The sequence below is a fragment of the Acidobacteriota bacterium genome (assembly GCA_028874215.1).
Classification (GTDB): Bacteria; Acidobacteriota; UBA6911; order RPQK01; family JAJDTT01; genus JAJDTT01.
Genome location: JAPPLF010000064.1, coordinates 1 through 54,861, shown reverse-complemented (window position 1 = coordinate 54,861; position 54,861 = coordinate 1). Strand labels below are relative to the sequence as shown.

At 63.0% G+C, this 54,861-nt stretch carries 44 protein-coding genes; 18 read left to right on the top strand and 26 right to left on the bottom strand.

Annotated elements, in window-relative coordinates; all coding sequences use genetic code 11:
- Positions 1–270 precede the first annotated feature (270 nt).
- Together OXT71_12455 and OXT71_12450 are read right to left on the bottom strand one after the other, a co-directional pair.
- Positions 271–501 (bottom strand): acyl carrier protein, encoded by a 231-nt coding sequence (locus OXT71_12455; protein ID MDE2927202.1) that lies wholly within the window; start codon positions 499–501, stop codon positions 271–273.
- Positions 502–807: 306 nt separating this feature from the next.
- Positions 808–1,599 (bottom strand): hypothetical protein, encoded by a 792-nt coding sequence (locus OXT71_12450; protein ID MDE2927201.1) that lies wholly within the window; start codon positions 1,597–1,599, stop codon positions 808–810.
- A 639-nt stretch (positions 1,600–2,238) separates the two neighbouring features.
- Here OXT71_12450 and OXT71_12445 point away from each other — a divergent pair.
- A complete protein-coding gene (locus OXT71_12445; protein MDE2927200.1) occupies positions 2,239–3,159 on the top strand; it encodes a GIY-YIG nuclease family protein in 921 nt (306 codons plus the stop codon).
- Positions 3,160–3,778: 619 nt separating this feature from the next.
- On the opposite strand, the gene OXT71_12440 is transcribed toward OXT71_12445, so the two are convergent.
- Together OXT71_12440 and OXT71_12435 are read right to left on the bottom strand one after the other, a co-directional pair.
- A complete protein-coding gene (locus OXT71_12440) occupies positions 3,779–5,062 on the bottom strand; it encodes a hypothetical protein (GenBank protein MDE2927199.1) in 1,284 nt (427 codons plus the stop codon).
- 197 nt (positions 5,063–5,259) lie between these two features.
- The gene (locus tag OXT71_12435) at positions 5,260–6,735 is read right to left on the bottom strand and encodes a hypothetical protein (GenBank protein MDE2927198.1); all 1,476 of its coding nucleotides are present in this window, start codon (positions 6,733–6,735) and stop codon (positions 5,260–5,262) included.
- 84 nt (positions 6,736–6,819) lie between these two features.
- On the opposite strand from OXT71_12435, the gene OXT71_12430 reads away from it, so the two are divergent.
- Positions 6,820–8,679, top strand: a complete 1,860-nt coding sequence (locus tag OXT71_12430) for a hypothetical protein (protein ID MDE2927197.1) — start codon at positions 6,820–6,822, stop codon at positions 8,677–8,679.
- A 148-nt stretch (positions 8,680–8,827) separates the two neighbouring features.
- On the opposite strand, the gene OXT71_12425 is transcribed toward OXT71_12430, so the two are convergent.
- Complete coding sequence (locus OXT71_12425; GenBank protein ID MDE2927196.1) at positions 8,828–10,504, bottom strand: gamma-glutamyltransferase; 1,677 nt, start codon at positions 10,502–10,504, stop codon at positions 8,828–8,830.
- Between the two features lie 508 nt (positions 10,505–11,012).
- Between OXT71_12425 and OXT71_12420 the strand changes: the two genes are divergently transcribed.
- Positions 11,013–13,037 (top strand): cytochrome P450, encoded by a 2,025-nt coding sequence (locus OXT71_12420; GenBank protein MDE2927195.1) that lies wholly within the window; start codon positions 11,013–11,015, stop codon positions 13,035–13,037.
- A 34-nt stretch (positions 13,038–13,071) separates the two neighbouring features.
- Positions 13,072–14,106, top strand: coding sequence for a sulfotransferase (locus tag OXT71_12415; protein MDE2927194.1), 1,035 nt, complete (start codon positions 13,072–13,074; stop codon positions 14,104–14,106).
- Between the two features lie 106 nt (positions 14,107–14,212).
- Here OXT71_12415 and OXT71_12410 read toward each other — a convergent pair whose 3' ends face one another.
- Positions 14,213–15,748 (bottom strand): hypothetical protein, encoded by a 1,536-nt coding sequence (locus OXT71_12410; GenBank protein MDE2927193.1) that lies wholly within the window; start codon positions 15,746–15,748, stop codon positions 14,213–14,215.
- Between the two features lie 96 nt (positions 15,749–15,844).
- On the opposite strand from OXT71_12410, the gene OXT71_12405 reads away from it, so the two are divergent.
- From OXT71_12405 to OXT71_12395, 3 genes are read left to right on the top strand one after another with little or no spacing between them, the layout of a single operon-like run.
- Positions 15,845–16,978 (top strand): FAD-dependent oxidoreductase, encoded by a 1,134-nt coding sequence (locus OXT71_12405; GenBank protein ID MDE2927192.1) that lies wholly within the window; start codon positions 15,845–15,847, stop codon positions 16,976–16,978.
- Positions 16,979–17,037: 59 nt separating this feature from the next.
- A complete protein-coding gene (locus OXT71_12400; GenBank protein ID MDE2927191.1) occupies positions 17,038–18,039 on the top strand; it encodes a membrane dipeptidase in 1,002 nt (333 codons plus the stop codon).
- A 40-nt stretch (positions 18,040–18,079) separates the two neighbouring features.
- On the top strand, positions 18,080–19,102 hold the full coding sequence (locus OXT71_12395) for a methyltransferase (GenBank protein MDE2927190.1): 1,023 nt from the start codon (positions 18,080–18,082) through the stop codon (positions 19,100–19,102).
- 60 nt (positions 19,103–19,162) lie between these two features.
- On the opposite strand, the gene OXT71_12390 is transcribed toward OXT71_12395, so the two are convergent.
- The 4 genes from OXT71_12390 to OXT71_12375 form a co-directional block, all read right to left on the bottom strand.
- Complete coding sequence (locus tag OXT71_12390) at positions 19,163–22,279, bottom strand: TonB-dependent receptor (protein MDE2927189.1); 3,117 nt, start codon at positions 22,277–22,279, stop codon at positions 19,163–19,165.
- Between the two features lie 98 nt (positions 22,280–22,377).
- Positions 22,378–23,277, bottom strand: a complete 900-nt coding sequence (locus OXT71_12385; GenBank protein MDE2927188.1) for a hypothetical protein — start codon at positions 23,275–23,277, stop codon at positions 22,378–22,380.
- Positions 23,278–23,311: 34 nt separating this feature from the next.
- Positions 23,312–26,500 (bottom strand): TonB-dependent receptor, encoded by a 3,189-nt coding sequence (locus OXT71_12380; GenBank protein MDE2927187.1) that lies wholly within the window; start codon positions 26,498–26,500, stop codon positions 23,312–23,314.
- 25 nt (positions 26,501–26,525) lie between these two features.
- Positions 26,526–27,431: a hypothetical protein gene (locus OXT71_12375; protein MDE2927186.1), complete on the bottom strand. Its 906-nt coding sequence runs from the start codon at positions 27,429–27,431 to the stop codon at positions 26,526–26,528.
- Positions 27,432–27,667: 236 nt separating this feature from the next.
- On the opposite strand from OXT71_12375, the gene OXT71_12370 reads away from it, so the two are divergent.
- Entirely contained in the window at positions 27,668–28,768 is a 1,101-nt protein-coding gene (locus OXT71_12370) for a mandelate racemase/muconate lactonizing enzyme family protein (GenBank protein ID MDE2927185.1), read from the top strand.
- A gap of 110 nt (positions 28,769–28,878) precedes the next feature.
- On the opposite strand, the gene OXT71_12365 is transcribed toward OXT71_12370, so the two are convergent.
- From OXT71_12365 to OXT71_12325, 9 genes are all read right to left on the bottom strand, one after another.
- Positions 28,879–30,585, bottom strand: coding sequence for a hypothetical protein (locus OXT71_12365; protein ID MDE2927184.1), 1,707 nt, complete (start codon positions 30,583–30,585; stop codon positions 28,879–28,881).
- Positions 30,582–31,382, bottom strand: coding sequence for an ABC transporter ATP-binding protein (locus OXT71_12360; protein MDE2927183.1), 801 nt, complete (start codon positions 31,380–31,382; stop codon positions 30,582–30,584). The genes OXT71_12365 and OXT71_12360 overlap by 4 nt, the downstream gene beginning before the upstream one ends.
- Before the next feature lie 187 nt (positions 31,383–31,569).
- The gene (locus OXT71_12355) at positions 31,570–33,177 is read right to left on the bottom strand and encodes a Fic family protein (GenBank protein MDE2927182.1); all 1,608 of its coding nucleotides are present in this window, start codon (positions 33,175–33,177) and stop codon (positions 31,570–31,572) included.
- A 184-nt stretch (positions 33,178–33,361) separates the two neighbouring features.
- Positions 33,362–34,171 carry a DUF1080 domain-containing protein gene (locus tag OXT71_12350; protein ID MDE2927181.1) on the bottom strand — a complete coding sequence of 270 codons (810 nt, stop codon included), beginning with the start codon at positions 34,169–34,171 and terminating at the stop codon, positions 33,362–33,364.
- Complete coding sequence (locus OXT71_12345) at positions 34,168–35,814, bottom strand: HsdR family type I site-specific deoxyribonuclease (protein ID MDE2927180.1); 1,647 nt, start codon at positions 35,812–35,814, stop codon at positions 34,168–34,170. Before OXT71_12345 ends, OXT71_12350 begins: the two co-directional genes overlap by 4 nt.
- A gap of 242 nt (positions 35,815–36,056) precedes the next feature.
- A complete protein-coding gene (locus OXT71_12340; protein ID MDE2927179.1) occupies positions 36,057–36,194 on the bottom strand; it encodes a hypothetical protein in 138 nt (45 codons plus the stop codon).
- Between the two features lie 12 nt (positions 36,195–36,206).
- Positions 36,207–36,524, bottom strand: coding sequence for a DUF2442 domain-containing protein (locus OXT71_12335; GenBank protein ID MDE2927178.1), 318 nt, complete (start codon positions 36,522–36,524; stop codon positions 36,207–36,209).
- 15 nt (positions 36,525–36,539) lie between these two features.
- Positions 36,540–36,881, bottom strand: coding sequence for a DUF5615 family PIN-like protein (locus OXT71_12330; GenBank protein MDE2927177.1), 342 nt, complete (start codon positions 36,879–36,881; stop codon positions 36,540–36,542).
- Positions 36,882–36,910: 29 nt separating this feature from the next.
- Positions 36,911–37,138 (bottom strand): DUF433 domain-containing protein, encoded by a 228-nt coding sequence (locus tag OXT71_12325; protein ID MDE2927176.1) that lies wholly within the window; start codon positions 37,136–37,138, stop codon positions 36,911–36,913.
- A gap of 213 nt (positions 37,139–37,351) precedes the next feature.
- Between OXT71_12325 and OXT71_12320 the strand changes: the two genes are divergently transcribed.
- Positions 37,352–37,522 carry a hypothetical protein gene (locus OXT71_12320; protein MDE2927175.1) on the top strand — a complete coding sequence of 57 codons (171 nt, stop codon included), beginning with the start codon at positions 37,352–37,354 and terminating at the stop codon, positions 37,520–37,522.
- A 355-nt stretch (positions 37,523–37,877) separates the two neighbouring features.
- Here the strand turns inward: OXT71_12320 and OXT71_12315 are convergent, their stop codons facing one another.
- Positions 37,878–38,066, bottom strand: coding sequence for a hypothetical protein (locus OXT71_12315; protein ID MDE2927174.1), 189 nt, complete (start codon positions 38,064–38,066; stop codon positions 37,878–37,880).
- Between the two features lie 148 nt (positions 38,067–38,214).
- On the opposite strand from OXT71_12315, the gene OXT71_12310 reads away from it, so the two are divergent.
- The 7 genes from OXT71_12310 to OXT71_12280 all read left to right on the top strand — a co-directional run bounded on the left by OXT71_12310 (position 38,215) and on the right by OXT71_12280 (position 44,679).
- Positions 38,215–39,012: an SDR family NAD(P)-dependent oxidoreductase gene (locus OXT71_12310; GenBank protein MDE2927173.1), complete on the top strand. Its 798-nt coding sequence runs from the start codon at positions 38,215–38,217 to the stop codon at positions 39,010–39,012.
- Between the two features lie 79 nt (positions 39,013–39,091).
- The gene (locus OXT71_12305; protein ID MDE2927172.1) at positions 39,092–40,534 is read left to right on the top strand and encodes an amidase; all 1,443 of its coding nucleotides are present in this window, start codon (positions 39,092–39,094) and stop codon (positions 40,532–40,534) included.
- A 38-nt stretch (positions 40,535–40,572) separates the two neighbouring features.
- Positions 40,573–41,613, top strand: a complete 1,041-nt coding sequence (locus tag OXT71_12300) for a C-terminal binding protein (GenBank protein MDE2927171.1) — start codon at positions 40,573–40,575, stop codon at positions 41,611–41,613.
- 57 nt (positions 41,614–41,670) lie between these two features.
- Positions 41,671–42,630 (top strand): ROK family protein, encoded by a 960-nt coding sequence (locus tag OXT71_12295; GenBank protein ID MDE2927170.1) that lies wholly within the window; start codon positions 41,671–41,673, stop codon positions 42,628–42,630.
- Positions 42,627–43,445, top strand: a complete 819-nt coding sequence (locus OXT71_12290) for a hypothetical protein (GenBank protein MDE2927169.1) — start codon at positions 42,627–42,629, stop codon at positions 43,443–43,445. The genes OXT71_12295 and OXT71_12290 overlap by 4 nt, the downstream gene beginning before the upstream one ends.
- An 89-nt stretch (positions 43,446–43,534) precedes the next feature.
- Positions 43,535–43,678, top strand: a complete 144-nt coding sequence (locus tag OXT71_12285) for a hypothetical protein (protein ID MDE2927168.1) — start codon at positions 43,535–43,537, stop codon at positions 43,676–43,678.
- A gap of 125 nt (positions 43,679–43,803) precedes the next feature.
- Positions 43,804–44,679 carry a hypothetical protein gene (locus OXT71_12280; GenBank protein ID MDE2927167.1) on the top strand — a complete coding sequence of 292 codons (876 nt, stop codon included), beginning with the start codon at positions 43,804–43,806 and terminating at the stop codon, positions 44,677–44,679.
- Here OXT71_12280 and OXT71_12275 read toward each other — a convergent pair.
- From OXT71_12275 to OXT71_12255, 5 genes are all read right to left on the bottom strand, one after another.
- Complete coding sequence (locus OXT71_12275; GenBank protein ID MDE2927166.1) at positions 44,630–45,397, bottom strand: glucose 1-dehydrogenase; 768 nt, start codon at positions 45,395–45,397, stop codon at positions 44,630–44,632. The genes OXT71_12280 and OXT71_12275 overlap by 50 nt on opposite strands.
- A 136-nt stretch (positions 45,398–45,533) precedes the next feature.
- Positions 45,534–47,516: a CehA/McbA family metallohydrolase gene (locus OXT71_12270; protein MDE2927165.1), complete on the bottom strand. Its 1,983-nt coding sequence runs from the start codon at positions 47,514–47,516 to the stop codon at positions 45,534–45,536.
- 52 nt (positions 47,517–47,568) lie between these two features.
- Positions 47,569–48,816, bottom strand: coding sequence for a family 10 glycosylhydrolase (locus OXT71_12265; GenBank protein ID MDE2927164.1), 1,248 nt, complete (start codon positions 48,814–48,816; stop codon positions 47,569–47,571).
- A gap of 55 nt (positions 48,817–48,871) precedes the next feature.
- Complete coding sequence (locus OXT71_12260) at positions 48,872–50,119, bottom strand: family 10 glycosylhydrolase (protein MDE2927163.1); 1,248 nt, start codon at positions 50,117–50,119, stop codon at positions 48,872–48,874.
- A 137-nt stretch (positions 50,120–50,256) separates the two neighbouring features.
- Positions 50,257–51,573 carry a Gfo/Idh/MocA family oxidoreductase gene (locus tag OXT71_12255; GenBank protein MDE2927162.1) on the bottom strand — a complete coding sequence of 439 codons (1,317 nt, stop codon included), beginning with the start codon at positions 51,571–51,573 and terminating at the stop codon, positions 50,257–50,259.
- Between the two features lie 164 nt (positions 51,574–51,737).
- Here OXT71_12255 and OXT71_12250 point away from each other — a divergent pair, with 164 nt between their 5' ends.
- Positions 51,738–52,253, top strand: a complete 516-nt coding sequence (locus OXT71_12250) for a YfcE family phosphodiesterase (GenBank protein MDE2927161.1) — start codon at positions 51,738–51,740, stop codon at positions 52,251–52,253.
- 3 nt (positions 52,254–52,256) lie between these two features.
- On the opposite strand, the gene OXT71_12245 is transcribed toward OXT71_12250, so the two are convergent.
- A complete protein-coding gene (locus OXT71_12245; GenBank protein ID MDE2927160.1) occupies positions 52,257–53,219 on the bottom strand; it encodes an AAC(3) family N-acetyltransferase in 963 nt (320 codons plus the stop codon).
- 26 nt (positions 53,220–53,245) lie between these two features.
- On the opposite strand from OXT71_12245, the gene OXT71_12240 reads away from it, so the two are divergent.
- Positions 53,246–54,739: a hypothetical protein gene (locus OXT71_12240; protein ID MDE2927159.1), complete on the top strand. Its 1,494-nt coding sequence runs from the start codon at positions 53,246–53,248 to the stop codon at positions 54,737–54,739.
- Positions 54,740–54,861: the final 122 nt, after the last annotated feature.

Here is a 54,861-nt window from a genome sequence, read left to right as displayed (position 1 = left end):
GCCGTGGCTGAGAACGATGCGCGGGCCGGAGGGATTCCCGTGGCGCCGGAGCGTAGTCACGGCACCGTCGCCCAGGCGCACGTCGTGCATGGCAAGGGGCTCGGGCACCTGCCAGACCTGCGTGCGTTCAGGGTCACTCATGGCGGAGCCGGGCGGGGGTGGATTCAACGCGGGGGAAGTCGCCAGCGAAGGGAGGAACACCCACGGGCTCACCGGCCCAGGGCTCTAATGGGGGTAGCGAGGGGGACCGGACGGCCGGCTCGATTGATGTCAGCCAAGCTTCGAATCCACGTGGGCGATGAGCTTCCCAAGGGTTTCGATCGTGTCGCAATCCTCGGGCGGGATCGAAACGTCGAACTCCCGCTCGACGACCTTGATGAAGGCCACGGCGTTCAGCGCTGATATGCCGGAATTGGCGAGTCCCCGGTCGAGATCGGGCGCGCGGCCAAGGTCCAGGTGTTCGTCGATTAGTGCCACGAGGCGGCTTTCGGTTCCGGCCATCGTTCGGCTGCCCCTCGGTGCGGGGTGGTTGGATGTAACCAGCTTCTAAAGTTAGCGAATTTTTCATGGACGGAACGTTTAAAACGGCTCAAATTTCATGTCAATACGATGTACTTTAGCGGATTCCGAGTCGGCTTTCCGGAGGCGCGTTTGTGACCGTCGAACGGGGGTCACCGTTTAGGTAAGTGGAGCCGGAACGGTATGCACTCCCCTCCTGTCTGAAACGCATCCAAGGTATCTCAGATACCCTATGGAAATCGAGACTGTCCCTTATAGTTAGGATAGGATGTTATCGTGTTCACGCCTCTATAGGTTGTCTAAGCGCCCCTTGTTGGCTCGCAGCTTCTTAAGGCTGAACTTGAGCCGCTGCTTGTTGCCCCCTTGGCGGAGCTCGAGGTCGATGTCCTTCTGGCCTCTCAAGAGTTCTTCATTGCGCGGGAACCTAATGAGGATGTCCCTTTCGATATCGAAGTCCGCCATCTTCGTGGCATTGCTTACGATCCTGAGGTGCATGAAGTAAGCTGGTGGCGTGTCGATCCTGCCCGGACGTACAAACTTGTCCTTGTTTTTGCGCTGCTGGAGGAAGATTTGGCCGCTTCGGTGCTCGTCGATGATGTGAGGAAGGGGATTTAGCGCTCCAAAATCTGGAAACACCATAGCTTGGGCTGACACGTATATGGTGTAATAGCGGTCTGCATCGGCTCGGCAGTCCTTGTAGACCTCCTCTTTCTCTTCATCATTGCGGCGCTCTTCGTGTTGTACGAAAACAGCGATTGCCCAGCAGACATCGTCCGTGAGCCAGACGCCATGTGTTATCGGAGAACCGCTACGGGAAACAACAGCCCCGAATACTTCTCCGAAACTGCCATGATCCGTGACGTGGGCTCGCTTGATGATTTTTCGTGCATCCCCGCGATCCCAGTAGACGCGTTCGTACTCGTCTTCATTGGACGAAAGGAATTGCATCGTGCAGCCAACAACCGCTACTGTCACAGCCACCAGATTTAACAGTGTCCTGTTTCTCCCCAACATGTGTCCGTCTCTCCTCTTCGCTGTGATGATATCGTTTCCGAGGAAAAAACGGGCGAGCGTGAGCATCGAACGAACCTGTGCTCAAGGCTGAGCCACTCGAGTCAGACTAGGTGCTCGGGATTGCGAGCGTTTGGGGCGGTCACCAAGGCCCTCCATGCTCCCGACTGGGAAAGTTCTCCTCGCTCCCCTTTCGCCCGCCCGCTTGGAGGACCTCCCAGGACTTTTTGCTAAACTGCCGAAAGCATGCGTCCACCGGGATCTGGAGATCGAGGCCAGGATCAAGACCTGACGGACCCTTTTGGGAACCCACGAAAACCCCCGATGAGGGTGGTAGGACCGCCGTTTCTCCCTTGGGTGCAGGAGGTCATCTGGGATGAAGAGGTGGCCGTGATCTTCCTGAAGGAATTCTGGCCTCAGGTCGTGGGGGGACCAGCTACCGAAATCGACGTCACCGCTACGTCTGCGAAAGCGCACTCTGGAGATCGGTGGGTCCGGTCGCGAACGGGAACGGTTGCTCCCGAGGATGGTTCAGCCCTCACTGTCCAAAGTAAACGGTTCCTGGAACTGGTCGCTGGATCGCCGCGTCTGGACTTCCGGCTAGTGGGTCCCCGGCCCGCCGATCAATCTGGTTGAAAAGCCCCCCTATGGAGCAAATGGCCCCGCATTTGGCGTGGCCGCCGCATTGGGGCAGGAGGTTTGGGAACCATGGCAGACCCTTTCACCATACGCATCTTTGTGCCGGACGGCGACCCAGAGGGCGTTCTCATTATCGACCGCATGAACTGGACTGGCCTGGTCTTGGTATTCCCGCGCGCCAAGTGGCCCAATATACGGAAAAGACCCGAGATGTTGCGAACCGGTGTTTATGTCCTCGACGGCTACAAGAACGACGAGGACGATCTTCCGACTATTTACGTGGGGCAGGCCGACAGTGTTGGCAGCCGGATCCAATCACACTTCACAAAGAAGGACTTCTGGGATCGGGGTGTGGTGTTTGTCTCTAGCAGTGACGGCCTGAATCGCGCCCATGTGACTTGGCTGGAGCACGCCTTGATCAAAAGGGCGGCAGAAGTGAAGCGCTACCACCTCGACAACGGTAATGCGCCACAGGAACCGGGGCTTAGCGAAGCGGAAAAGGCGGACACGCAGGGATTTCTAAACGAGATCCTACAAATCCTGCCGCTCGTCGGCTTGCGGGCTTTCAAGTACCCGAAGGCAGTCGTTACGCCCCCGCCCCCTGTTCCGCCTGGTGGTGGAGGACCTCTGCCCTCTAAGCAAGACACAATTATCGTACCAGCCCAGAAGAAGGGTTTTGACGACGTGTTCCTGGGCCAGGATTGTTGGTATGCGATCCGCATTTCCGGTGGCATGCTCGACAAGATCAAGTACATCGCCGGATACCAATCCCGACCGGTGTCGGCCATCACCCACTATGCGCCGGTGTCCCGCATCGAGTCTTACGGCGAGGCCGGAAAGTACAAGGTCATCTTCTCGGCAAAGGCGAAGACGGTCGGCCCGATCCCGTATGACGATGCGCCACCTGGGACGATGCAGGGGCCCCGCTATACCAGCATTTCCAAGCTACAGACAGCCACCAAATTGACTGACCTGTTCGGCAAGGGGTGACCATCCGTGCCCATTGTCGGTTTAGCTGCGGCGGCATTCGGTGCTGTCAATGGCCATTGATCGGCTCCCCGGCGAGGATGTCAGAGAGGAACTGCAAGGCGCTCTGGTGGGCTCGTCTGGTGTCGGCCGATACGCTCCCCTAAACGCACAACCAAATGGGGTTGTCAGCCTCGATGCATCGGTGTAATAGAACGGCGTGTAGCGCTCCCAGTCGCCAGATGGTTTCTGACCTTCGGCACTTGATTGACAGGCCGAATTCACAAAGTCTCTGAGCCAGGCAACGGAAGAGGGAAAAGGGAGGGGCGGCTTTCAGGAGCCGATATGGCTGCCTGTTCAGCTGGTCCAACATGAGGAGTCAACCACTCTACCGAGTCCGCGAAGAACCCGGCAAATAACTGAAAACGTTAATGTTCGGTAGTCTTTGACTGTCGGCCAGTTGGGACTAACAGTCCCCCCTTCTGAGAAAAAGGGGGCAATTTCCAATCGTCCAGTCTTCGTCGCCAAGTTTGTCACAACGGAGTGCGGCGGTAGGAAAACCGCCGCTCCACCGGCGACAGGAAAGTCGCTCCCATCCTTTTTCTACCGGCATTTCGCCGGGCATGGGTCGGTGGAGAAGCTCCTAGTTCGTGGGTCGGGGTCGGCGGACGGTTCCGTCGCGCTTGATGGGAATCGGCTGGGCCACGGGCGTGGCGCCGGGCTCGTGGACGATCCAATCGCCGACGCTCGCTCCCTTCGGCCGCGTTCCCGACGGCCTCCTGGCTCCTTTTCCCGGTTGGTACCGGATGGTGGAGAGGTGCGGAGTCAGCACCCGTGTCCCGCCCTGGCTCCGGGAGATCATGGCTGCCTCGAGGATTCCGGTGGTCAGCAGGGTTCGTTCCACGGGGTTGGGAGCGAGGCCCGAGGCGAAGAAGTCCTCGATGTTGAGACCCAGATAACCGAACGCGGCCCGGGCGGGACCCTCGGCGATGTGGTACTCGAGTGCGTCGGTCGATGAGCCGCGTTGCTGGGCGTAGGCGAATTTGCGGACGTAGCCGTCGCCCAGCATCAGGACCGCGGCCTCCAGTCCGTCGACGTATTCCACGAGGAAAACATGGGGATCGTAGACCTGCTTCGGGTCCAGTTGGCCCGGTCCATTCTCGATCCGGCTCAGCGCCTCATTGGCCAGCGGGATTGACCATCGGCCCGCTTCACCGGCGCGCCACACTTCTTCTCCTGTAAGGCATTGCACGGAGCGGACTCCGGTCTCGCCGCCGCGCCGCCGTTCGACGTTGGACTGGAGGACCTCCAGGGCGTGAAAGCCGTACCGCTCCACCATGTGAAATCCGATGACGAGGGCCTGGTCCACCGGCTGACCCAAGGGATGTTCCCAGTTGGGGTTGCGCCAGACGACGGGCAGAGCCGACGCGGCCCAGAGGGGGATATTCTTTGCCTTGGCCGTTTCGTACATCCAGGCCGCATCGTCCCACCGGTAGGAGAGGTGCTTGTCGTTGAAGACCGGGATGGGCCGCCCCGCTTCGCCGATGACTCCGGCGATCTGTTCGAAGAAGTAGCGCCGCGGCAACATCTCCTGGCCCAGTTCCGACCGCGGGTAGTCGCCGTGCTCCCCGATCAGCAACACGGCATCCACCGCCAGTTCATCTCCTCCCAGGGTCAGCGCCGCCCGGATGCTCTCGTACAAGGGGATCTCGAACTCGTAGGCGATCTGGCGGCCGACGTCACGCTCGTGAATCTGGTCGATGTACAGCGAGACGATCGTGGACCGGGGTGGAATGACGCCCTCGTCGGTGGGAAATCCGCGGAGGAACTTGTCGACGATGACCCCCGCATGACTGTTGGGAAAGAAGGTGGTCACGACGGCGGCGATCCGGAGCGGCCGCGAGCGGTTGCCGGTGTCCGGAGGCATAGGGACCGATTCTGTCCGTGGCTGCAAACATCCGGTCTCGATCGTCGATTCGTTTGCGTCCGGTCCTGAACAGGCTGCGCCGAACGCCGCCAGGACGGCGGCCAACAGAATTCCGGGAAACGACCTGCGGATGAACGATGTCTTCCGGATCGTCCCGGCCAATTCCTATTCCCTTCTATTCGACCGGACTCGGCGGCTTACCTGAACTGCAGCGAAAACAGATCGGCGTCTTTCATGACGAAGCGGAGCCGCACCGGTTTCTCGGAAATCCGTCTCAAGGGCTCGTCTGAGGTGGCCCTGGAATGGGAGCGCTCCCAGCGGACGGTGTGCTCGATTTCGTCCCCCCAGATCAGGGGCGATTCCTCCAGAGCGAAGCCGGGGAGCGGTCTGCCCTCGGCATCCTGAATCTCCAGGTGAATGCTTCCGGCGGCCGACGTGGCGAAGTTGAGGACCAGGTTGGTCCCTTGGAACAGCAGGGGCTTGGTCAGCAGCTCTCCGCCGGAATAGTCCGCAGAGGCAGACGCGAAACCGTCGGTGCGCAGGACCATCCGTTCCAAGTGGCAGCTGGGAGAGGTGTAATGGCGGGCCACGTAGATCGAAATCTCATCGCCGGCGGTGGGCAGCACTCCGGCCGCGATCATGTTCGTGCGGTGCACCCAGCTCCTGGGGTCCCGTCCGGGCCGCACGAACGCCTCCATGAAGCGCCGGTCCCAGTGCACTCCGTCCCGGCTGCTCATGAAGACCCCTTCCGATACGCCGGAACCGGAAACGTCCTGGTGAACGGTCCTCCACTGAACGAAACGCTTGGGAAAAGCCAGGTAGATGTGAGGCGCCCGGAAATAGGGCGCGGTGGCGTTGGTGTAGAGCTGTTCCCGGGGAGTGTCGCCGTAGTCGGCATACGTGCCCGGGGGCCAGTCGACGAAATTATCGGAATGGGAGAACTTGATAGACCGGACGCCTTCATGACCGGACCGGTAGATGGCCGAGTAACGCTGCCGCACCGAATCCCAGAAGGCCACGTTCAGTGAATCGAAGTGTCCGTCGGTGATGATGGGCTCGTCCCGGACCTTGCTCCAGTGGATTCCGTCGGGAGAAACGAAGCCCAGCAGGACCGGTTTTCCGCCGATATTGCTCGACCCTACGGCCTTGTATCGTTGCGAATCCGGAGCATCGGGATTTCCGTCCTTGAAGGGGGCGAAGTTGTGCCCTCCGGCCCGGTTTCCGATCCAGACGATGTTGTTGTCCTTGGATCCCTCGAACTCGATCAGCCCCAGGGAGGGACGGGTCCAGTGGATCCCGTCCGGGCTCTCGGCGTAGCAGGCCACCTGCTCATGTTCCGGAATGGGTGTCTCGCCCGGTTTCATCAGCGACTTTATGGTGTATCCGGCATGGCTGCTGCCCCGGTAGTACATGCGGAAGATGTCGCCGTCCTGGAAGACCGAGTGGTAGGCGCTGGTGGTGCCTTCCCAGGGTTTGTCGTGTTGCATGACGATGCCCGCGGGCTGCGGCGTATGAAGGCGGAGGCGAACGCCGTCCATGGACTCGATGAGGGCGTCGTCCACGAACAGCTCCAAACGGGACCCGATGTCGAGCGGAGAGGTGGAATCCGCTCCGGCCAAGACCTGCCCGAATGACACCAGAATCATGACGGTTACAGCTATCGCTTGTTGCATTTCAGGCGTTCCCCTCCCTCTCATTTGAAAATCCGGTTTCTCTTGCGCGCTTGAGACCCCTATCATGACACGGGGAGGAAAGAAATGGCCGCAACTAATCCAAACCGGAAGAAATTCCGGCTCACCGTTATCTTCGTCGCTCTCGGTCTCTTGACCGGATCGTTGACCCTGGCGAAACCCGACATCGAGATCACCACGCCGATGCCTCCGCCGGCCTGGGCCATGGCCCAGTGGGCGCTCATCGATTCCAACGCCGAGGCGGCGTCCGTGGCGGCCGACAAGTACGTCGACGTCCGCGGTTGGATGCGGATCACCCCCAACTGGGGGGCCATGGACGGCCCCGACGACGTCACCGAAACCTATCGCGATCTGCCCATCCTCTACATGCTGGGGGGGCCGCCCGAGATCCTGGCCTTGCACAAGAAGATCTGGGAAGGACACCTCGACCAGTTCACGGAAGCCCGGGAACCCCTGGTGGCGGCGGCCAAGGACGGCATGTTCTACCGGGAGTTCTGTCCGCAACTCGACTGGGAGCACACGGGCGAAGGGATGGCTCCCTGGTACTGGTACGGTCTCGCCCGCCCTCAGGACCCGCAATACCTGATCCGGGCCCGGCGCTATGCCGGCTTCTACATGGACGAGGACCCCGAGGCTCCCAACTACGACCCGGAGAAAAAGATCATCCGCAGCCTGTTCAACGGAAGCCGGGGTCCGCTGTTGACGCCGGCCACGGAGTATCACTGGGGTGGGAACCCGCGGCCCCGTCACGACCCCCGGCCGGGGCAACCCCCGAGAACGGAGCGCTGGACCCGGATGGGATACACGGTCAACCTGAGCGGCGACCACCCCCAGAACATGCTGGCCACGAACCTGGCCATGACCGCGTACATGTTGACCGGGGAGGAGAAGTACCGGGACTGGATTCTGGAGTACGTCGACGCCTGGGTCGATCGGGCCGCCCGCAACGGCGGCAACCTTCCCAGCAACATCGGCCTCGACGGGTCCATCGGAGGCGAGTGGGACGGCAAGTGGTGGGGCGGAGTCTACGGATGGAACTTCCGTCCCAAGTCGGCCGACGGATCGGACAATCCGGGCAACAACTACGTGATGCGGGGCGCCCGGGTCGGTTTCGGCATCGCGTTCATGCTCACGGGCGACCGCAAGTACGTGGACACGTTGCGAGCGCAGATCGAGAACATGTACGCGGCGCAGAAGGTCATCGACGGACGCCTCATGGTCCCGCACAAGTACGGCGACGACGGTTGGTACGCCTACATCGACAACAGCAACCGCCGCGGCGGGAACGTCAATTTCTGGTCGCTCCCGGAGTTGACCGACATCTACACCTGGACCCTGGAGGAGTCCGACCTGCCCCGGGTCGCGGAAGAGCCCTGGGTCCGGTACCTGCGGGGTGATGACCCGGACTTTCCCATGGAGGCGATGGCGCATGATCTGGACGTGATCCGGAGGCAGGTCCAAAAGGTGCGGGAGGATACCCGGACGACGGACACCCGGCAGGCTCCCGACATGCCGGTGGTCACCTCCGTCAGCAGCCTCCACAACCTCATGCTCGGGGCCAACGATCCGGGCAGCGGCGGCAACGTGGTGCACGCGCAGCTTCGCTATTTCGACGCCGGGGAGCGGCGGCCGGGCCTGCCCCGGGGGGTGGGTGCGCTGGTCGAAAAGATCGGTCCCGCCGGCGTCACCCTCGTCCTGGTCAATACCAACCCGGTGGAGAGCCGCGAGCTCGTAGTTCAGACCGGCGCCTACGCCGAGCACGACGCCGTGGCGGTTACGGTCGATGGCCGCCGGATCGAGGTGGGGGACTCCAGGTTCACCGTCCGCCTGGACGCCGGCGCCGGTTCACGTCTCTCGATTCAGATGAAGCGCTACGTGAACCCACCGACGTTCGCGTTTCCGTGGGACCGGAGCGGCGGTCTCTGACCGCCGAACCGGAGGGGCGGTTTCCAACCGCCCTGTCACCGTATGCAATGAAAAAGTTAGCGCAGGAAAGATTGGGAGACAGGAATGGGCGACAAGGATGTCGCCCCTCCGAAGGGGGGACAGGAATGGCCCCCCTCCAATCGGAAAACTAGTCGATGGCGGCGGCGTGACGGCCCGCGGCCGGATCCCCCGCGGCGTGGATGACTCCCTTTTCCCGGTCGATGAAGAGCATCACCGGCCGGGCGATGAAGCCGTCGGTGGTGGTCAGCCGGTGCCCCTTTTGCTTCAATTCCTCCTGGACCTGGCCGCCGACACCGCTGTGGACCCGCAGGCTTCCCGCCTTGACGAATGCCTCGTCTCGGTTCGGATTGGGATCGAAGGAATTCTGGAGGTGGTCCGTGTTGAAGCGGGACGCCGTCACCGCCTGGTCCGGAAGCATGCCGAACTCCACGTGATTCAACAGCACGTTCAGCGTGGTCTGGTCCTGGAGGTCTCCTCCCGCCACGCTGATGGCGATGACCGGCTTGCCGTCCCGGGTGACCAGGGTGGGCGTCAGGGTGATGCGGGGCCGTTTGCCCGGCTGGATGCGATTGGGATGGCCGCGGGTCGTGTTCAGGCTCCGGAGCCGGTTCCCCGTGGTGACGCCCGAGGGTCCCGGAACGTTGCCCGAAAGGTTGCAACTGGGGGTGGCGGCCACCACGTTGCCCCACTTGTCCGCCACCACGCAGGTGGTGGTGTCGCTGATGGGAATCCGGTTCGGGTTGTCGCCGGCCCGCATCATGCCCTTGAGGGGTTTCATGTGGTACGGGTCTCCGGGACGGCGCTCCAGGGACGCCCGGTTTGGGTCGATCAGTGTGCGGCGGACCCGCGCATAGTCCCGGGACAGGAGGGTCTTCATGGGGACCTGGGCGAAGAGGGGGTCGCCGTAATATTCGTCCCGGTCGGCGAAGGCCAGCTTCAACGACTCGGTGAGGGTGTGGATGTAGCTGGCGGAGAGATGCCCCATCTGCTTCAGGTCGAACCCCTCCAAGAGCCTCAGTGCCTGGCACAGGGCCGGGCCCTGGGTCCAGGACGGGCACTTGTAGACGGTGTATCCCCGGTAGTCCACCGAAACCGGATCTTCGACGCGGGTGACGTGAGCGGCCAGATCCTTCTTTCGGAGGAAGGAGCCGGTGGCGATGTACCATGCCTCCAACTCGTCGGCCACGTCCCCTTTGTAGAAGCGGTCCCGGGCCGCCGTCAGCTTCTCCTCTCGGGTTCCGGTAGCCTTCTGTTCCGCTTCAACGAGTTTCCGGAAGGTGACGGCCAACTTGGGATGCCACTCTTCCGATCCGGCGTCCAGGACCTCCAGCACCGGGGCCGACGCTTCCTCGAAGGACTTGGTGCCATACAGCTTCAGGGCGGTGATGCAAAGGTCCACGGCCCCGGGCGTCGGGGCGGCCTTCATGCTGCCCTGGGCCGGAATGGTGTTGGTGTAGTACCAGTCGATGGCGGCCTGGTCCAGGGGGGCGCGCCCCAGGCCGGAGAGAACCTTCACCTCTTTCTTCTCGGCGTCGTAGATGAGGAACGGGATCTCGCCGCCGATGGCGAACATCCCGTAGTCGGTCACCGAGAGCGCCAGCAGCGTTGCGGCCGCCGCGTCGGCGGCGTTGCCGCCCGCTTCCAGCATCCGGATGCCGGCCGCCACCGCGTCGGGATGCCCGGCCGCCACGGCGCCTCCCTTGCCCGAGGCCTTCCAAGTGATGTGGCCCGATGCCCAGCCGGTCGCCAACAAACACGCCAGGACCCCCGGCAGAATCAACAAAATCAACGTCGAGTTGCGCATGATCCAATCTCCCATCCGGCTCCGGTTGTACACCAGGAGACGGGCTCCGGCAAGACAGGAGCTTCCCCACCGGCCCATGCCCGGCGAAATGCCGACAGAAAAAGGATGGGAGCGGCGGTTTCCTAACCGCCGAACTGGAGCGGCGATTTCCAATCGCCGAACTGGAGCGGCGATTTCCAATCGCCGAACTCCCGTGTGACATTATTGGCGACGAAGACTGGGTGATTGGAAATCGTTCCTTTTTCTCAGAAGCTTCCTCACCGGCCCGATCCGGCGGATGCCTGGGAGAAACAGGCATCGTGTTCATCCGGCTCCGTCTTCCCCTGCGTGTCCATCTCAATTGCCGAGTCGTCTGGGCGTAATCGACCAGTCTGTCTTCACTCTTTCCTCACTCTTTCCTCACTCCTCTTTACTCTTTCCTCAGTTTCTTAGAAGCTTCCCTATCGGCCCGGGACGGCGGACGCCCGGCAGAAAAAGGAAAGGAGCGGCGGTGTCCGGGTCGCGTCCTATGCTTAGATTCGCCGAAGAACTGATTCTCCTTCTGCTCGACAAGGACACCGGCGCGCTCGCCCCGATTCCGGATCGATCCCTGCGGTGCGCCCTCGCCGGGTCCGTGCTGATGGACTTGGCGCTGGAGAATCGCATCGATACCGATCTTGAGCGCCTCTTCCTGGTCGATTCCACCCCCGTTGGCGACGGCCTGCTCGATCCCTGCCTAAGGTCGATCGCTTCGGCCGCCGAGACCCGGGACCCGGCCTACTGGATCGACCGCATGGCCGAACCGGCGCATGCGGACCAGGTGCAGAGGAGGGCTTTCGACCGTCTCGTCGAGCGGGGCATCGTAGAGCGAGAGACGGGCGGACTGCTTGCGGTGACGCGCAGGGTCGTCCGGTCGCGCCGGTATCCACAGGTGGACGGCGACGCCGGACGTGAAGTCGAACTGCGGCTCATGACCGGTCTCTTCTCGGAGGAGGTTCCGGCTCCCCGGGATGTCATGTTGATCGCGCTCGTGAATGCTTGCGGAATCTTCGGACGGTTGCTCTCACCCGGAGAAATGGCCGAGGTCCGGGACCGGATCGAACTCATCTGCAAGATGGAATTGATCGGCCGGACGGTCTTCGCAGCGATCCGCAAGGCGGGCGTTCCCGGCGTCGAGTCCGTCAGGCGGCGGAGGCCGGCCCTGAGTTCCCCGGCGGCTCGGACTCGGGCGCTGGCCGCCATACCCCGCGCCGACGGGGGTGGACTCCCCATCGTGGGCAACGCGTTCGGCATGATGGGAGATCCGGTACCCTACCTCGCCCGGCAATACCGCGAAATCGGACCGGTCTTCCGCCTCCGCGCGTTTTCGCACTCGTTCACGGTCCTCGCAGGTGCGGAAGCCAACATGTTCCTCCAGCGCCACGGCAGGCTGCACCTTCGCAATGTTGAATTCTACTCCGGTATGACGCGGGCCCTGGGCGCTCACCGGTTCGTCCTCGGGATGGACGGCGCCGAACATTTCCGCCTCCGCAAGGCTCTGGGGCACGGCTATTCGCGAAGGTATTTCCTCGACCGCATCGATGACGCAATCGAGATCGTGGCCCGGGAGATCGGCGACCTGCCCGAGCGCGTGCCGGTGCCGGCCTTGCCGGTGTTGCAACGCACCATCGCCAAGCAAATCGGAGTGCTCTGTACCGGTGTCCAGACAGACGAGTATCAAAGGGACCTCCTTGCATACGTGGACCGGATGATCGCGGTCACGACGAAGCGCCGTCCGGGGTTCACGATGCGAACACCGCGCATGCGGCGCTTGCGCGCCCGGATGGATGCACTGTGCGAGCACCTCGTGAGATTGCACGAAGCCGACCGGCCCCGGGGGAAGGCGAATCTGATCGACGATGTCTTGGCGCTGCACCGGGCCGACCCGCAGTTCCTGCCCGAAACGGAACTGGTGTCCGCCTGTATCGGACCTTTCATCGCCGGCCTGCACACCGCAGCCAGCGTCGCCACATGCATGCTGTACGCGCTGCTCAAGCACCCCGAGACGCTGGCGCGGATGCTCCCCGAGGTGGACGAGCTGTTCGCCGGCGGCGGTCCCACGGCCGGGAAGCTTCACGCGATGGATGTCACCCACCGCGTGGTGATGGAGACCCTGCGGCTATATCGAGTCGCACCGGTGCTGGTGCGAACGGTGGTCAACACCTTCGAGTTTGCCGGGTTTCTGATCCCGGCTGGCACGACGGTCATGTTCGCCACCACCGTGCCGCATGTCCTGCCGGAATACTTCCCCGACCCGGAACGGTTCGACATCGACCGCTACGCGCGGGAACGCGCCGAACACAGGGTGCCGGGAGTGTACGCACCTTTCGGCTTGGGCACGCACCGCTGCCTGGGCAGCGGCTTCGCGGAGGTCAGCCTTGTGCTGACGCTCGCGGCCATGCTGCACGGGGCCGAAATCACCATGCATCCGCCCAGCTATCGACTGAAGCTGAGCTATTCTACGGTGGCGTCTCCGAAATCCAGCTTCAAGATCGTCATTACCCGCCGCCACTGAGATGGCTCGCCGCCAATCATGAGGAATTTCGGGCATGGCCAACTCCAGCGAATCTCAACCGCATCTGTTCGCAACCTCGCCGCTGTCCCTGTGGTGGAGCCTCATACGCGAATACGGCGGTGTAGAGCGGCGGTACTGGGGAAAGTTTGCGGGCATATTAGCGACGAGTACCCTCACGGCACCGTTGCGGCTCCTTGAGAGGCTTCGCTACGGCCTCCTGGTGGCGCATGATCCCGATCTGGGGTACGTGTCGACCTTTCATGCAGTCGCGGCCCCCTTCTTCCTGATCTCGCGCGGGTGGCTGGAGCGGCTCTTGGCCGGACGGCTCCCGTCGAAACGCCCGATGGACAATGTTGCGGTGTCCCTGGACCTCCCCCAGGAAGAGGAACTGGCCGTTGCCGCCGTGTCCCGGCTTTCGTCCGTGCACCAGCTCTCGTTTCCGGGGCGGGCAAGGGAAATCGTGGCGAAGATGGGGGCCATGCGGCTGACCGGGGCCGAGATGAGGGAGTGGCGGGACAGCTATCTGCACGTGCTGCGCAAGGCCACGCTGGCTTCGGAGGGACGCCGGCTGGTGCTCAAGTCGCCAGCCAACCTGGGCCGGACCGCCTTGCTGCTTCGACTGTTTCCCGACGCGAAATTCATCTTCGTCGTGCGCAATCCGTATGTCGTGTTCCTTTCCACGATGAAGCTCTTCCGTACTCTGATTCCCATGTACCGGCTTCAGGATGTGGACTGGGACGATATCGAAACCTCGGTGTTTTCCAACTACGTTGAAATGACCCGCCGGTACATGCACGACCGGGCGTCGATCCCGAAGGGGAACCTGATCGAAGTGCACTTCGAGGACATCGAGGCGGATGCGATGGGCGTCCTGAAACGCATCTATGCGGCGTTGAGTTTGCCGGGTTGGGACCAGGCGCGAGAGCCTGTCGAAAAATACCTCGGGACATTATCCGGCTACCGCAAGAACCGTTACCTGTTCGATCGGCCCCTGATTGACAAGGTGGACCGGGAGTGGCGGTTCGCCGTGCGTGAATGGGGCTACGAACCGCCGAACACAATGGACTGACCGCGGCGATAGGGCATCTGTCCCCCGCTTCGGTTGCCAGCGATCCCTGGCCATGGGCCACGTTTGGAACGAAAGAAACCCCGGCGTGGGGGACAAGAAAGTTCCCCTAGCGAAACCGAATCGAGTAGAGGTCGGCGTCCTGCATGACGAACCGGAGCCGAATCGGCTTGCCCGAGAGCGGGCCGACGCCGGGACCCTTCTTCCAATGAACCACCCGTTCCAGATGATCCCCGAAGATCTCGGGACAGTCGTCCAAAGTGTAGCCGGGGAGCGGTTTCCCCCCGGTGTCCTGGATCTCCACCCGGACGCTCCCGGCGACCGACGTGGAGAAGTTCATCTCCAGCCGGTCGCCGTCGAACACCAGGGGCCGGGTGGTGAACTCGCCACCCTTGGCGGGAGCGTTGACGGAGACGAAACCGTCCACACGAAGGACGAAACGGCGCAGATTGGTGTATGCCCCTCGCCAGTAGTGCTCCGTGGCGTAGATGGAGATTTCATCGGGTGCGCCCGGCAGGTCCGACTCGGTCTCGATCAGCCCCCAGTTCTGGTAGTTGTCGCCGTAGACCCAATTGTCGGTGTAGCGCAGCCCCGGACGGATGAAGGCTTCCCCCCAGCGATGGAACACCTGGCCGTCGCGGCTGCTCATGAAGAGCCCGTCGGTCAGGGCGGTCCCGTACCGCTCCGAACTCACCTTTCTGCCTGACGCCGTGGTGTAGTTGCGGACATTGGCCCGCGCCATGCGCTCCTCCAGCTCCGGCAGCGCCCTCATGGCGTCGGACCAGCCCCGGTCCAGGTAGCGGGCCGGAAAGCCCAGGTAGATGTGGGGCGCCCGGTAGTAGGGAATGATGTTGTTGGTGTAGAGCTGCTCGGGCGGCGCCCCGGGGTATTCCAACCACTCCCCCGGCGTCCAATGGATGAAATCCCCGGAGGTCGCGGTCTTGATGTCCCGGAGGCCGTCCCTGAAATCCCGGTAGTAGGCCCGGTAATGGCCCTTCCGGTGGTCCCAGAAAGCCAGGTTGTGGCTGTCGAACGCCCCGTCGGTCAGGACCGGCTCGTCTTGGACCGGGGACCAGCGGATGCCGTCCGCCGACTGGGCGGCCATGAGGCCGCCGTTGCCGTTGTAGAAAGCCTTGTATCGCGCCTCCGGGGCGCAATCGGGATTGGTGTCCTTGAACGCTCCCCAATTGTCCAGGTTCTCACTGGCCCAGACGATGTTGTTCCGCTTGGAGCCGTTGAACTCGAACCGTCCCACGTCCGGTCTGACCCAGTTCTTGCCGTCCTTGCTCTCGGCGTAGCCGATGAAGACATCGTGGACGGGAATGCTCGAAGGCTCGTGAGCCCAGGAGTCGTAATACATCCGGAAGCGGTCGCCATCGCGAAAGATGGAGTAGTAGTTGCAGCCATTCCCCTCCCAGAGCTTGTCGTGGTGCAAGACGATCTCTTTGGGCATGGGATGGTGCATTTGCAGGCGGACTCCGGACTGCTCCTGGATCAGGAAGCCGCCGACGAACAACTCGCGCTTCGAGCCCATGTCGTAGGCGGAGTGCTCCCCCGCCGCGCTGGGAATCCAAAGCTCCAGAACGAAGATGAGGACCGCGAGGCTCCGGAATGCGGTTCGACAGGCCAAGTTGCTTGAGATCATCGACTTCCTCCCCGGCTGTTCCAAGCCCTTATCGTACACGTCCGGCTGCCGGCAATTCGCTCAAATGCCAGTTCGTAATTCTTGATTGCCGCCAGTATGATGGCGCGCATGAACGTGGGGGTGGTGGGCGCCGGCATTTTCGGTCTGGCGGCAGCGCTGGAGCTTCGGGACCGGGGCCACCGGGTGACCGTTCTGGAGCAGGAGGGGATTCCCGGACCCCGGGCCAGTTCCAACGACGTCTCCAAGGTCATTCGCCGGATCGGCTACCAGCACGAAACCTACGTCGAGCTGGTCGAACGCGCCGGGCGCCGGTGGAGGGCGTGGCAGGAACAGATGGGCGGGTCGTTCCTCTTCCGGACGGGACAGGTGTCGATCGTCAGCGGGTCCTCCCACTACATTTCCCACTATCGGACTTGGTCGGGCCCGGACCTGACCGAGGACAGCTCCCAATACCTGACTGTGCAGGAAGCCCGCGTCCGGTTTCCCCATTTCCATTTCCATGACGACGACAAGGTTCGCTACGACCCATGGACCGGTTACCTTCGCAGCGGACAGGCAGTGGCCGATCTGGCCGGTCTGGCCCGGGCCCGGGGCGTGGAGGTCCGATCCGAGTCTCCGGTCACTGAACTGGAAGATACCGAAAACGGAGTCCGTCTCCGGTGCGGTGGCCAGACCCTGCTCTTCGATCGGGTCGTGGCGGCCGCGGGCGCCTGGATCGTCCGTCTCTGGCCGGCGCTTGCCGAATCCCTCTACCTGACCCGCAACCAGATGGCGTTTTTCGTCCCCCGGGACCCGGAGCTCTTCAGCCGGCAGAACCTGCCGGTCTGGTCCGTGAACACGGGGAAGGAGGCCTGGTACGGGTTTCCCATGCTGGTGGAGGGATACGTCAAGGTCGCCGACGATCTCAAGGTGGACGAGACCCACCCGGAAGTGGAGCGGACCAACACCCGGCGCTTTCTCGAAATGGTCTCCCGGTTCATCGAGGAGCGCATGCCCGGCCTGCACGGCGCCGAGATGGTGGGCGGGCGTTCCTGCCTGTACACCAACACTCCCGACGACCACTTCGTCATCGACTGGGCCCCGGGCGCGCGGCGGATCCTGATCGCCGGTTGCGGCAGTGGCCACGGCTTCAAGTTCGGCGGCTCCATCGGGCCCGTCATCGCCGACGCACTGGAGGAAAAGCACAATCCCCTGGGAGAACTGTTTCGGATCGGCGCCCGTTTCGATTGAGAGCCGCTTCGCAAAGAGTCCATGACCACGCGGGGGAAATCGCCACGAGAGGGCATGAAATGAGCGAGCGGGCCAGAGCACTTTACGATGGCGCCATCGTCATCGATGGTCTGAATGTGAGCAACTGGGACAGCCCGGCGGTGTACGCGAGCCTGCAAAAGGGCCGCATCACCGCCATCAGCGCCACCCTGGCGACCTGGGAGGGCTTTCAGGAGACGATGGACGCCGTCGCCGGCTGGCTGCGCCGGTTTCGGGAGCGGGACGACATCGTCCAGGTGAAGTGCACGGAGGACATCCGGCAAGCCAAGCGGTCCGGCCGCACCGGCGTCATCCTCAGCTTCCAGAATGCGTCGCCCATCGAGAACGATCTGGATCGGCTGGCGCTCTTTCACGCGTTGGGAGTCAAGGTCATCCAGCTCACGTACCACGAGCGGAATCTGTTGGGCAACGGTTGCTTCGAGCGCCGCGACGACGGCTTGAGCAATTTCGGCGTGGGTGCGGTCCGGGAGATGAACCGCCTGGGGATCCTCATCGATCTCTCCCACGTGGGGGACCGGACGACGCTGGAGGCCATCGAGGTTTCTGAGAAGCCCGTGACGGTCACCCATGCCAACGCGCGCGCCTTCTACGACCATCCCAGGAACAAGCAGGACGAGGCGCTGAAGCGGTTGGCGGCCAACGGTGGCGTCGTGGGGACGACCCCCTTCTGCAATTTTTTGCCGAAGCGGTTCGAGTCCACCCTGGAGGACTACATCGACGCCGTGGACGACATGGTGCAGCGGGTCGGCATCGATCACGTGGCGGTGGGGACCGACAACACCCAGGACCAGCCGCTCTCCTTCTGGCGTTACATCACCTCCCAGCAGGGGACCGGCTACCCGTCTACGTTCAGCGACACGTCCCTGGACTACCTGAACCTTCCCTTCCAGCCCAAGGATCTGGAGGGGCCGCACAAGTTCCCCAATCTCGCGGATGCCCTGCTGAACCGGGGGTATTCGGACGAGGACACTCTGAAGATCCTGGGCGGGAACTGGATGCGGATCTTCGAAGAAGTGTGGTAGCCGGCCATCGAATGGGCCACCCGGCCCGGGGACTCGACCCATGAATGAGAGTGGAGGCGGCGGTCTTCCCGACCCGGGAATCCTGTTCCGGGCCCGGGACAGCATCTACGCCTCCGACCTGCTGCTCGCCGCCGCCGTCCACCTGGACCTGTTCTCCCGGCTGGAGACCCGGGTCATGGACCGGCACGCGATCTGTTCCGCGCTGGGAATCCAAGACCGCCCGGCGGACGTGATGATGACGCTTTTCACCGCCATGGGCCTGGTGCGCCGCCGGGACCAAGGCTTCGTATTGACGTCGCTCTCCAGGACCTTCCTGACCCGAGGCTCCCGGCGCAGCCTGCTTCCTTACTTTGCTTCGTTGGGGACGCGGTCCGTCTGCCGGTCGATGGTGAACGTGCTCCGCACCGGCGAACCGGCGAGCTGGGCCGACGGCAGCCGGCAGGAGTGGGTGTCCGCCATGGAAGATGCGGAATTCGCCGGGTCGTTCACGGCCGCCATGGACAGCCGGGGCGCCTGGTTCGCTCCTCTCCTGGCCAGGTGCCTGAATTGCCGGGACCGGACGCGGCTGTTGGACATCGGCGGCGGGTCGGGAATCTACGCCTGCCATCTCGTGCTGGAGCACCCGCATCTTGAGGCGTCGATTCTGGAGAAACCACCCGCAGACGCCGTCGCGGGCGGCTTCATCGAGACCATGGGCCTCTCCCATCGAATCGGGATCGTCGCCGGCGACATGTTCGACGGGATACCCTCCGGATACGACGTTCACCTTTTCTCCAACGTGCTGCACGACTGGGACCGGGGCAATGTCGAGCGTGTCCTCGCCCGCTCCTTCGAATCGCTCATGCCCGGAGGGCTGATCGCGATTCACGATACGCACATCAACGCCGGCAAGACCGGACCCCTGGAGGTCGCCGAATACTCGGTGCTGCTGATGTATTCGACGGAGGGGAAATGCTATTCGGTATCGGAGATGAACGGCCTGCTTGAGGCCACCGGCTTCGTTGACTTCCAATTCGTCCCGATGAAGTGTCATCGGAGCCTGATCACGGCGAGAAAACCTTGAGCCGGGTGTCGTCTTGTTGCTGCCGGAAGTCGGCGGTTTGGAATCCGCCGCTCCTGGGCCTCAGAAGTTCAGCCGGAGAGACACCTGAAACTGCCTCCCCAGGAATCTCGAGGTGAACGAGAACGGCTCCGTCACCGCTCCCCGGCGTCCCTCGTAGGAGGACGGGAGTTCCTCCAGGGTCAGCCTTCCCACGGTCCCGTTGACCTTCCTCAGATTGGTGCGGTGGAACATGTTGAAGCCGTCGATGACGACGTCCAGGCTCTTGCCCTCGAACAGGGAGAACCGGCGCTTCACGCGCATGTCCACGGTGAAGTAGTCGGGTCCGATGCCGACGTTCCGGCCCACTCCCCAGGGCCGGTGGGTGCTGGTGTGGCGGTCCCCCACATTGTCGTATCCGGCGAGGAGATTGAAGGGGGCGAAGGAGCGTTTGGTGACGATCCCGGAAAGGGTCAGGTCGCCGAACAGGTTGTTTCGCAATCCTCGACCCCGGCCCGCCTTCCAGGGGAGATTCCCGATGGTCCTCAGGACGAAGCGGTGACCGCGGTGGAAGGAGGACAGGGCTCGTTCCGCCTTTGCGTCCCACTGCAGATGAGGCTGGAACGCCGAGTTGAAGTCGGTGTTCTCGTCAATGGCCTTGCTCCAGGTGTGATGCGCCGAGATGGTGAGAATCTTCGAAAAACGCTTTTCCAGTTGCAGGAGAAGGGCGTGATAGAAGGAATTGGCCCAACTGCCGTACCTGTTGTCCTGCAGCAGGTCCGGGCGGTGGAATCCGACAATGGGCCGTCCCCGGGCGTCGGTCCCGGCGCGATAGACGTTGACGTCGAGAGAGCGGACCACGTGGACGCCGCGGTTGAAGTTGTATCCGGCCGAGAGTGCGAAGCCTCCCAACTCCCTCTGAACCTCCAGGCTGGCCTGCTGGGCGTAGGGGTTCACGATGTCGTCGGCCACATCGAACCCGACGCGGAAGGGCAGGTCGCGGGCCGGAACCAGACCGTGCAACGCCAGATCCTCGGCTGAGATCCGCCGCCGGCCCAGGACGCCCAGGTCAAGGAGCGACCGGTAGATCTGCGACGACGTGAGGGGCTGTCCCGTCAGTGAACTTTCGATTCCCGGGATGCCGGTTCGCGGGACGTAGACTTGGAGGATCTGCTGGGCTTCCTCTCCGAACAGGTCTTTGATGTGCGTGATCTGGCGGTTGATCCGCGCGAAAAAGATTCCGTAGCCGCCACGCACGACGGTCTTGGGATTGGGGCTCCAGGCGAATCCGGCCCGCGGCCCGAAGTTGTTGTTGTCCTGGGGAAACCCCGCCTTTCGGAAGAGGTCGTAACGCACTCCCAGGGTCAACAGGAAGCTCTGATGGACCCGCCACGAGTCCTCCACGAAGAACCCGAAGGAATTCGCCCATCGGGTCCAGTGAGGATCGCCGAAACCCTGCTGGTAGGCGAGGGGCAGGCCCAGCGCGTAGGCCTGAAGCGAGGTCATGGGCTCGTCGACCGCCGCCGCCAACTGGGGAGAATCGGAACGCAGCAACGACTCCCTGATCGATCGGGAAGCGCCGCTGCCGACCTGGTCGTCGATCGCAGCCGAAAGGGGCACGCCCTCCCCGAAGACGAATCGCCCGCTGAAAAAGGTTTCGGAACGGCCGCTGTCGTAGAAGGTGTAGATGTCCGCGCCGAACTTGACCGTATGTTTGCCCGAGACGTAGGTGAAGTTCTGCCGCGCTTGCCCCATGCGCTCGATGTTCCGGATCGGCAGGATCAGATCTCTTCCGAATTGGCCGAATCCGTTGATGTCGATGGCGGGGCCGTAGGGGTCGGTGGGTTCGATGCCGAAGTCGTGGTACGCAAATCCCAGCCAGGTCTCGCCGATCCACTTGGCGCCCATCACAAGGCTGTTGCCGAGTGCCAGGGAGAAATCGTTCAGGTGCTTGTCGCGTCCGCGGTTCCGGGCCACCAGTGCTCCGAAGTCGGTGTTCTCGCTGTCCTGACCCGTCCAGTTTCCGCGCAGGAAGAGATTGTGTCCGGGCCCGAACGCGTGGTCGAAACGGCTCATGAACTGCTGGCGCTCCTCCGCGAAGGGGAAGAGGCCGCTGTTTTCCTCGAACAGGGACACCACGTGGGAGTCGTTTCCCGGAATCAATGAGGTTGAGAGCAGTCGTGCCAGCGATCTGGCGTGGGGTGGGGACGCGCCGTTGGCGAGGGCTTCGGCCAGGGCCTGTTGCGAGGGTGTCAGTTCGTAGAGAAACGCCTCGCTCCTGAGCAGGGGAACGTATCCCATCTGGTGGCGGTCGAGACGCTCGTACGCGCTGAAGAAAAACGTCTTTCCGGGCACGATGGGACCGCCGAAGGACGCCCCGCTCTGAGCCCGGGTGTATTCCCAGCCATCCGGAATGCTGGGAATGTAGGCTTGAAAGCGGCGGTTTCGCAGAACTCCGAAAATGGATCCGCGGAAATCGTTGCTTCCTCCTTTGGTAACGATGTTGATGGCTCCCCCGGGCGCCCCGCCCAGTTCGGCGGAGAACGAGTTCCGGTTGACCTGGAACTCCCGCACCGCGTCCTGGCTGATGGAGGACCGGACGCCGCCGGTGGCGTAGTTGTTGTTCAGGCCGTCGATGGTGAAGGCGTTGCCGCGGCCGCCGCCGCCGCCGATGCCGAGGCCCGACGCGGGGGCCGGGGCGAGCCGATGGTCTTTGTCATCCGCGACGTAGCTCGAGTCGACGACACCGGGGATCAGGAGGGCCAGGGCCAGATAGTCGCGGCGGTTGATGGGAAGGTCCTCGATGCTGACGGAGTCGATGTGGTTGGACTGCTGGGTCTTGTCGTGGGAGACGATGGTTCGCGTTGCCTCGGCGGTGATTTCAATCGCCGCGGCGGCCGCCGCCAGCTCCGCGGAGAAGGTCCGGGTCTCTCCCACCCGCACCTCCAGATCCTGGACCACGTAGGGTGCGAAACCGGGAAAATCAAAGCTCAGCGTGTAGAGGCCGGGATCGATCCGGCTCAGGACGTATTCGCCGAGATCCGAAGTGAAGACTTCCCGAATGACGCCGCGGCCCTGGTAGGTCGCAATGACGGTCACCCCCGGAAGGACGGCCTGGGTCTGATCGTAGACGTAGCCGCGGATGGTGCCGGTGTCGGTCTGGGCGCTCAGCAGGACGGCGTTGGCGAGGAGCGCGCCCACGGTTCCCGCTCGACGCAAGAAACCCGTTGAGCCCAGTCTCGGCCGCTTATGACTTTGGGCTTGGTCCTGAAGTGAGATTCCCAACGGAGCTGAAGATCTTATCCCATGCCCGCCAGGAGCGAGTTTTGGGCCGAATCGACCCGGACCTTGGAGTAGTGGAGGATTCGGCAGAGTTCCTTGCCCTCTTCGTCCGTCACCGGCGTGGGCTGCCGGAGGATGAACTCCGCCAGCTCCGGGTGCTTGTGATTGAACGCGACGTGGGCCATCTCCAGGCGATCGATGACCGGCTCCGCTTCCAGGTCGAAATCGGGAACCAGGAGCGGACCCGTGTCGATCTGGTAGGAGTTGTCCGTGGGCATGACGTTCATGGTCTTGATGGGGTATTCGATGACGTAACGCAGCGGCAGCTCGGGATCCTTGATCTCGGTGCGGCCCACGATGGGGTGGTTGGCTCCGGTTGCTTCGTTGACTTCCGCGGGAGTTTGGAGCACCCGGGTGTCGGGGAAGGTGACCACGTCGATGGCCAATGACCGGAACTTGTCCTTCACCGGCGCCCCCGTCGAGCGTCCTCCCTGGTAGGTCATCCGCGTGCCGACGCTCCGAAACTGGTCCAGCGAGTAGATCACCCGATACTCGCCGCTGGGAATCTGGAAGAGGCGGTCCTCCTTGTAGACCCGCTCGGTCCGGCAGGGCTGGATCAGGATGAACCGTTCGCTCTCGCCGCTGGAGTCGTCGATGACGTCGGTGATGGCCTCCAATTGGATCCGGGCCATGTTGCCGAAGGGGAGTTCGTGCTTCTCGTTGGTCGGCGGGGGCGGGAAGTCCCAGGTCATGAAAGAGGCCTGAAAGTCGCAGGCCGGCCGCGTGGCGGTATTGCCGTCCCCGGACGAAGACTCTTCCGCGGGCGCCTGGCAGCCCGCGGAAAGAATCCAACTGCCTCCGGCCAGCGCCACTCCCAACTGGCCCTGAAAGTGGCGGCGCGTCGATCGATTCAACATGGCGGTGTCCCCGGTAGTGACCCTTTTCCTGAAATCAGAAGTTGATCCGGAGTGAGAGCTGGATTTGCCGGGGCGGGAACGCCGCGGTGTACGAGAACGGCTGCGTTACGGGGCCGATGCGCCCCTTGTAGGAGGAGGGAAGCTCTTCCAACGCGAGCGTTCCCACCTCGCCGTTGACGTGCTTGAAGTTGGTGCGGTTGAGCAGGTTGAACGCCTCCACGGCAATGTCCACGCTCTTCTCCTCTGCGAAGGTGACCCGGCGCTTCACGCGCATGTCGATGCTGAAAAAGTCGGGTCCGATCCCGACGTTGCGTCCCAGGCCCCAGGGCCGGTGGGTGTCGGTGTGGCGGTCGCCCACGTTGTCGTAGCCCGCGTTGAGGTTGAAGGGGGCGAACGAGCGCGCCGTGAGTATGCCGGAAAGAGTCAGGTCGCCGAACACGTTGTGTCCGAATCCCTTGCCCCGGCCCGCTTTCCAGGGGAGTTTCCCCAGGGTGCGGATGACGAACCGGTGTCCCCGGTGGTACGAGGAGAGGGCCATCTCCGCCCGGGCGTCCCATTGCAGATGCGGTTGGAACGAGGAGTTGTAGTCGGTCATCTCGTCCATCGCCTTGCTCCAGGTGTGGTGGGCCGAGATCATGAAGCTGTTGGAGATGCGCTTTTCAAGCTGCAGGACCAGGGCGTGATAAAAGGAATTGGCCCAGCTCCCGTAGTAGTTGTTCTGCAGGATCTCCGGCCGGTGGAACCCGACGATAGGCCTGCCCGCGGCATTGGTCCCGGCCTGGTAGATGTTGATGTCCAGAGGCCGGACGATGTGGACGCCGCGGTTGAAGTTGTAGCCGGCCGACAGGGAGAATCCGCCCGCTTCTCTCTGAATCTCGAGGCTGGCCTGTTGGGAGTAGGGGTTCACGATATCGTCGGCCACCGAGAACGCGACGCGCAAAGGGAGGTCACGCATGGGAGTGAGTCCGTGGATGGCCAGATCCTCTGCCACCATCTGCCGCTTGCCCAGGATGCCCCGAGACAAGGCCGTTTGATAAATCTCCGCCGAGCTGAGGGGCGCTCCGGTCAACGCACTGATGAAGCCGATGCCGGTCAGGGGGACGAAGGCCTGAAAGATCTGCTGCGATTCGTCTGAGAGCAGATCGTGGATGTAGACGATCTGGCTGTCGATCCGGCCGTGGAAGATCCCGTAGCCGCCGCGCACCACGGTCTTGGCGTCGGGGCTAAAGGCGAATCCCACCCGCGGTCCGAAATTGTTGTTGTCCCGGGGGAAATCGGATGCACGAAAGAGTTCGTAGCGCAACCCCAGAGTCAGCAGGAACTTGGGGTGGATGCGCCACGAGTCCTCCAGAAAGAACCCGTAGTTGTGCCCCCAGCCGCGCCAGTAGGGATTCCCGAACCCCTGCTGGTAGACGATGGGGAGGCCCAGCGCGTAGGCCTGGAGTGAGGTGATGGGCTCGTCGACAGCCTCCGCCAACTGATTCCTGCCGGCCGAAATCAGCAATCCCTTGATCAGCGGGGAAATGGGAGACCCAAAGGCGCTGTCGATCAGCAGCGAAAGGGGAACCGCCTCTCCGAAGATGAACCGTCCGCTGAAGAAGGTCTCGGACCGGACGCTGTCGTAGAACGGATGGAGGTCCGCACCGACCTTCACCGTGTGGTTGCCATGGACGTAGGTGAAGTTCTGCCGTGCCTGGTACATGCGTTCGACGTTCCGGGTCGGCAGGATGAAGTCCCGTCCGAAATTACCGTACCCGCTGATATCGATGGAGGGACCGTGCGGATCGGTGGGGTAGGTGCCGGAGTCATGGTACCCGACGGCCAACCAGGTTTCGCTGATCCATTCCGGATTGATCACCCAGTTGTTGCCCAATCCGATGGTGAAATCGTTCACGTCGTTGTTGCGTCCCCGGCTGCGGGCCACCAGCGAACCGAAGTTGGTGTGCTGACTGTTCAGGCCCGTCCAGTTCCCCCGGAAGAAGAGATCGTGTCCGGTCCCCACCGCATGGTCGATGCGGGCGATGAACTGCTGCCGTTCTTCCGAGAAGGGGAAGACCCCGCTGTTGTTTTCGAACAATTGGACGACGTGGGGATGGTTTCCCGGAGTCAGGGCCTGGACGAGCTCCTTTGCCGCCGGGACCAGAAACGCCGGAACGGCGGGACTGGTGAGCAAATCGGCCAGGGCCTGCTGCGTGGGCTTCAATTCGTAGAGAAACGACCTGTCCTGGAGCAGGGGAACAAACGCAGACTCGTGACGGTCGAGGCGTTCGTAGGCGGCGAAGAAGAACGTCCTGTCTCGCAGGATGGGGCCTCCGAAGGAACCCCCGCTCTGGGCGCGGGTGTAGGCCGACTCGGACGGATCGAAGTAATTGCGGGCCTGGAAATGGCGGTTGCGGAGCACGCCGAAGACGGACCCGCGAAATTCGTTGGTCCCCCCCTTGGTGACGATGTTGATGGCGCCGCCGGGCGCACCGCCCAGTTCCGCCGAGAACGAGTTGCGGTTGATCTGAAATTCCTGCACCGCTTCCTGGGTGACGGAGGACCGGACGGCGCCGCTGCCGTAGTTGTTGTTCAGGCCGTCGATGGTGAAGGTGTTGCCGCGGCCGCCTCCGCCGCCGATCCCCAGTCCCGACGCCGGGGTCGGGGCGATGCGGAAATCCTTGTCATCCGCCACGTAGTTCGAGTCCACGACGCCGGGAGTCAGAAGCGCCAGGTCCAGGTAGTCGCGGCGGTTGATGGGAAGGTCGTCGATGCTGGTGGAATCGATATGGTTGGATTGGTGGACCTTGTCGTGGGCGATCACTGTCCGGTTCGCTTCCGCAGTGACGACGATGGCCTCCGCGGCCACCACGATCTCCGGAGAGAAGCTCTGTGTCTCTCCCACCAGCACCTCCAGGTCCTGCACCACATAGGGAGCGAATCCGGGCAGCTCGAAGCGGAGCGTGTAGTGGCCGGGATCGACCCGGCTCAGGACGTATTCGCCGACATCCGAAGTGAGGGTCTCCCGGGTCACGCCGCGGCCCTGGTAGGTGGCGGTGACGGTGACGCCGGGCAACACGGCCCGGGTCTCGTCGTAGACGTAGCCGCGGATGGTCCCGGTGTCGGTCTGGGCGGGCAGCAGCACCACGACAGACAGCAGAACCGCCGCCGCGATCCCCGGCCCGCGCAGTGAGCGGCGCAAGCGAAGAAAATCAGAGTCAGGGAGCAGGCTTCTGAGCGACATGATGTGAATCTCCGGAATGAATCAGCTAGGCAATACCGGCCAGCAGCGTATTTCGGGCCGCATGGACTCGGACCTTGGAGTAGTGAAGAACCTGGCAGAGCTCCCGGCCGTCATCGTCCAAGACCGGTGTGGGCTGCCGCAGAATGAACTCGGCCAGGTCCGGAGCCTTGTGGTTGAACGCGACATGGGCCATTTCCAGTCGATCGATGGCCGAGTCCTGATCCAGGTCGAAATCGGGGACCAGGAGAGGACCCGTATCGATTTGGTAGGAATTGTCCTTGGGCATGAAATTCATGGTCTTGATGGGGTATTCGATGACGTAACGCAGTGGACGTTTCGGATCCTTGATCTCGGTGCGCCCCACCAGGGGATGGTTGGCGCCGGTCGCCTCGTTGACTTCAGCGGGGGTTCGGAGAACCCGCGTGTTCGAAAAGGTCGCCACGTCGATGACCAGGGACCGGTACGTGTCTTTGACCAATTTTCCGACCGGCCTCCGCCCCCCGTAGGTCATCCCCTTGCCGACGCTGCGGAACTGTTCCAGCGAATAGATCACGCGATACTCGGCGCTGGGGATCTGGAAGAGGCGGTCCTCCTTGTAGACGCGCTCCGTCCGGCAGGGCTGGATCAGAACGAACCGCACTCTCTCGCCGCTGGAATCGTCGATGACGTCGGTAATGGCGTCCAACTGAATCCGGGCAATGTTCCCGTAGGGGATGTCGTGCTTCTCGGTGTAGGCCGGAGGAGGATAGTCCCAGGTCATGAAGGAGGATCGGAAGTTGCAGGCGAGCGGGACGCCGGCGCCGCTACCGGCGGAGGACTCCGTGGCCGGCGCGCCGCAGGCCGCGGGAAGAATCCAGCCGCCGCCGGCCAGAGCCATTCCCAGTTCCCGCTGAAAGCGCCGTCGCGTGGGTCGACTCGAAAGGGCGGTCATCTCGGTGGCAATGTGATCCTGGGACCTTCGTTACCGTATCGCGTGGGGCTCATCGTACCACGGGTGAGCGACGCATCACACTACGGTCACGGGGTGAGACCGACCGGAAAAAAATAACCACGCCAGGAGGATGCACGCATCCGAACCGTCCACAGCACTCGGCACTCGGGTCTTTGGTGGGTTCATGGAGACTTTCGGCGCGGACTGCTATGGTGCCCGGGCAAGGAGCACCACCCATGAAGATCACCGAGGTGAACGTTCAGTGCTATTCCTGGCCCCGTCCCCGGCCCATCAGCAACGGGAAATACACCTATGCCACGGTTCGGCTGAACCTGGTCCGCGTGCATACCGACGACGGGCTCTACGGTGTGGGTTGGGCGGGCGGTCCCGGCTTGTCGGCTCCCATGACCGTCGCGCTGGTGGAACATTTCAAGGAAGCCCTGATCGGAGAGGATCCGTTCAATTACCGCCGGATCTGGGAGAACATGTGGCTGCCCAAGGTGGTGGGCCGCCGGGGTCTGACCACCTGGATCATCAGCGCCGTGGACATCGCGCTCTGGGACCTGATGGGAAAGGCCCTCGGGATGCCGGTTCACAAGCTGCTGGGGGGTTTTTGCGACCGGATTCCCACCTATGTCGCCGGCGGTTACTACGAGGAGGGAAAGGGCCTCCGCGAGTTGGCCCGGGAAATGGAGGAGAACCTGGAGTTGGGCGCCCGGGCGGTGAAGATGAAGATCGGCGGAGTGGAGATCAACCAGGACGTGGAGCGGGTTCGGGTCGTGCGCGAGACCATCGGACCCGACGTGAAGTTGATGGTCGATGCCAACAACGCCTACGTGGCCTACCAGGCCGTCGAGATCGCCAGGAAGATGGAACCCTACGACGTCTTCTGGTTCGAGGAGCCGGTGGCGCCGGACGACTACGAGGGGCACGCCCGGGTCGCCCGAGCCTCTTCCATTCCCGTGGCCACGGGGGAGAACGAATACACCCGTTACGGCTTCCGCGACCTGATCCAGCACGGTTCGGCGTCCATACTCAACGCCGACGCCCAGATCCTGGGCGGAATCACCGAATTCATGAACGTGGCCTCCCTGGCGTCGGCCCACGACCTGCACATCGCCCCCCACGGCGCCCAGGAGGTGCACATCCACCTGGTGGCCGCCATTCCCAACGGCCTGATCCTGGAGTTCTACCGCGAGACGGTGAACCCGTTGCACGGGCAGATTTTCGAGGAATCGCTGACCCTGGACGAGGACGGATGCGTGAGCGTTCCCCAGACCCCGGGACTGGGCATGGAGCCGAACTGGGAGGTGCTGGAACCGTACCGGGTGGCCTGACGGCGGCGAGGGCCGGCGGCTACGGAAGCCGCGCCGGGCCTACTTGGCGGGTGTCTTCATCCGGGTTTGCGTCGATCGCACATCCAGCAGCACTTTGCCCGTGCTGTCCTTCATGGCGTTTTCGGTTGGACGAAGGCGAGGAATTGTCGCCCCGCACCCGGAATCAGGCCTTGCCGAATGCGGGACTCGAAATCGGCCAGCGTCGCCATGGTCAGAAAGTAGGCCCCAACACTCACGAGGACCGTCACGGCGGCAACCGCCACGACGGAACGGAACACGAGGTACTGGATTCCGATGGCGACACTCAGAACCAAGAAGTAAACCATCATCATCGCCACGGTGACGACCTGCCGGGCGGGCGGGGTCTTTTTTCCGAAGGGGATCCCGTCGATCAATCGGAGGCCGACGGCCAGATACAGGGAGGCCACCGCGGTGCTGTAAGCGATGACCCACAGCGCATCTCTGACGCCCCAGGACCAGGTCAGCACGATGAAGCAGGCCAGGTTGGGAAAAAGTACCAGCAGGAGCCAGAGTCCCCCATGGATTCCCCTCGCGAACGGACGGAAAGACGAACCTGGAACGATGCCAAACGTCCAGACCGCCTTGTAGTCGTTGCCATACGCCAAGTAAAGGCAGGTGACAAAAACCATCAAACCGATCAGATGGGGCAGAAAGTGAGTGTAGGCGAAGCCGGCGGCGAATGGAGTGGTTTCGGTGCCCACGACGAGCAGGCCGATGAGGCCGATGAACAGATACGGCGTATTCACGGCCATGTTCTTCCGGAATTGCCAGTCTCTCAAAGCCATCGAGCGCAGATACTCGTAACCGGCGCGGCCGGCCTGACCGCCGGCGAACCTGGCGATTCGTGGCCCCATCGGCCATCCTCTCCGCACGCGCCTGCGCACCCGGGCTCCCGAGCGCATCAGACTCGAGACGCGGATCAAATGATCCACGGAGAGTGCCCGCAGCCCTGGCACGACGGCAACCGCCATGAGCGCAAAGACCATCACACCCAGCAGAGCCGGGAATCCCCCGGGAACCGCGTTGCCGATTCCGAACCAGGCTTCGGGCGGCTCGATGGAGATCAACCAACGCTCCAGGTTGTTCACGAGCACACCCGACGCACTCAAGAACTGAAGACCTGCCCCAATCAACATGGGTATGACTTGGACCATGGCCGCGGCCGCCTTGAGACGCCGGACGGGAATGAAGCGGACCAACCACCCGAAGAGGCTGCAGCAGAGAAACCCGACCACCAGCCCGATCCCGAGAGCCGCCATAAGATGCAGGAAGGGATAAACCAATGGCCGAAACCCTTCTCCGCTGGGACCGAGAAGGGGAACGAGCGCCGGCACGACGTTGACCCCTGCCACCACGTAGCCCACGATCCTGAAGAGATGGGTGAGTTTGGCAGCGAGCCATGTGGCGCCGTTGACCGGCTGATGAGCCAGAATCAGTCCCTCGACCGGGTTCACGAGTCCCTCGGCGATCTCGGGGATCAGCAACATGCTGAGTTGGAAAGCGGTGAGCGCGAGAAAGGTCAGGAGGTAGACTCCGGCGTTGGCGCCAAACGCTGCCATCACAATGCCTATTCCACCTGAAAGAAAGAACCAGATGATCGTGAAGGTGCGCATAGTGAAGGCGTCGGAACCCATCCGCGCCACTTCCTGCCGCTTGCCGAGCGTCTCGAACAGATCGACCAGGATCCAGTATCGGCGGGGCTCGATTCCGAATCGTCGCAGCTGCGCGGTGAACTCCGGGCCGTGGAAGAGCCGTTTGCTCAGCGAACGAAGCGCTTTCATGAGAATTGCCTTCATGACCGGAGAGCCTCGATGATTTCCGAAACGCCGCTCACCGTCCCTTCCTCATCGGTCAGTTGGCGAAAAACGTCTTCGAGACGGCCCTTCCGGGTGGAAACCTTCAGTGATTCCAGCGACCCGTCCGCGATGAGGCGGCCTTCGTGGATGATCAAGGCGCGGTCGCACACCCGCTCCACCACGTCCAGGACGTGCGAGCTGTAGAGTACGGTCTTGCCCTCCGCGGCCAGGGCGGCGATGAGGTCCCGAACCATGAGTCCGGCGTTGACGTCCAAGCCGGAGAGGGGTTCGTCCAGCATCAAAACGTCGGGATTGTGAAGGAGGGCCGCGCTCAGGAGCACCTTCTGGCGCATCCCCTTGGAGTAGCCGTCCAGACGCCGGAGGCGGACTCCGGCCAAGTCGAATTGCTCGAGGAATCGGGCGATTCGGAATTGAAGCAGCTCTTCCGGCACTTCCTGCAGGCGGCCCATGAGCTCCAGGAATTCCTGTCCCGAGAGGCTTTCGAAAAGCGCCGCGGCTTCGGGTACGTACCCGATCCGTTTCTTGGCCTCCACAACCTCGCCCGGCATGGAATAACCGGCGACGCGAACCGATCCTTCGTCCGGTGGCAGGATCCCGGTCAGGACCTTGATGGTCGTGCTCTTCCCCGCGCCGTTGGGTCCCAGCAGCCCCACCACGTCGCCTTTGCCCAGGGCGAACGACAACCCGTGCAGGACCCGGTTGCTCCCGTAGCTGAACGTCAGATTGTCTACGGAGACGGTCAACTGATGGTCAGGGGGGAGATCTGTTTGATCCATGACATTCGCGAGCCCGAGTTTCTCATCTCGGAGCGCGATGATCGGGGAGGATTGTCGCGTTCAGTTCTTGTCGAAGCCCGCCACAAGTCCGACAACCCGAGATCAAAATAATTGCCCACACGATTCAGCTATTTGGGCAAGTCCGGAAAGGCGACCCTTGGTGGTGTCCGAGTCCGGATACTCTCAGCTACTGAATCAGTCCCTTCGACCGGCCATCGATTTCATTCATCATGCTTCGGCAAATCTGGTCGATCGTCGGCTCCATTGCTGTGGTTTGGCCTTCGAGTTCCGAGTATGCGATCCGTTGGCTTATTGCCGCGGGGCCTGCTCTGTTGGTCGTTATCTCAAACAGGAATCCTTCGGAGCCCAGTTTCCAGGTCACGGATCGTGTCAAGTCGAAACGGGTGTCCCCGGTTCCGGTGTATTCCTGGAAGCGATATTCTTGCTTGAGCGTGAGTTCCTGCTCATTGATTAGGCTGAATCCTGGGATCACGATGTGGGACTGCTTGGTGTTTTCCCAATTCTCCCTCTCGAACAGATTGCCGGATTGAACCGAGTTCGATCCCTGTGACAGGTATGAGAGCGCGTAATACCGTCTAAACAGCGGGGACAAGGATTCAAATCGACTGTCCAACGTTTGAATGACTGGATTCACGTGCATCAGAAAAACGTCATCGAGCATGTCGAGATCGGACTTGTTCGGGTCGGGTCCCTTTTTTCTTCGCACAAAGATGCCGATTTCCTTGACCATGTCCTCGGGTTCGCGGATCGATTTCCCCTTCGCGGCTCGAATGGCAAGATCAATAGATCTCAAGAGGTTCCGCAGCATGAAGTCGGCGAGTGGTAGCCTTCGATCCACATCGGCGTTTTGAAGTGCACCTATGTAGTGGTCTTTTTCTCGGCTTCTGATGACGATGGGCGGAAGGTCTCTCCGAAGCAGTGCGTAGTTGGCGAGCAACCGCGCCGTGCGCCCATTGCCGTCGTCGAATGGATGAATGCGCAAGAAGCGCCAGTGTGATTCGGCGAGGAACATGGGCAATGGGTACGCGTGCCGCGCCAGGTCCCGGTGGAATTTACGGGTCCATTCGGCCATCCGGGCAGGCGTGTCCTCAGGTTCCGCGAATCGATGCAGTTCACCTGTGGCGGTTCGGACATGGTTTGGTTGTGTCTTGTATTGACCCGGAACGATGCGCTTTCGCGTCGGCTGGCCGTCCGGTGTTTCAGCCGTTTGCCAGAACGGCTCCTTGAGCAGAATCTGGTTTAGATCCCGTATATCGCCCTCGCCCAGAAGCCGCTCCCCTTGTGCGAGTCGCCGGGTGTGGTCGATGGCCACGTCGTGCGCTTTCATCTCCGCGTAATCCCGTAACGGGTGTCCTCCAGCCGTGCGGCCGAACATGAGTAGCAATTCAGTTTCGTGATAGGTGAGGGGGTTCCCCTCGATGTGGTTGCTGTTGTAGTTCCATTCGAGCCTCAGCTTCTTCCAAAGACGTTCGTCATCTGTTGATTTCACCTCGTGGCGCCGGTCGCGCCAATTCGAAATCCGTGCCTCCAGATCCGTGAGACGTTGGAAGAAATGAACGTGCTCGACGGTGAGTCGTGGGATATTGATGCCGAGCGAGTGGGATTCCGCGATCCACCTGGCCATGCGCGTTCTTGTTACGGTGTCAGACGAAAGTGCCGAGTGTGCACCCGCGTCCAGGATGTACCGTCCAAGTTTCGCCTGCTCGACGATGACCTCGTCATTGGACTCGACGATCTCTGCCAGTTCTCCTGAAATTGGACAGACACGCTTCATCGCATTAGCTCCCGGCCCTGACTTGGATGAGGTAGAGCGTTGTCCAGAGACCCAAATCAATCACCTGTCCGGAGAGTTCTGTTTCCAATATAGCAAGCCCGGTCTCGTCGAGGACGCTTGTGCGCCGGTAGCGATCACTGCGTCGAAGCTGTCGGGAACGCCGCCGGTTCCGGGAACCGCCGGACTAGTATCGGCAGGTATCCGGCTCGGACTTGACGTAGTAGCTCTTGTAGTTCGACGCGTCCGGATCCATGCATCCCGCCAGGTTCAGCAACTCGACCTTGCGGAACTCGATGGGGTGGCTCTCGCTCTGCAATGAGATGTAGCCGCTCTCGAGCAGTTCGCCGTCCCGCTTGAATGCCGGGTCGTGACCGTCGACGGCCCCGCCGCCGATCTGCGGCATCTCGTACTCCAGGACGACCTCTCCCTCGGCGATGTGCCGGATCACGGAGCTGCCCAGCACCATCACCTCAGCCCGGACCCATTGCTCCCCGTGATAGGTCTTCGACCGGGACTTGATGCAGTGCCTCGTCTCGAGTTTGCCGTTGATCACCACGTTCGTCCCCGGTGTGCAGAGGTTCATGGTGGTCCGCTCCCGTTCCCCGTCTCCCCCCAACAGTTGAACTTCGATGGAGATCGGGAAGTCCTGGTTGCGGCCCATTGTCTCCGGGGCCGGCGAGTGCATCATGATGCCGCTGTTGCGAAGGGCCCATTCCGGACCGCCCTTTGCCTGTTGGCCCACAAACCGGTATTCCACGACGAGAATGTAGTAGGAGAACGGACGCTCGTAGAAGATGTGGCCGAATCGTGCGTCAAAGGGACCTTCGTACGTCTCGTAGCCGACCTGCATCACCCCGTCCGTGACACGGAAGGTGTTTCCGAAATTGACTCCCGTCTCGTGGCCGCGAACCTTGGGGACCCAGCCGTCCAGGTTCCTGCCGTTGAAGAGTTGGACCCACTCCTCCTTGTCGCTGGCATTCGCTCCCGCAGTCATAGCCGCCAGCAGGAAAAAACAGCCGAGTCTCCACCGCACCTTAGGGCCGAGTATAGCCGCAATCTCACTCGCAATAAGGTTCTGGCGCCGTCCGGAAGAGCTGATACGGGCGGCCTGAATCCGGGTTGCTTCCGTGACCGTGTCCAAGCGGAGTACCATTCGGCGGTAACGGGACGAAGAAACGGACGAGGGCAGCTTGTGAGGAAGTAGAGGACGGTGTTGCGCGGCGCATCGAAGCCTGTCAGCAACTTGTCGACGACGATGATGATCTCGGGCGTCTCGGCATTCTTGAAGGCGCTGATGATCTGGCGGTTGTACTCCTTCTCGCTGCCATATTTCGCCATCATCCTTTTCCGGAAAACCTTGACCAGGTCCCTGGACTCTTCGTGGACGTCCGTTTCCCCCTCTCGATCATCCGGTCCGGAGATCAGCACCTCGCTGGTGACCATGCCGAACTCGTCGACGAACCGCTTGTACAGGAGCGCCGTAGCCTTGCCCTGCGCGACGAGTTGGGCCTGGTAGGGAGTGGAGCGCCAGTTGTCGGCATCATGCTCACTGACGTCCCAGGCGATTCGCATGACCTTCTGCTCGGCCTTGTTCAACTGGTCGCTGGACGAGAACTTCCGCTTCAGGTCTCCTTTCTGCCGGTCGGTGAGACGCTCCGTGATACGCTCGAACCAGTCATCGACCGCCTCGGTGTCGACCTTCTGATCGACGTGCCGGCCTTCGTAGAGCAGCGGAACCACAGCCTTGTCCTGCACCGCCTGCTCCAAGGTGTAGGCGTCGATCAAACCTCCGAATCGTTGGATCGTGTTCCGGTCCTTCCGCATGACCGGCGTGCCGGTGAAGCCGATGAAACAGGCGTTGGGGAGCGCCAGCTTCATCTTGGCGTGCATCTCCCCGAAATGCCCCCGGTGGCTCTCGTCCACCAGGACGAAGATGTTTGGATGTTCATTGCGCACGCCGGCTTTGCCGACCGCCAGCTCGAACTTGTCGATCACCGCGGTGATGATCTGAGCCTTGTCGTTCATGAGCAGCCCACCCAGGTGTTTGCCGGTTCTCGCCTGGACGGGCTGGGTGCCGCAGTGGCGGAAGGTCTTGTAGATCTGGTCGTCGAGATCGACGCGGTCGGTCACCAATACGATCTTGTAGTCGTCGATGCTTGGTTCCAGGGCCAATGCCTCGGCCAACATCACCATGGTCAGGCTTTTACCGCTGCCCTGGGTATGCCAAACGATCCCCCCTTGGCGGGATCCGTCCCGCCGGGTTCGCCGCACCCGGTCGAGGATCTTCCTGACGCAGAAATACTGCTGGTACCGGGCGACCTTTTTCTCTCCTGCGTCGAAGACCATGGAACCATGGACCAGTTCCAGAAGCCGCTCTCTGCGGCACAGTGAGTAGAGCGCCCTGTCCTGCGGCGTCACTTGGCGTTCCAGGCGGCCGTAGCTCGCCACGTGCTCTCGCCCGAGGTCCCGGGAAGCGCAGATTCTGTCGATCTGCCTTTCGCTGAGCGGGAGATTCACCTTCTCGTTCAGGTCGGCCAGATCCCTCTCACCGAAGTCTTTCTTCCATGCCGACCAGAACTTGGGTGGAGTTCCCACCGTGGCGTAATTGGCTTCGTTCTTCGAGACGGCAAGGAGCAACTGCGCGAAAAAAAAGGTGGGGAATCTGGTTCTGTTGCTGGTTTCGAATCTGCTGGCTGACGGCCTGAGCGATGGGGTCCTTCATGTCCGGCCGCTTGCACTCGATGACCACCAGGGGGATCCCGTTGACGAAGAGCACGATGTCGGGCCGGCGGCAAGAATGTTGCCCTCGCTGAAGGTGTGTTCGCGCTTCTTGAAGCGGATGACGTTCTGCCTGCGGGGTTGCTCCGCCAGTACGCGTTTCAGGAGAACGCCGCCCAGCCGCCCGCCCCGGGCGTCGTCCGCTTCTTCCGGGTGAGGTACTCGTAGCCGAGGTTCTGCAGGAGACCCAGTGCCCGTAGTCGGGAGATCAGGTCTTCCTGGAAGGAGGGTAGTGTCATTAGTCGTTTCGATCAGGTTCGCCCGCGTGTCGGCGACCGTGGGTTCGCCAGAGTCTCTTTGCCCGTATGCATCCATTCCGGAAGAGCGGTTCCAGTAGCCTTGGAATACAAGGTTTCCGGTGCGATGTCGATCTCGTCGCCCCACGTGAGAACTCCGAGCTCCCGGTTGATGGCGAAGCTCCGGAAGAACTCAAGGTCCCTGAATCGTTGAAATACTCCTTGCCGGTCCAGGTAATTCGAGAAGTCAACGGTTCCATGTCGGCCATTCTCGAACTCGATTTCGATGAGGTAGTCACCCCGGTCGATAGCTGAAACGATGTCGCGTCGCATCGATCTCACGTTATCTCAATGAACGCTTCCCGCCTGCGGACGAATCCGTACCGTCCCCGGGGAAATGACACTGAAAGCAGCGAGGAGTTCGCGGTTTCGTTCGGCGAGGATAGCGGATACGATTCGCGCCTTCGTTTCCCCAGGCAAGCCTGTCAAGCGAAGGAGCACTACACCGGTGTGGATCTGTCCCATGCGAAACACGAATTCGCCGAAGTCTTTATCCGCCGTAATCAGCAGGGCGCCATGCTGGGTAGCTCGTCGCAGCACGGCAGCGTCATCAATTCCTGGTTCCATCTCTGCAACGTACTGCACGGTGTGGCCATCCTGCCGCAAGCGGTCAACGATGAGTCGGTCCACGCCTTCGTCCGCCAGCAGGTTCACGTGCTCTACCCGACGGTCGGATAAACGACATCAGCCCGCAGGGCGCGAGCTGCGAAACTCAAGGCTGCCAGGACGCCTTCCCTGGTCAGGCGGGGATGAGCCTCGAGAATCTGGTCCACGGTCTCACCAGCAGAGAGTTTTTCCAGAATCAATTCAACGGTAACTCGTGTCCCTGCAACCACGGGCTTGCCCATCATGACTGCGGGATCGGATTGAATGAGTTCAGCATCCATGTTTCATTTCCTTGTCAAACATTGGTCTTGCCAACGATCGGACTGGACTTCACGCCAAACAGCCGCTGCATCAAACCTCTCTTGAACTCTGGATGTACTGCCAGCAGGGACAAACTGACCAGTCGCGAATGCATCACTAGGATGAGTATAGTCGCAAATGCACTCGCCATTACACGAGATGATCCGGGTCCGGACGAGCCAGGATGGCGAAACATGGGCATGGTGGGCCCGGTGGTGTTGATCGTGGTTCATGCTTGCCCGGGAGTCGATTACGAGAGCGGGGAGCAGTTCGGAAGCATCATCAGCAACCGCAAGGCGTCGAGACGGGAGAGAGCCGCTTATGAAGAAGGGGAGCACCAGGTTGGCCAACCATCGAAACGCTGAGCTTTCGGCACTCGAAGAGTTGCCCGATGATCGGATCGATACCGCGGACGTTCCCGAGCTTCTCGATTGGGCGGAGGCCAGGCGGGGCGTGTTCTACAGGCCCGCAAAACAGCAGATCAGACCCCATGACGGCCAAGACTCGTGCCCCATCAGCATTGCCGGTGACGATACCTGTGACTGATTCCTCCACCTCCCGGGTCAGCCCGTCGAGAATGTCACTGCAGGCAGCCAAATGACTCCTTGCGGCATCGAATATGCCGCGATCCGACTCACCTCTGGGCTTGAAGGACTGGGCTAAACGCGGGGGTTCGCGTGTTCCGTTCGGGAGAGACTCCCGGTGACGGCCAACACGCAACTAACCCGCGCCATCGCTTCTGTTCCTTTTGAGTCTCGACAGCAACAGGGTCCCCAACGCCAGCAGGATCTCGTCAACGAAAGGGACGAGATCGGGAACCAGCACGTCCAGAAAGAAGACGGCGGCCGTGAGCAGGAACAGGTAGGGGAATCGAAGCTGGGAGAGAAAATCGGAGATCGTAGAAGGCATGGCGGCGCTGCTCGGGGACGCAGTCAGTCTAGCAGATCGAATCGGCTCGACCCGCTGTCCTCGCCGGCCCGCGCCGATTGAGTTTCAGTTCGGCACAAGTGTATTCTGCCGCCGTTTTCACTCACTGCAAACCGTAAGGAGATCAAGCATGCGATTGCAGGATCGGGTCGCCGTGGTAACCGGAGGCGGAGGCGGCATCGGCTCCGGGATCTGTCTGGCGCTGGCTCGCGACGGGGCCGACGTGGTGGTTTCGGACATCGACGTGGAAGCGGCGGAACGCTGCGCCGCTAAGTTGCGGGAGCTGGGCCGCGGGTCCCTGGTCGTCCGGGCGGACGTCACCCTCGCACAGGATTGCCTCGGCCTGGTGGAAGCCGGACGGAAAGCGTTCGGCAAGATCGACATCATGGTCAACAACGCCGGGCTCTTCGGAAGGCGGATCGGCATGCCCTTCACGAACCAGGTGGAAGAGGATTGGGACAACTGCTACCGGGTCAACGTCAAGGGTCCGTTCCTGCTCTCCAAGGCGGTGGCGCCGCACATGATGGAGCGCCGGTACGGCAAGATCATCAACATTTCTTCCATTGCCGCCCGGCGGGATGCCCAGATCCTCCCAGACTACACTGCCGCCAAGAACGCCGTGCTGAGCCTGACCCGGGTCACGGCCAAGGATCTGGCCCCCTACAACGTCAACGTGAACGCAATTTGCCCGGGCATGATCTGGTCCCCGTTCTGGCACCGGTTGGCTCCCATGATCGGTGCGCACCCCGATTTCGACGTCGAGGATCCCCGCCAGATGTTCGAGCAATGGGTCAAGAGCGCCACTCCCATGCAGCGGGAGCAGACCCCCGAGGACATCGGTCACCTGGCGGCCTTCCTGGCCTCCGACGAGGCCCGCAACATCACGGGTCAGACCATCTGCGTGGACGGCGGCGCGGCCATGGGATAATGGCCCTGCCGGCCGGGACCCGGCGGGGTCTCCCGCAGTTGCATCGGCGGGAATGGGGATAAGGGAAAAAACGATGGCTATGGACCATGAACTGGCGTATCAACCCCTCAGTCGGCTCCGGGAACTCATCGCGTCCAGGGAGCTGTCGCCGGTGGAACTGGTGGAGGCCACGCTGGAGAGGATCGACCACTACAACTCCAGGCTGGGGGCCTTCATCACCGTCACCCACGATCTGGCGCTGGAACAGGCGCGGGAAGCGGAGGCTGCGGTCCTGGCGGGCGAGCCTCTGGGACCTCTGCACGGTATTCCCGTGCCCATCAAGGACCTGGAGGGCGTCGAGGGGGTCCGCTTCACCCACGGCTCGGTTCCGGCCGATGAGGTCGCCGCCAGCGACGCCCTCTGCGTGGAGCGGGTGAAGGACGCCGGCGGGGTCATCATCGGCAAGACCAACACCCCCGAGTTCGGCTTCTCCGGCACCACCGAGAATCTGATCTACGGTCCCTGCCGGAATCCCTGGAACCCCGAGAGGACGTCCGGAGGGTCCAGCGGCGGTGCGGGCGCCGCGGTGGCAGCCGGGCTCACCGCGGTGGCGCAAGGCAGCGACGGAGGCGGGAGCATCCGAATCCCCTCTTGCCTGAACGGAATCTACGGCCTCAAGGCCACCCAGGGCCGCATCCCGCGCCGCCACGCGGACATGAATTCCTGGAATCCCATCAACAACTCGTCGGTCGGTCCCATGACCCGGACCGTCCGGGACGCCGCCATTCTCGCAGCCGCCCTGGCCGGACCCGCTCCGGACGCCGAGTACGGGACCATCCAGGAGGAGCCTCCCGACTTCGAGGCGGCGGTGGGCCGGGGAGTTCGCGGTCTGAGAGTCGGGTTCAATCTGGATCTGGGGGGAGCCGTCGTGGACCCCCAAGTCGCGGAGCGTGTCGTGAGCGCGGTGCTGGTGTTCGTCGAGTTGGGCGCCCGGGTGGAGGAGGTCACCTTCGGCCCGGAACACAATGACGTGATGTTCCAGGATTTCTTCGACTACTTCGCGGCCAAGGGCTACGCCTGCCTCGGACAGTTCCTGGACGACCGCAAGTCCCGGGAACAGCTCACCGACTATTTCAGGGAGACTCTGGAGCATGGCCGCAGCCTGTCGGCGGCGGACTGCTACCGCTCTCTCAACAAGATCGGGTTCTATCGGGCCGAGACCGCCCGTTTCTTCGGCGAATATGATCTTCTGCTGACCCCCGTGACCTCGGTGTGGGCGTTTCCCATCGGACGGCCTCCCGAAGTGGTTGCCGGCCGCCGGCTCTCCAAGCCGGCCTGGCGTTTCTTTCCCTTCACCTTTCCGTTCAATGTGACGGAGAATCCGGCGGCCAGCGTCCCCTGCGGGTTTTCCGACGACGGACTGCCCATCGGGCTGCAGATCGTGGGCCGTTGGGGCGACGAGGAGACGGTGCTGGCCGCTTCCGCGGCTTTCGAGGAAGCGCGGCCCTGGGCCGACAGGCGTCCCCCCGAATTCGACGATTGACATCCGGATTTCATCATTCATCAAGGGAGTGAACCCCAATGACCAGTGGATCGCCGGGCGAACCGGTTCGAGTCGTAAATGTGGACTGCTATCTCGCGGAGAAGAGCGACAACTATGCCGACGAGAGGAAAACGATCGAAGATCTGGGCGGCGAGTTGGTTCTGAAGCGGGCGCTCACCGAAGAGGAGATCATCGAGACCTGCGCCGGAGCCCGGATCATCCTGAGCGAAGGCCTGTCCAGTCCCATCAGCAGGCGGGTGATCGAAAACCTGGACGACTGCTGGGCCCTGGGACGTTACGGGATCGGCGTGGACAACATCGACGTCGAAGCCGCCACCGACCATGGGATCATCGTCTTCAACGTGGCGGACTACTGCGTCAACGAGGTGGCGGACCACGCCGCGGCCCTGGTCCTGGCCTGCGCGCGGAACGTCGTGAGTTCTGATCGATATGTCAGGTCGGGCGGTTGGACCGATCCGCCTTTGGATCCGCCGCTGCGCCGGCTTGATCGTCTCACCGTGGGGTTGGTCGGATTCGGGAACATCGGCCGCCGTGTGGTCCCTCGGCTCCGGGGATTCGGTATGCGGATCATCGCCACCGACCCTTTTGTGGACCCGGAAATCGCGTCGGACCTGGATGTGGAGTTGACCTCGTTGGAACGGGTCATGGAGGGGTCGGACTTCATCTCCATTCATACCTTTTTGAACCCCAGCACCCGGCATCTCATCGGAGCGCACGAAATCGGACTGATGAAGCCCACGGCGTTTCTCATCAACACCAGCCGCGGCGGGGTGGTGGACGAGGAAGCTCTGGTGGCGGCTCTGAAGGACCGCCGGATCGGGGGAGCCGGCCTGGACGTGACGGATCAGGAGCCGCTCGCCGCCGACAGCCCTCTGAGGAGCCTGGAGAACGCCATCGTCACGCCGCACCATGGAGCCGCATCCGTGGAAGCCCTGGCCGACGTTTTCCGTGGAGTGACCGAGGCGGTCTCCTGTCTGATGCAGGGTTACTGGCCTCCCTTTCCCTTCAATCCCACGGTCCGGCCCCGGTTGGAGTTGAAGCCTTACGCCGACCGGTAGCGGCTCGGCCGTCAGGGTCGTCTCCGGGGCCGAACGCACCCGAGAGCTCTTGATTCCATGTTCTTGGGCATCGAAATCGGCGGGACCAAACTCCAGTTCGGTGTCGGCGCCGGAGACGGGACTCCCCCGGTCTCCCTGACACGCCGGAGAGTCGATCCCCCGGCCGGCGCGGCGGGCATCCTGGAGATGATTCGCGAGGCGGCTGCCGAATTGGCGTCGGCCCATTCCATTCGAGGGGTCGGAGTGGGTTTCGGTGGTCCGGTGGACGGAGCGAAGGGCCGGGTGCGCAAGAGCCACCACATCGCCGGCTGGGAGAACTACCCTCTGGTCGACTGGTTCCGCCGGAATCTGGATTTGCCGGCCGTTCTGGGAAACGATTGCGACGTGGCCGCGTTGGCCGAGAGCCGCATCGGGGCGGGCCGGGGAAAGGACTCGGTCTTTTTCGTGACGGTGGGAACGGGCGTGGGAGGCGGCTACGTCGTCAACGGGCGGCTTCAAGGCCAGGGGCGGCCGTCGGTGTCCGAGATCGGGCATCTGCGCCCGGGCCTGGACGCAGAGGATCCGGACCGAATCGTGGAACGCCTGGCCAGCGGATGGTCCATTGCCGAATTCGCCCGCAGGAGGCTGAGTGCCGCGAAGTGCGATTCGAACCCGAACGATGGCCGGCTGCTGGAGTTCTGCCACGGAGACCCGGCGCGTCTGACCGCCAGGATGGTCGCCGACGCGGCTCGATCCGGAGACCCGCTGGCACTGGCCGCGTTCCGGCGGGCCACCCGGGGGCTGGGGTGGGCCATTGCCCAGGTCTTGACTCTGCTGGCGCCTGAGTTGATCGTGATCGGCGGCGGGGTGAGCCGGAGTGGCGAGGAACTGTTCTTCGCCCCGATTCGAAACGAGATCGAGCGGTACGTTTTCCCTCCGCTCGCCGGGACCTATCAAGTCGTTCCGGCGAAGCTGGGTGAAACGGTTGTGGTGGAAGGAGCCCTGCTCTTGGCCGGAACCGAGTGGAGTCGAGGTTGAAGCGTTCAACTTACGCAGTAACTCTCCTGCTGGCCTGGGCCGGAACCTGCGGTATTTCCCTGGGGCAGAGTTCCCCCGCGCAGCCCTCGGAGAAAGAAATCCTTTCCCGGGCCATGGAACGAAGCTTGGCCAACGACAGGCGGCGTTCGGAACAGGCCTATTCCTTTCGACACCTCCGGATCTCGGAGAAACTGAACAAGCAGGCCCAACCAACCCGGGTCGAAAGGCGCCTCTACCAGGTCGTTCCCGTAGGCAACGTCCGCTATGAGAGGTTGTTGGAGAAGGACGGAAAGCCCCTGAACGAGAAGGAGCAGGAGGCCGAACGCCGGAACGAGCAAAAATTCCGTCGGAGTATCGAGAGGGCCAGGGATGGCGGCAGGCCGGACGAAGATGAAATCCGGTTCAACCGGGATTTGGTGGACCGGTATCACTTTCGAGTGGAAGGGACGGAGGAGCTGCATGGCCGGGAGGTCTACCGGCTGACCTTTGAGCCCAAGAGCGGAAAGCTGCCTGTCAGGCGACGAATCGACCGTGCCCTGAACAACTCCCGCGGCTCGGTCTGGTTGGACCAGGAATCGTACGAGATCGTCCGAGTCGAGTTCGAGCTCATGCGTCCGACGCGAATCTGGGGGGGAATCCTGGGTTCCATCTCACGCGTCGATGGAAGGCTGGATCGGAAAGAAGGCCGGGACGGCCACTGGTTTCCCAGTTATTTCCGGCTCTACCTCAATGGGAGGATCCTGTTCCGGTCCCTGCACAGCCGGCTCGAGTCCCACTGGAGCGATTTCGTGCCGGTGGCAGAGCGCTCCGAATAGTCCGGTGAAGTCATCGCTCCGCCAGGGAGCCGCCGTCGACGCTCACGGGCTGGCCGGTGAGGTGCGAGGCGGCTCGGTTCGGAGACCCCGTGGCTCTGGCCCCGTTCAGCCGGGCGACCCGGGCGCTGGGATGGGCCGTTGCCCAAGATCTGAACCTGCTGGCGCTTGAGATCATCGTGATGGGAGGCGGGGTGAGCCTGAGTGGCGAGGAGTTGTTCTTCGCCCCGATTTGAAATGAGATCGAGCGGTACGTTTTCCCACCGCTCGCCGGGACGTATCAGGTCGTTCCGGCAAGATGGGGTAAAACTGTTGTGGTGGAAGGAGCCCTGCTCTTGCCCGGAACCGAGTGGAGTCCATCGTGAGGCGTTCGATCTGCGTCGTTGTTCTGCTGGCCTGGACCGTAACGGGAGCCCGGTTGTGGGGGCAGGACCCCGCACCTCAGCCCTCCGAGAAGGAGGTCCTTGCCCGGGCCCTGGAACGGGGCCTGGCCCGGGAACAGCAGGGTGTGGATCAACGTTATACGCACCGGCTGCTCCGGGTGGTGGAGAAGTTGGACCGGGACTCCCGTCCCGTCCGGGTCGAGAAGTTCCTGTACCAGGTGGTGTACATCGACGGAATGCGCTACGAGAGACTGCTGGAGAAGGACGGAAAACCGCTGGGGAAGCGGGAAAAGGGGGCCGAGCGCCGGAAAGAGCATGACTTTCGGCGCCGCTTGCGGAAAGACGGGGAGGGGGACAGCTTGAACGCGCGGGTGTTCCGCTTCAACCGCGAATTGGTGGACCGGTATCGATTTCGTCTCACCGGGACCGGCGAGGTCAACGGACGCCAGGCGTTCGTCGTGAGCTTCGAGCCCAAGAGCGAAAAGCTTCCGGTCCGGCACAGAGTCGACCGGGCCCTGAACAACTCCAGAGGCCGCGTCTGGCTCGACCAGGAGTCGTACGACATCGCCCGGGTCGAGTTCCGGATGTTTCGGACCACCCGGTTCGGGTGGGGCATCCTGGGTTCCATATCCCACGTCGAGGGCATGCTGGAGTGCCGGGAAGGGGAGGGCGGGAATTGGTTCCCGAGTCTTTTTCGGATCTATCTCAAGGGGAGGGTCCTGTTTCGATCCATGCACACCCGGCGGACCTCCCACTGGAGCGATTTCGAGCCGGTTGCGGAGACGCCTTCGCAGTCGAGCCGGGTCACCTCCCGGCCAGAGAGCCTCCGTCCACGCTCACGGGCTGGCCGGTGAGGTAGGACGCGGCGTCGGAACACATCCAGACCACGACCTCCGCCACCTCCTCCGCCGTTCCCCAGCGCCGCGACGGGGTGCGCATGGCGGTCGCGGCCATCTTGGCCGGATCCCGTCCCAACAATCTGTCGGCCATGGGGGTGTCGATGGCGCCGGGACAGACGGCGTTCACGCGGATGCCCTCCCGGGCGTACTCCACGGCGGCGGCCCGGGTCAGGCCCATGACACCGTGCTTGCTGGCGTTGTAGGCGCTGACCCCGTTGCCGGTCCCCACCAGGCCGGAGCCCGAAGAGGTGTTGACGATCACGCCGCCTCCCTGCAGCAGCATCTGCCTGATCTGGAACTTCATGCAGTACCAGACGCCTGTCAGGTTGATGGCCGTCACCCGGTCGAACATCTCCTCCGAGTAGTCGTGAAAGGGGGTCGTCTCTCCTTCGATGCCGGCGTTGTTGTGGGCGCAGTCGAGGCGGCCGTGCAGCTTCACCGTGTCCCGGATCAGGGCTTCGACCTGGTCCCGGTCCGCGACGTCGGCGGGCAGGGAATGGGCCGTGCCGCCGGCAGCCAGGATCTGTTCCGTGGTTCTTGCGGCCCATTCCGGATTCAGGTCGGAGACCACGACCCGGGCTCCCTCCCGGGCGCAGGCCAGAGCGGTGGCGCGGCCGATGCCCGATCCGGCGCCGGTGATGAGAATCACCTTGTCCTTGAGACTAGCGGACATGCTGGACCTCTCCTTCCGGGAAAAAGGAACGATTTCCAATCGCCCAGTCTTCTTCGCCAAATTTGTCACATAGGAGTTCGGCGGTTGGAAACCGCCGCTCCAGTTCGGCGGTTAGGAAACCGCCGCTCCGGTCCGTTCAACCTTCGTCCCTCATCTTCTCGTAGATTCCCTTGGCCTTCTCGAAGAGATCCTTCATTTCCTTGCGCTGCGCCGGGTCGGGGATGTTGGCCGTCTCCTCCAGCCAGGTCAGAGCCTCGTCGATCCAGGTGAGGAAGAAGGCGGCGTCTTGGGGCGATCGCGGTTTCCGGTCCCCCACCTGAAGATAGATGGGGCTGGTGTGGGCCACCAGGGGAATTCCTCCCTGGTAGACCAGTTCGGGTCCGTAGGCCCGGGCCGCAATCCAGGAGGTGTCCTGGACCCGGATCCGGTCTTTCAGCGTCAGGTCCCGTTCGCCGGACGGGTTCTCCAGTTTGGCGACGACCTTGCCGCCCTGGACGATGTCCACCCAGTCGACTGGAATCCTGGATCGGACGGAAGCCGTCACCTCGATCTCCTCGCCCGCCGAGGCCGATAGGGTCTCCCCCAATTTGCGGCCGCCGGCGGTGAACCGGAGCATGGGGCCGGTGGTCACGAAGGTCCGTCCGGCCCGGATCCCGTCCAGCCAGGCATCGTAGGAAAAGGGTCCGGGGACCTGGACGTAGACACGGGGGATTCCGGCCACCTGGATGTTGGACATCTTGTCGGTGCCGCCGGCCGCGGCCAGCCGGAATCCGCAGTTCAGGAAGCGGTACCAGATCTCGGCGGCCGCAGGACGGTTGCGGCGGGGAGCCAGGGGGTCGCCCCAGGTCATGAGATCGATGGAATCCACCTTGCCCAGGGCCACGTCGATGGCCAGTTCGCCGCGCGCTCCCGGGAAGTGGGCCCAGCTCACGAACCCGCCTTGGGCATGGGCCTTGTCCGCCTGGTGCGCCATGGGCGGGTAGTCGATACCGCCCGGGACCCCTTCGTCGGGGCCGCCCCAGGTCAGGGGATAGACCAGGTTCTTGAGATTCAGCAGGACCGTGTGCCCCAGGAAGTCGTGCCGGCTCTCCTCGTTCACGTAGATGATGGTTTCCGGCTCCGAGACCCGGTCCGGTTCACCGGTGAAGTGCTCCACGTTGGTGATCAGCTCGTCCCACTTGGTGGCCAGGATGTTGATGACGTTCAGGTCTTCCGCCTTGGCCTCCAGCAGGGCGGCGTGGGGACTCACGAAGTGGACGTGGGTGTCGCCCGAATACCAGCCGTCCCTCTGGAGGTTGGACCAGCGCCGCAGTTGGACCTCCAGTTCCGGAACCTGCCCCTTCTTGACGGAGAAGGCGATGCTGCGGGGCTCGTATTCGATTCCCTTGAGAATCTCCATTTCGTAGCTTCCCGCGGCCAGGGGCAGAATGAAATCGGGACGAACGTAGGCATAGGTCTTGTCCACCACGACCACGTCTCCTCCCACATCCTCGCGCCAGCCGATGGGGACCCGCCACTGGTGACCCTGAGGCGGCCAGTAGGTTCCGTCCTGGTCCAGGACCCGGACTCGCGCCGCCACGGCCGCGCCGCTGTCCCGGTCCCGCAAGTGGACCCGGACCAGGTGCAGGGGCTGCTGCTCGGGGTTGTGGACTGCGAGTTCCGGCGGAAGGTCCGGGCGGCGTTCACTGCCGATGTGGACGATCCTCCAGTCCGAGTCCCTCCGGCGCAGCGTCAGGGTCAGGGCCGGCTTGGTGACGCCATGGGACCGGTAGACCAGGACCGGGTGGACCCGGATCGTGTCTCCCACCTCCTGGTAGTGGGCGAAGCGGAGCCAGACGTGGGTGATCTTGTGCATGCCCCGGTGCAGGGTCTCCAGGTACTGCTCCCGGTTCTCGCCCCGGTCCGTGGTCATCTCCGGGTCCAGGATCGAAGCCATGGTCTCCATGTCCCGGTTCAGGAAGCCGTTGGCCCAGGTGTGAACGGCCAGGCGGGCCTTCAGCATCTCCTCGGTGGGATGGGCCGGCGCGTTGGCCCCCAAGAGGAAACCCAGCAGAAGAACCGGCCATACCGCCCCGCGCCCGAGGCTGCTCATGCTTCCCGCTCGGTTCCGGTTCGACATGGGTTCCTCCCTTCTCCTGAGGGCCTTGGGGTTGCGCCGGCGAAAACCGGGTTCAGGCCGACGGTGACACGTCCGGACGATATCCCCCGCATCGCCGGTCCACGGCTGCTCCGAACGAGCCGATGACCAGACCCGAAACCCCCTCGGTGTCCAGAAGCCTGGCGTTTTCCTCCGGATCGTGCGCCGACCACATGCGCGCCACGTGCAGCCGGCAGCCGTGCCGGGCGCAGTGGGGGCCGTAGTCGTCCCGGATCGCACTGTACAGCCGGTCCATGGCCCCTTGGTACGCCGGCGAGCCCTTGACCAGGGGGATCGACCAGTAGCTCGGGATCCCGTGGTCGTCGAGACCCTTGATCCCGTAGTGGTCCTCGTCGTTGGCCAGGTAGCCGTAACCCTGGTGCTTGGGCCACAGGAGCCCCCAGAAAGAGGGGCAGCGCACCGCCACCTGGTCGATGACCAGATCGTCCAGCAGCTTCTCCCGGACCCAGGTCCTCCAGTCCAGGTAGAGGTTGCCCAGAGGCGGGCCCATGGTGTCGCCGGTGGGCACGCCGATTCCCAGCTCCATCCCCCGGGCGTCGAGGGCCGACCGCAACTCTCTCAGGAACCGGGTCACCCCCTCTCCCCGCAACCGCCGCCACGGCTCAGGGTCGAAATTGCGCCGCATCATGTCGACGCCGTAGCGCCGTTCGTATTCTTCGACGACGGGCTCGTTGAATCCGAACTGGTCGCCATGGACGGCCGGCTTGGATTGGGAGCGGGTGCAGACGAAGACTCCGTCGAAGTCGTAGTCCCCCAGGGCCGCCAGGATGCGGCGGATGGTGTAGCGGCGCACGTCCGGATAGGCGTACTCCATGACGCCGTAGTGGGGACGGCCCTCCCGGTCCCGTGCCAGGCACTCGGGGTTGGCCATGGTGAACTGGCTCTGCCAACCGAAGGTCCCTCCCTGCCACCGTTCGCTCAGGGGATAGCCCTCATCGTACATGGTGGCGTAGACGTAGACCTTGTAGCCCATCTCCTTGAGCTTGGTGGTGATCAGTTCGTGCTCGTCGAAGCCCTGGTTCTCGTAGTCCTCGAAGACCCTTCGGGGCGGGGCGCCCGGGGCGCTGAAGCAGATGCGAAACTTGCTCCAGGTCTTCATCTCCCGCCAGTAGACGGCGCCGGCGCCGAATTCGCGCCGCCAGCGCTCGGCGCAGCGCAGGATCTTGCCGGGCCGGTCCATGGCGTCGTCCCCGTCCCAGGCTTCCAGGTGGTCGCCCCAACTGACGTTCATGATGGTCCGCTTGGTGCTGTTTTCAGCCAAGGTCAACCTCGAAGTCTTCGTTTCCAATTTGCCGGGTCAATGGTCCGGACCGGATTCAGGCCGGATTGGCCACGTCGGGGCGGACCCCGCCGGCCCGACGGTCGACCACGGCTCCGAACGAGCCGAGGGCCAAACCCGAAACGCCCTCGGTGTCCAGCAGCCGGGCCTCTTCCTCCGGATCATGCACCGACCACATGCGGGCCACGTGCAGCCGGCACCCGTTACGGGCGCAATGGGGGCCGTAGTCGTTGCGGATGGCGCCGTAGAGGCGCTCCATGGCTCCTTCGTAGGCAGGCGACCCCTTGACCAGCGGAATCGACCAGAAGCGTTTCTCGCCGTAGTCGTCGCCCCCCTTGATTCCGTAGTGGTCCTCGTCGTTGACCAGGTATCCGTACCCCGGATTCTTGGGCCACATGAGGTGCCAGAAGGAGGGGCAGCGGACCGCCACCTGGTCGATGACCAGATCGTCCACCAGCTTCTCCTCGACCCAGGTCTTCCAATCCAGGTAGAGGTTGCCCAGGGGTGGGCCGATGTAGTTTCCGGCAGGGACTCCGATTCCCAGTTTCATCCCCCGGGCGTCGAGGGCCGATCGCAGTTCTCTGAAGAACTGGGTCAATCCCTCTCCCCGGAGCCGCCGCCAAGGCTCCAGTTCGAAGTTGCGCCGCATCATGTCGACGCCGTAGCGTCGCTCATACTCTTCGACCACCGGCTCGTTGAATCCGAACTGGTCGCCATGGACGGCCGGTTTGGACTGGGAGCGGGTGCAGACGAAGACCCCATCGAAGTCGTAGTCCCCCAGGGCCGACAGGATGCGCCGGATGGTGTAGCGGCGCACGTCCGGGAAGGTGTACTCCATGATGCCGTAATGTGGCCGGCCCTCCTTGTCCCGGGCCAGGTACTCGGGGTTGGCCATGGTGAACTGGCTCTGCCAGCCGTAGATGCCTCCCTGCCAGCCCTCGCTCAGGGGGAACCCTTCGTCGAACATGGTGGCGTACATGTAGACCTTGTAGCCCATCTCCTTGACCTGGGTGGTGATCAACTCGTGCTCGTCGTACCCTTTGCGCTCGTAGTCGTCGAAGACCTTGCGGGGCGGGGCGCCGGGGGGAGTGAAGCCGATCCGGAACTTGCTCCAGCTCCTCATCTCCCGCCAGTAGATGGCGCCGGCGCCGAACTCCGACTTCCAGCGCTCGGCGCAGCGCAGGATCTTGTCCGGCTGATCCATGGCGTCGTCCCCGTCCCAGGCTTCCAGGTGGTCGCCCCAACTGACACTCATGATGTTTCGGTTCATATTGCTGTCCGCCATGGTCAACCTCGCGTCTCCATGTCTCGGATTGAATGTGTGGACGCACGACAACCCGCGCCGCCGATCCGGAAATCACTCTGCCGGTGGATGCCGTCCCGTGGTGAGGCCTCACCATGTGCCGCCGGCTTCTCCCGGGCTCAGACCTTCGGGAGTGTCCAGGGTTCCCGATAGGTCCGGCCCAGCAACCGGTTGGCCCCCTCGTCATTGGTGAAGGTTTCGGTGGCGGCGTCGAACTTGAGTTTGTTGTTCGTGCGCCAGGCAATGTTGCCCAGATGGACGATGCCGGAGGCCACGTGGCCGATCTCGATGTCGCAGGCGGGCCTGCCGCCGTTTTTGATGCAGCTCAGGAAGTCCCGTTTGTGCCGGACGTCGTCCTCCCTCTTCGAGCCCTGGGCTTCGTGGAGCAGTTCGGCCTTGGGGCCGTAGGCGCGCCAACTGCGGTTTCCGATGATCACGTAGCCGTTCTCCCCGTAGACGGCGGCGCCTTCGACCAGGCCCTCCAAAGGAGGCCGGGACCAGAGGCGCATCTCGTACATGAGGATGCAGTTGGGATAGTCGTACATGACCAGTTGGGTGTCGGGCCATTCCTGGCAGTCGTCCAGAACCAGCTTGCCGCCGCTGGCGCTCACCGCCGACGGCCACTCGGGAAGGGTCTCGCCCTGGGCTTCGAGTCCCGCCTCCAACCCGCGCCGGGCGTAGTCGAGGCGATGGACGCCGTCGTTGCCCAGGTCGCCGCAGCCGTAGTCGAAGAACCAGCGCCAGTGGCTGTGGAAGCGGAGTGGATTGAAGGGACGTTCGGGGGCCGGTCCCAGCCACATGTCGTAGTCGACGCCGGACGGAGGGGCGGTGTCCGCCGGGAACCCCAGGTTCCGGTTGTGGGCGCTCTCCCAACCCTTGGCGAAGCGGACCTTCCCCAGGACACCGGAACGGATGTAGTCGAACGCCTGTTGGAAGAAACGGCCGTTGCGCGACTGGATGCCCACCTGCACCACCCGGTCGTACTTGCGGGCGGCCTCCACCATGGCCCGGCCCTCTATCATGTTGTGGGAGGCGGGCTTTTCCACATAGACGTGCTTTCCGGCCTGGCAGGCCAGTATGGTGGGGATGGCGTGCCAATGGGTGGGTGTCCCCATCACGATGGCGTCGATGGACGGGTCGTCCAGAAGGCGCCGGAAGTCGGTCTCGGGTTTGGGGCGTTTCCCCTGGATCTCCTCGGTCCTCTTGAGCTTTTCCTCGAAGACCCGGGTGTCCACGTCGCAGACGTGGGTGACCTCCACGTCCTCCAGTTCGGCGAACCCGTAGAGGAGTCCTCCGCCCCTGCCGCGGACTCCCATGCAGGCGACGCGAAACTTCTCGTTGGGACTCTGGGCATCCTTCCGGAATGCGGGGGTCGCCAGCGCCGCGCTCGAGAGTGCGGCGGACTTGAGGAACGATCGACGATTGGCTTGGGCCATGTGAATCTCCGTGGCAGTGGTCCTTGCGGACGGTTGTCGGATCCGATTTGCGTACTCTCAGGTATGGACCGATCCGGCGTTCCTGTCAAGAAAGGGAATCAGGAATGTCCGAAGCCGGTCCCCACAATTGACAGTCGGGGACGCCGTTCTTACGCTGGAACACAATGAAGGTCGCCGTCATTTCCGATACCCACGACAACTGGCCCAACCTGGATCGCGCCTGCAACTACCTGAACGGGCTGGGCATTCGCATGCTCCTGCACTGCGGGGACGTCTGCGCGCCTTTGACGCTGCGCCGGTTGGCGGCGGCGTTCCAAAACCCGATCCACCTGGTCCTCGGGAACGTGGACGGAGACCCGTTCCTCATGGTCACCCGGACCACCGAATTTCCCCATTTGCACCACCACGGCGCCGAGCTGGGAGAGATCGAGGTCGACGGCCGGAAGATCGCTCTGCAGCACTATCCCACCCTGGCCCGGGGCCTGGCCTTGACCGGGCAATACGATGCCGTCTTTTTCGGCCATGACCACACCTGCCGCCAGGAAGTTCTGGAAGCAGGGGGGAAACAGGTTCTGCTGGCCAATCCCGGCCTGTTGGGGGACATGGGGAAATCCCCAAGCCTGGGTCTCTATGAGACGGCGGACAACAGCTTCCGGATTGTGAGTCTGGACCAGGTCTGAGAACTACTTCAGGGTCGCCTGGAGCGCGGCCTCGTCCACCACGCACCACTGGTACTGATTCGGCCGGCCGGCGCCGTCAGGAAGAGGCGGGCTGAGTACGGTCACGCCGAAGTCCAGGGGCGCGAAGTCGTGCTGGGCGGTTTCGTCCGCCACGCGGAAGATGTTGAAGTCGGCGGCCGCCTCCACCTGGGCCAGGTCGATGAGGTCCCGCATGGCGAAACGCCGGACTGCCGAGTTCCCGATGGCCGTGATCCCCACGGACCCCTGCTCTTCCAGCATGCGCCCCAAGCGGTTGAAGTCGGTGTGGCGGTCGTAGTAGGCGCCGGCGTCGCCCGGCTTGGGCTGGTAGTCCAGCATGTCCTGTCGGACGATGGAGCCGTCCGGCCGCCGGAGCCGGACGTTCAGCGGGATGGTGCGGCGGTAGGGCACGTCGCAGAACCATTCGGCGAAGTGGTGGCTGGTGGAGGCGTGGTAGGTCATTCCGGCCAGCACGATCTGCGTGTCCAGCGCCAGCATGACGCCGAAGGAGGAGCGCAGATCGAAGGCCGAGAGGGAGGGGTCCACCTGGGTGATGACCTCGGCTCTGGGCCCGATGGCCGAAAAGGAGTGGCGAAACCCGGTGCTGCGGATCGACCGGGGGTGACGCCGCACCGTCTCACTGATGATCCCCATCTCCGACGGGTCGTTCTCCGGGTCGATGAGAGGATCCTCCTCGGCCTCGTGGACGAAGGTGAAATTGGGAGCCACCAGCGTTCCCGCCGGGCCGAGAACTTCCAGGAAGGCTTCCACCACGGTTTCGGCGCCGCCTCGAATGTGCCCGAAGGTCCGCATGGCCGAGTGGACCAGGACCACGTTCCCCGGTCTCAATCCGATCCGGACCAGTCCCTGCCGAATCTCATCCTGCGTCAATCCCTTCTGGCCGGTCTCCTGCTGTGGCACCATGAGCCTCATCATAGTTTGCGGCATTCGGTGACGCCACCCGGGAGGAACGTATGGACAGGAATCTCTTGCAGTTGGGCCGCGCCGGCCACGCTGCTCCCATTCTCGCTCTGCTGGCACTTGGAATCGGGTCCGGTTGCGGACATCTTCCCGACTCTTCGTCCGTGGCGGAGCCGCTGGTGCTGAACCGCCAGCAGGTGCTGTTGCTGCATGACGACCGGCTGGTCCGGGACCGGCAGGGCCTGGAGTTGGTCCAGGCCCGGCTCGAAAAGCATCCAGCCAATCCACTGTTGGTCATCGACCGCCCCTGGGAGCGGCAGGGGATCCTCAACTACGTGGCTGTTCTTCACGACGAGGAAGAGGGGCTCTACCGGATGTGGTACCAGATCCTGGGACGGACGGAGGAAGGGGTCAACCGCAGCCATTGCCTCTATGCCGAGTCCTCCGACGGCGTCCGGTGGGAGAAACCGGAGCTGGGACTGGTGGACTTCCAAGGCTCGAAGAAGAACAACATCCTGTTTCTGGATCCCAACGAGCGGCCGCGGGGAACGCCCGTCTACTGGGTGGTGAAGGACTACGCCGCCGCGGACGCCGGCCGGCGGTTCAAGATGATGCTCAATCGGTGGGACTTCCGGGGCCGGGGCGTGGGAATCGGCTGGTCCCCCGACGGGATCCATTGGGAATTCACGCCCTACGTCAACCGGTTGGGCGGATTCGACACGCACAACCTCTTCTTCTGGGACGATCGGATCGGCCTCTACACCGGATATTTCCGGACCCACGTCCGGGGAAAACGGTCCATCGGGCGGGCCACGAGTCCGGACGCCTTCCACTGGTCGGCGCCCGTCACGGTCCACACCCTGGATGAACAGGATCCTCCCGCGTGGCAGATCTATGGTCCCGGCATCTTCAAGTACAGCCGGGCACGGGATGTCTACGTCATGTACGGAGAGGGCTACGACTCGGAGACCGAGATCTTCCGGGGGCAGTTGGGCCTGAGCCGGGACGGAATCCACTGGAAGCGGTTCCGGGAGGGGTACTTTGCCGACACCAGCGCCGGGACATGGGATGCCGGATCGGTGCGTCCGATTCCCGCCGAAGCGGTGGTCGACGGCCGGATGGCCGTCTTCTACACGGGCAGCGATCATTCGCTGCACGACCGGGAGGGGACGAGGGGAGTCGGTCTGGCAACCTACCAGCAGGGAGCGTTCGCCGGGTGGAGGGCGCGGAGCGATGGGACGCTGACCACCCGGCTTCTGCTGGCCAAGGACCGGGAGCCGGCGCTGCTCCTGAACGCGGAAGCCGAGGGCGGCGAGATCCGGGCGGAACTCCTCGATGCCCGGGGACAGCCCATCGCGGGGTACACGCGGGAGGAATGCCGGCCGATGACCGGCAACGGGCATCAACAGGAGGTGGTCTGGGAAGGGCAGGAGAGCCTGGCTCCGGTGGTGGCCCGGGGGGCGTTCAGCGTCCGACTGTATCTGAAGCAGGCCACGATCTATGGGTTCCGGGTGATTCCTCCCCGAAGCGTGCGGGCGCTGTTCTGAGGGGGGACGATTCCCTAATCGCCCGGTCCTGTTCGCGTCTCCCGGCGGCTCAAGAATCGGCGGTTAGGCGGAACTTCACTTCGGATAGTCGGTCTAACTGTATCTATATCAGTAAGATAGAA

What these genes read in the sequence shown, in the direction of transcription:
- OXT71_12295 (MDE2927170.1), top strand. Translation starts at nt 41,671, where the DNA reads ATGTTCTTGGGCATCGAAATCGGCGGGACCAAACTCCAGTTCGGTGTC.
- OXT71_12400 (MDE2927191.1), top strand. Translation starts at nt 17,038, where the DNA reads ATGAGCGAGCGGGCCAGAGCACTTTACGATGGCGCCATCGTCATCGAT.
- OXT71_12355 (MDE2927182.1), bottom strand. Translation starts at nt 33,177, where the DNA reads ATGAAGCGTGTCTGTCCAATTTCAGGAGAACTGGCAGAGATCGTCGAG.
- OXT71_12325 (MDE2927176.1), bottom strand. Translation starts at nt 37,138, where the DNA reads ATGGATGCTGAACTCATTCAATCCGATCCCGCAGTCATGATGGGCAAG.
- OXT71_12360 (MDE2927183.1), bottom strand. Translation starts at nt 31,382, where the DNA reads ATGGATCAAACAGATCTCCCCCCTGACCATCAGTTGACCGTCTCCGTA.
- OXT71_12425 (MDE2927196.1), bottom strand. Translation starts at nt 10,504, where the DNA reads ATGCGCAACTCGACGTTGATTTTGTTGATTCTGCCGGGGGTCCTGGCG.
- OXT71_12240 (MDE2927159.1), top strand. Translation starts at nt 53,246, where the DNA reads ATGGACAGGAATCTCTTGCAGTTGGGCCGCGCCGGCCACGCTGCTCCC.
- OXT71_12385 (MDE2927188.1), bottom strand. Translation starts at nt 23,277, where the DNA reads ATGTTGAATCGATCGACGCGCCGCCACTTTCAGGGCCAGTTGGGAGTG.
- OXT71_12335 (MDE2927178.1), bottom strand. Translation starts at nt 36,524, where the DNA reads ATGCGACGCGACATCGTTTCAGCTATCGACCGGGGTGACTACCTCATC.
- OXT71_12310 (MDE2927173.1), top strand. Translation starts at nt 38,215, where the DNA reads ATGCGATTGCAGGATCGGGTCGCCGTGGTAACCGGAGGCGGAGGCGGC.
- OXT71_12305 (MDE2927172.1), top strand. Translation starts at nt 39,092, where the DNA reads ATGGACCATGAACTGGCGTATCAACCCCTCAGTCGGCTCCGGGAACTC.
- OXT71_12245 (MDE2927160.1), bottom strand. Translation starts at nt 53,219, where the DNA reads ATGCCGCAAACTATGATGAGGCTCATGGTGCCACAGCAGGAGACCGGC.
- OXT71_12255 (MDE2927162.1), bottom strand. Translation starts at nt 51,573, where the DNA reads ATGGCCCAAGCCAATCGTCGATCGTTCCTCAAGTCCGCCGCACTCTCG.
- OXT71_12415 (MDE2927194.1), top strand. Translation starts at nt 13,072, where the DNA reads ATGGCCAACTCCAGCGAATCTCAACCGCATCTGTTCGCAACCTCGCCG.
- OXT71_12275 (MDE2927166.1), bottom strand. Translation starts at nt 45,397, where the DNA reads ATGTCCGCTAGTCTCAAGGACAAGGTGATTCTCATCACCGGCGCCGGA.
- OXT71_12315 (MDE2927174.1), bottom strand. Translation starts at nt 38,066, where the DNA reads ATGCCTTCTACGATCTCCGATTTTCTCTCCCAGCTTCGATTCCCCTAC.
- OXT71_12440 (MDE2927199.1), bottom strand. Translation starts at nt 5,062, where the DNA reads ATGCCTCCGGACACCGGCAACCGCTCGCGGCCGCTCCGGATCGCCGCC.
- OXT71_12435 (MDE2927198.1), bottom strand. Translation starts at nt 6,735, where the DNA reads ATGCAACAAGCGATAGCTGTAACCGTCATGATTCTGGTGTCATTCGGG.
- OXT71_12260 (MDE2927163.1), bottom strand. Translation starts at nt 50,119, where the DNA reads ATGGCGGACAGCAATATGAACCGAAACATCATGAGTGTCAGTTGGGGC.
- OXT71_12420 (MDE2927195.1), top strand. Translation starts at nt 11,013, where the DNA reads ATGCTTAGATTCGCCGAAGAACTGATTCTCCTTCTGCTCGACAAGGAC.
- OXT71_12350 (MDE2927181.1), bottom strand. Translation starts at nt 34,171, where the DNA reads ATGACTGCGGGAGCGAATGCCAGCGACAAGGAGGAGTGGGTCCAACTC.
- OXT71_12450 (MDE2927201.1), bottom strand. Translation starts at nt 1,599, where the DNA reads ATGCTCACGCTCGCCCGTTTTTTCCTCGGAAACGATATCATCACAGCG.
- OXT71_12375 (MDE2927186.1), bottom strand. Translation starts at nt 27,431, where the DNA reads ATGACCGCCCTTTCGAGTCGACCCACGCGACGGCGCTTTCAGCGGGAA.
- OXT71_12370 (MDE2927185.1), top strand. Translation starts at nt 27,668, where the DNA reads ATGAAGATCACCGAGGTGAACGTTCAGTGCTATTCCTGGCCCCGTCCC.
- OXT71_12320 (MDE2927175.1), top strand. Translation starts at nt 37,352, where the DNA reads ATGGGCATGGTGGGCCCGGTGGTGTTGATCGTGGTTCATGCTTGCCCG.
- OXT71_12430 (MDE2927197.1), top strand. Translation starts at nt 6,820, where the DNA reads ATGGCCGCAACTAATCCAAACCGGAAGAAATTCCGGCTCACCGTTATC.
- OXT71_12270 (MDE2927165.1), bottom strand. Translation starts at nt 47,516, where the DNA reads ATGTCGAACCGGAACCGAGCGGGAAGCATGAGCAGCCTCGGGCGCGGG.
- OXT71_12250 (MDE2927161.1), top strand. Translation starts at nt 51,738, where the DNA reads ATGAAGGTCGCCGTCATTTCCGATACCCACGACAACTGGCCCAACCTG.
- OXT71_12365 (MDE2927184.1), bottom strand. Translation starts at nt 30,585, where the DNA reads ATGAAGGCAATTCTCATGAAAGCGCTTCGTTCGCTGAGCAAACGGCTC.
- OXT71_12405 (MDE2927192.1), top strand. Translation starts at nt 15,845, where the DNA reads ATGATGGCGCGCATGAACGTGGGGGTGGTGGGCGCCGGCATTTTCGGT.
- OXT71_12340 (MDE2927179.1), bottom strand. Translation starts at nt 36,194, where the DNA reads ATGACACTACCCTCCTTCCAGGAAGACCTGATCTCCCGACTACGGGCA.
- OXT71_12395 (MDE2927190.1), top strand. Translation starts at nt 18,080, where the DNA reads ATGAATGAGAGTGGAGGCGGCGGTCTTCCCGACCCGGGAATCCTGTTC.
- OXT71_12410 (MDE2927193.1), bottom strand. Translation starts at nt 15,748, where the DNA reads ATGATCTCAAGCAACTTGGCCTGTCGAACCGCATTCCGGAGCCTCGCG.
- OXT71_12445 (MDE2927200.1), top strand. Translation starts at nt 2,239, where the DNA reads ATGGCAGACCCTTTCACCATACGCATCTTTGTGCCGGACGGCGACCCA.
- OXT71_12380 (MDE2927187.1), bottom strand. Translation starts at nt 26,500, where the DNA reads ATGTCGCTCAGAAGCCTGCTCCCTGACTCTGATTTTCTTCGCTTGCGC.
- OXT71_12455 (MDE2927202.1), bottom strand. Translation starts at nt 501, where the DNA reads ATGGCCGGAACCGAAAGCCGCCTCGTGGCACTAATCGACGAACACCTG.
- OXT71_12300 (MDE2927171.1), top strand. Translation starts at nt 40,573, where the DNA reads ATGACCAGTGGATCGCCGGGCGAACCGGTTCGAGTCGTAAATGTGGAC.